The sequence below is a fragment of the Microvirga vignae genome, assembly GCF_001017175.1.
Taxonomy (GTDB): Bacteria; Pseudomonadota; Alphaproteobacteria; order Rhizobiales; family Beijerinckiaceae; genus Microvirga; species Microvirga vignae.
Genome location: NZ_LCYG01000015.1, coordinates 1 through 57,671, shown reverse-complemented (window position 1 = coordinate 57,671; position 57,671 = coordinate 1). Strand labels below are relative to the sequence as shown.

Annotated in this window: 52 protein-coding genes and 1 riboswitch (1 of these 53 running past the window's edge); of the genes, 32 read left to right on the top strand and 20 right to left on the bottom strand. The window is 61.4% G+C overall.

Going from position 1 to position 57,671, the window contains the following annotated elements; translation table 11 throughout:
• From AA309_RS04475 to AA309_RS04465, 3 genes are all read left to right on the top strand, one after another.
• Window positions 1–112 carry the end of a glycoside hydrolase family 15 protein gene (locus tag AA309_RS04475; RefSeq protein ID WP_047187862.1) on the top strand. 1,700 nt of this gene lie to the left of the window's left edge, so the window shows 112 of its 1,812 coding nt (coding positions 1,701–1,812); the start codon falls outside the window, past its left edge; it ends in the stop codon at window positions 110–112.
• A gap of 64 nt (window positions 113–176) precedes the next feature.
• Entirely contained in the window at window positions 177–1,151 is a 975-nt protein-coding gene (locus AA309_RS04470) for a glucokinase (RefSeq protein WP_425286852.1), read from the top strand.
• A 68-nt stretch (window positions 1,152–1,219) separates the two neighbouring features.
• Entirely contained in the window at window positions 1,220–2,335 is a 1,116-nt protein-coding gene (locus tag AA309_RS04465; RefSeq protein ID WP_047187787.1) for a succinylglutamate desuccinylase/aspartoacylase family protein, read from the top strand.
• A 233-nt stretch (window positions 2,336–2,568) separates the two neighbouring features.
• Here the strand turns inward: AA309_RS04465 and AA309_RS04460 are convergent, their stop codons facing one another.
• Window positions 2,569–3,036: a MaoC/PaaZ C-terminal domain-containing protein gene (locus AA309_RS04460; RefSeq protein WP_047187786.1), complete on the bottom strand. Its 468-nt coding sequence runs from the start codon at window positions 3,034–3,036 to the stop codon at window positions 2,569–2,571.
• Between the two features lie 253 nt (window positions 3,037–3,289).
• Window positions 3,290–4,180, bottom strand: a complete 891-nt coding sequence (locus tag AA309_RS04455; protein ID WP_047187785.1) for a DMT family transporter — start codon at window positions 4,178–4,180, stop codon at window positions 3,290–3,292.
• Between the two features lie 231 nt (window positions 4,181–4,411).
• On the opposite strand from AA309_RS04455, the gene AA309_RS04450 reads away from it, so the two are divergent.
• The 13 genes from AA309_RS04450 (at window position 4,412) to AA309_RS31660 (ending at window position 16,702) form a co-directional block, all read left to right on the top strand.
• A complete protein-coding gene (locus AA309_RS04450) occupies window positions 4,412–5,083 on the top strand; it encodes a type 2 periplasmic-binding domain-containing protein (protein ID WP_047187784.1) in 672 nt (223 codons plus the stop codon).
• Window positions 5,084–5,170: 87 nt separating this feature from the next.
• Window positions 5,171–6,184 (top strand): TRAP transporter substrate-binding protein, encoded by a 1,014-nt coding sequence (locus tag AA309_RS04445; protein ID WP_084730865.1) that lies wholly within the window; start codon window positions 5,171–5,173, stop codon window positions 6,182–6,184.
• 115 nt (window positions 6,185–6,299) lie between these two features.
• Window positions 6,300–6,845, top strand: coding sequence for a TRAP transporter small permease (locus AA309_RS31670; protein ID WP_052954476.1), 546 nt, complete (start codon window positions 6,300–6,302; stop codon window positions 6,843–6,845).
• Window positions 6,846–6,905: 60 nt separating this feature from the next.
• On the top strand, window positions 6,906–8,213 hold the full coding sequence (locus AA309_RS04435; protein ID WP_047187782.1) for a TRAP transporter large permease: 1,308 nt from the start codon (window positions 6,906–6,908) through the stop codon (window positions 8,211–8,213).
• A gap of 52 nt (window positions 8,214–8,265) precedes the next feature.
• On the top strand, window positions 8,266–9,336 hold the full coding sequence (locus AA309_RS04430) for an Ldh family oxidoreductase (protein ID WP_160310399.1): 1,071 nt from the start codon (window positions 8,266–8,268) through the stop codon (window positions 9,334–9,336).
• 77 nt (window positions 9,337–9,413) lie between these two features.
• Window positions 9,414–10,109: an aldolase/citrate lyase family protein gene (locus tag AA309_RS04425; RefSeq protein ID WP_160310398.1), complete on the top strand. Its 696-nt coding sequence runs from the start codon at window positions 9,414–9,416 to the stop codon at window positions 10,107–10,109.
• Window positions 10,106–11,071, top strand: a complete 966-nt coding sequence (locus AA309_RS31665) for a hypothetical protein (RefSeq protein WP_052954475.1) — start codon at window positions 10,106–10,108, stop codon at window positions 11,069–11,071. The genes AA309_RS04425 and AA309_RS31665 overlap by 4 nt, the downstream gene beginning before the upstream one ends.
• On the top strand, window positions 11,068–12,237 hold the full coding sequence (locus AA309_RS04415; protein WP_150117386.1) for a hypothetical protein: 1,170 nt from the start codon (window positions 11,068–11,070) through the stop codon (window positions 12,235–12,237). Before AA309_RS31665 ends, AA309_RS04415 begins: the two co-directional genes overlap by 4 nt.
• 16 nt (window positions 12,238–12,253) lie before the next feature.
• On the top strand, window positions 12,254–12,961 hold the full coding sequence (locus AA309_RS04410) for a cyclase family protein (protein ID WP_047187778.1): 708 nt from the start codon (window positions 12,254–12,256) through the stop codon (window positions 12,959–12,961).
• A 5-nt stretch (window positions 12,962–12,966) separates the two neighbouring features.
• Window positions 12,967–13,764: an NAD-dependent epimerase/dehydratase family protein gene (locus AA309_RS04405; RefSeq protein WP_047187777.1), complete on the top strand. Its 798-nt coding sequence runs from the start codon at window positions 12,967–12,969 to the stop codon at window positions 13,762–13,764.
• 26 nt (window positions 13,765–13,790) lie between these two features.
• Window positions 13,791–15,047, top strand: coding sequence for a CaiB/BaiF CoA transferase family protein (locus tag AA309_RS04400; RefSeq protein WP_047187776.1), 1,257 nt, complete (start codon window positions 13,791–13,793; stop codon window positions 15,045–15,047).
• A gap of 4 nt (window positions 15,048–15,051) precedes the next feature.
• On the top strand, window positions 15,052–16,206 hold the full coding sequence (locus tag AA309_RS04395) for an acyl-CoA dehydrogenase family protein (protein WP_047187775.1): 1,155 nt from the start codon (window positions 15,052–15,054) through the stop codon (window positions 16,204–16,206).
• A 13-nt stretch (window positions 16,207–16,219) separates the two neighbouring features.
• Complete coding sequence (locus AA309_RS31660; RefSeq protein WP_052954474.1) at window positions 16,220–16,702, top strand: MaoC family dehydratase; 483 nt, start codon at window positions 16,220–16,222, stop codon at window positions 16,700–16,702.
• A gap of 284 nt (window positions 16,703–16,986) precedes the next feature.
• Here the strand turns inward: AA309_RS31660 and AA309_RS34035 are convergent, their stop codons facing one another.
• Window positions 16,987–17,949 (bottom strand): GntR family transcriptional regulator, encoded by a 963-nt coding sequence (locus tag AA309_RS34035; protein ID WP_244470256.1) that lies wholly within the window; start codon window positions 17,947–17,949, stop codon window positions 16,987–16,989.
• On the opposite strand from AA309_RS34035, the gene AA309_RS04380 reads away from it, so the two are divergent.
• The 4 genes from AA309_RS04380 to AA309_RS04365 all read left to right on the top strand — a co-directional run bounded on the left by AA309_RS04380 (window position 17,842) and on the right by AA309_RS04365 (window position 24,386).
• Window positions 17,842–19,332, top strand: a complete 1,491-nt coding sequence (locus tag AA309_RS04380; protein WP_244470262.1) for a class I adenylate-forming enzyme family protein — start codon at window positions 17,842–17,844, stop codon at window positions 19,330–19,332. The two genes, AA309_RS34035 and AA309_RS04380, sit on opposite strands and share 108 nt — an antisense overlap.
• Window positions 19,333–19,478: 146 nt before the next feature.
• A complete protein-coding gene (locus AA309_RS04375; protein ID WP_150117384.1) occupies window positions 19,479–20,243 on the top strand; it encodes an enoyl-CoA hydratase-related protein in 765 nt (254 codons plus the stop codon).
• A gap of 889 nt (window positions 20,244–21,132) precedes the next feature.
• Complete coding sequence (locus tag AA309_RS04370) at window positions 21,133–22,128, top strand: NAD(P)-dependent oxidoreductase (RefSeq protein WP_084730855.1); 996 nt, start codon at window positions 21,133–21,135, stop codon at window positions 22,126–22,128.
• A 674-nt stretch (window positions 22,129–22,802) separates the two neighbouring features.
• The gene (locus AA309_RS04365) at window positions 22,803–24,386 is read left to right on the top strand and encodes a peptide chain release factor 3 (protein WP_047187773.1); all 1,584 of its coding nucleotides are present in this window, start codon (window positions 22,803–22,805) and stop codon (window positions 24,384–24,386) included.
• Window positions 24,387–24,412: 26 nt separating this feature from the next.
• On the opposite strand, the gene AA309_RS04360 is transcribed toward AA309_RS04365, so the two are convergent.
• The 6 genes from AA309_RS04360 to AA309_RS04335 all read right to left on the bottom strand — a co-directional run bounded on the left by AA309_RS04360 (window position 24,413) and on the right by AA309_RS04335 (window position 31,097).
• Window positions 24,413–25,885, bottom strand: a complete 1,473-nt coding sequence (locus tag AA309_RS04360) for a PAS domain-containing protein (RefSeq protein ID WP_052954471.1) — start codon at window positions 25,883–25,885, stop codon at window positions 24,413–24,415.
• A gap of 153 nt (window positions 25,886–26,038) precedes the next feature.
• The gene (locus AA309_RS04355; RefSeq protein WP_047187772.1) at window positions 26,039–26,941 is read right to left on the bottom strand and encodes a sugar kinase; all 903 of its coding nucleotides are present in this window, start codon (window positions 26,939–26,941) and stop codon (window positions 26,039–26,041) included.
• An 80-nt stretch (window positions 26,942–27,021) separates the two neighbouring features.
• On the bottom strand, window positions 27,022–27,930 hold the full coding sequence (locus AA309_RS04350; protein ID WP_047187771.1) for an N-acetylglucosamine kinase: 909 nt from the start codon (window positions 27,928–27,930) through the stop codon (window positions 27,022–27,024).
• Between the two features lie 44 nt (window positions 27,931–27,974).
• Entirely contained in the window at window positions 27,975–28,868 is an 894-nt protein-coding gene (locus tag AA309_RS04345; RefSeq protein WP_047187770.1) for an N-acetylmuramic acid 6-phosphate etherase, read from the bottom strand.
• A gap of 101 nt (window positions 28,869–28,969) precedes the next feature.
• Window positions 28,970–29,995, bottom strand: coding sequence for a serine hydrolase domain-containing protein (locus tag AA309_RS04340; RefSeq protein WP_047187769.1), 1,026 nt, complete (start codon window positions 29,993–29,995; stop codon window positions 28,970–28,972).
• A gap of 4 nt (window positions 29,996–29,999) precedes the next feature.
• Window positions 30,000–31,097, bottom strand: a complete 1,098-nt coding sequence (locus AA309_RS04335; RefSeq protein ID WP_047187768.1) for an anhydro-N-acetylmuramic acid kinase — start codon at window positions 31,095–31,097, stop codon at window positions 30,000–30,002.
• 141 nt (window positions 31,098–31,238) lie between these two features.
• Between AA309_RS04335 and AA309_RS04330 the strand changes: the two genes are divergently transcribed.
• From AA309_RS04330 to AA309_RS04315, 4 genes are all read left to right on the top strand, one after another.
• A complete protein-coding gene (locus tag AA309_RS04330; protein WP_047187767.1) occupies window positions 31,239–32,738 on the top strand; it encodes an ABC transporter substrate-binding protein in 1,500 nt (499 codons plus the stop codon).
• Between the two features lie 68 nt (window positions 32,739–32,806).
• Window positions 32,807–33,754 carry an ABC transporter permease gene (locus tag AA309_RS04325; RefSeq protein ID WP_047187854.1) on the top strand — a complete coding sequence of 316 codons (948 nt, stop codon included), beginning with the start codon at window positions 32,807–32,809 and terminating at the stop codon, window positions 33,752–33,754.
• Window positions 33,755–33,757: 3 nt separating this feature from the next.
• The gene (locus AA309_RS04320; RefSeq protein ID WP_047187766.1) at window positions 33,758–34,582 is read left to right on the top strand and encodes an ABC transporter permease; all 825 of its coding nucleotides are present in this window, start codon (window positions 33,758–33,760) and stop codon (window positions 34,580–34,582) included.
• The gene (locus AA309_RS04315; RefSeq protein ID WP_047187765.1) at window positions 34,579–35,025 is read left to right on the top strand and encodes a GNAT family N-acetyltransferase; all 447 of its coding nucleotides are present in this window, start codon (window positions 34,579–34,581) and stop codon (window positions 35,023–35,025) included. The genes AA309_RS04320 and AA309_RS04315 overlap by 4 nt, the downstream gene beginning before the upstream one ends.
• Here AA309_RS04315 and nagA read toward each other — a convergent pair.
• The 7 genes from nagA to thiB all read right to left on the bottom strand — a co-directional run bounded on the left by nagA (window position 35,022) and on the right by thiB (window position 42,358).
• Window positions 35,022–36,158 (bottom strand): N-acetylglucosamine-6-phosphate deacetylase, encoded by a 1,137-nt coding sequence (nagA, locus tag AA309_RS04310; RefSeq protein ID WP_047187764.1) that lies wholly within the window; start codon window positions 36,156–36,158, stop codon window positions 35,022–35,024. The genes AA309_RS04315 and nagA overlap by 4 nt on opposite strands.
• Window positions 36,158–37,201, bottom strand: coding sequence for an SIS domain-containing protein (locus AA309_RS04305; protein ID WP_047187853.1), 1,044 nt, complete (start codon window positions 37,199–37,201; stop codon window positions 36,158–36,160). Before AA309_RS04305 ends, nagA begins: the two co-directional genes overlap by 1 nt.
• Window positions 37,194–37,976 carry a GntR family transcriptional regulator gene (locus AA309_RS04300; protein WP_047187763.1) on the bottom strand — a complete coding sequence of 261 codons (783 nt, stop codon included), beginning with the start codon at window positions 37,974–37,976 and terminating at the stop codon, window positions 37,194–37,196. Before AA309_RS04300 ends, AA309_RS04305 begins: the two co-directional genes overlap by 8 nt.
• Complete coding sequence (locus AA309_RS04295) at window positions 37,973–38,854, bottom strand: glucosamine kinase nucleotide-binding domain-containing protein (protein ID WP_047187762.1); 882 nt, start codon at window positions 38,852–38,854, stop codon at window positions 37,973–37,975. Before AA309_RS04295 ends, AA309_RS04300 begins: the two co-directional genes overlap by 4 nt.
• Before the next feature lie 227 nt (window positions 38,855–39,081).
• The gene (locus AA309_RS04290; RefSeq protein ID WP_047187761.1) at window positions 39,082–39,783 is read right to left on the bottom strand and encodes a thiamine ABC transporter ATP-binding protein; all 702 of its coding nucleotides are present in this window, start codon (window positions 39,781–39,783) and stop codon (window positions 39,082–39,084) included.
• Window positions 39,770–41,311 (bottom strand): ABC transporter permease subunit, encoded by a 1,542-nt coding sequence (locus AA309_RS04285; protein WP_160310397.1) that lies wholly within the window; start codon window positions 41,309–41,311, stop codon window positions 39,770–39,772. The genes AA309_RS04290 and AA309_RS04285 overlap by 14 nt, the downstream gene beginning before the upstream one ends.
• Before the next feature lie 42 nt (window positions 41,312–41,353).
• A complete protein-coding gene (gene thiB, locus AA309_RS04280; protein WP_047187759.1) occupies window positions 41,354–42,358 on the bottom strand; it encodes a thiamine ABC transporter substrate binding subunit in 1,005 nt (334 codons plus the stop codon).
• A 68-nt stretch (window positions 42,359–42,426) separates the two neighbouring features.
• Window positions 42,427–42,533: riboswitch (TPP riboswitch) on the bottom strand.
• 133 nt (window positions 42,534–42,666) lie between these two features.
• On the opposite strand from thiB, the gene solA reads away from it, so the two are divergent.
• The 3 genes from solA (at window position 42,667) to AA309_RS31645 (ending at window position 45,019) form a co-directional block, all read left to right on the top strand.
• Entirely contained in the window at window positions 42,667–43,875 is a 1,209-nt protein-coding gene (solA, locus tag AA309_RS04275; protein WP_047187852.1) for an N-methyl-L-tryptophan oxidase, read from the top strand.
• Between the two features lie 523 nt (window positions 43,876–44,398).
• The gene (locus AA309_RS35060) at window positions 44,399–44,560 is read left to right on the top strand and encodes an HWE histidine kinase domain-containing protein (protein WP_160310396.1); all 162 of its coding nucleotides are present in this window, start codon (window positions 44,399–44,401) and stop codon (window positions 44,558–44,560) included.
• 120 nt (window positions 44,561–44,680) lie between these two features.
• Window positions 44,681–45,019, top strand: a complete 339-nt coding sequence (locus AA309_RS31645; RefSeq protein WP_210166508.1) for a sensor histidine kinase — start codon at window positions 44,681–44,683, stop codon at window positions 45,017–45,019.
• Window positions 45,020–45,078: 59 nt separating this feature from the next.
• Here the strand turns inward: AA309_RS31645 and AA309_RS04265 are convergent, their stop codons facing one another.
• Entirely contained in the window at window positions 45,079–47,433 is a 2,355-nt protein-coding gene (locus AA309_RS04265) for a Tex family protein (RefSeq protein ID WP_047187758.1), read from the bottom strand.
• Between the two features lie 196 nt (window positions 47,434–47,629).
• Here AA309_RS04265 and AA309_RS04260 point away from each other — a divergent pair, with 196 nt between their 5' ends.
• The 5 genes from AA309_RS04260 to AA309_RS04240 all read left to right on the top strand — a co-directional run bounded on the left by AA309_RS04260 (window position 47,630) and on the right by AA309_RS04240 (window position 53,948).
• Window positions 47,630–48,946: an Hsp70 family protein gene (locus tag AA309_RS04260; protein ID WP_047187757.1), complete on the top strand. Its 1,317-nt coding sequence runs from the start codon at window positions 47,630–47,632 to the stop codon at window positions 48,944–48,946.
• 73 nt (window positions 48,947–49,019) lie between these two features.
• Window positions 49,020–51,806 carry a phosphoenolpyruvate carboxylase gene (gene ppc, locus AA309_RS04255; protein ID WP_084730849.1) on the top strand — a complete coding sequence of 929 codons (2,787 nt, stop codon included), beginning with the start codon at window positions 49,020–49,022 and terminating at the stop codon, window positions 51,804–51,806.
• A 111-nt stretch (window positions 51,807–51,917) separates the two neighbouring features.
• The gene (locus AA309_RS35745) at window positions 51,918–52,091 is read left to right on the top strand and encodes a hypothetical protein (protein ID WP_047187756.1); all 174 of its coding nucleotides are present in this window, start codon (window positions 51,918–51,920) and stop codon (window positions 52,089–52,091) included.
• 133 nt (window positions 52,092–52,224) lie between these two features.
• Window positions 52,225–53,151 (top strand): dihydrodipicolinate synthase family protein, encoded by a 927-nt coding sequence (locus tag AA309_RS04245; protein ID WP_047187850.1) that lies wholly within the window; start codon window positions 52,225–52,227, stop codon window positions 53,149–53,151.
• Window positions 53,152–53,168: 17 nt separating this feature from the next.
• Complete coding sequence (locus tag AA309_RS04240; RefSeq protein WP_047187755.1) at window positions 53,169–53,948, top strand: SDR family oxidoreductase; 780 nt, start codon at window positions 53,169–53,171, stop codon at window positions 53,946–53,948.
• Window positions 53,949–53,993: 45 nt separating this feature from the next.
• On the opposite strand, the gene chrA is transcribed toward AA309_RS04240, so the two are convergent.
• The 3 genes from chrA to AA309_RS04225 all read right to left on the bottom strand — a co-directional run bounded on the left by chrA (window position 53,994) and on the right by AA309_RS04225 (window position 57,130).
• Window positions 53,994–55,394: a chromate efflux transporter gene (gene chrA / locus AA309_RS04235; RefSeq protein WP_047187754.1), complete on the bottom strand. Its 1,401-nt coding sequence runs from the start codon at window positions 55,392–55,394 to the stop codon at window positions 53,994–53,996.
• 1 nt (window position 55,395) lies between these two features.
• Window positions 55,396–56,220: a chromate resistance protein ChrB domain-containing protein gene (locus tag AA309_RS04230; protein ID WP_047187753.1), complete on the bottom strand. Its 825-nt coding sequence runs from the start codon at window positions 56,218–56,220 to the stop codon at window positions 55,396–55,398.
• Between the two features lie 145 nt (window positions 56,221–56,365).
• On the bottom strand, window positions 56,366–57,130 hold the full coding sequence (locus AA309_RS04225) for an LOG family protein (protein WP_047187752.1): 765 nt from the start codon (window positions 57,128–57,130) through the stop codon (window positions 56,366–56,368).
• Window positions 57,131–57,671: the final 541 nt, after the last annotated feature.

Genomic DNA, 57,671 nt, shown 5'->3' with positions numbered 1-57,671 from the left:
TGCCGACTTCACGACCGGCGAGTTGTGGGGCAACTTTCCCCAGACCTACTCCATGGTGGGTCTCATCAACTCCGCCGTGCGCTTGAGCCGGAGCTGGGAAGACGCGTTTTGATGGTGGCCACTCGGGCGGGGTGAAACAAGGACGATAGGCTCTTTCGATGTTTGCATTTCCTGTTCTGCTTGGGGATATCGGCGGCACGAATGCGCGCTTCGCCGTCCTGCCCGCCCCCGGAGAGCCCGTTCATCTCTTGCCCCGCACCCTGACGGCCGACACCCCCGATCCCGTCGGCGCCATCACAATCGCCCTCCAGGGTTATGAGGGCGCGGCGCCCCGCTCCGCCATGATTGCGGTCGCAACGCGCGTGGACGCGCCCGCCATCCGCCTCACCAATGCCAGCTGGGTGATCGATGCCGAGGCCATCGGCAAGGCGCTGGGCCTCGAGCGCGTGACCCTCGTCAACGACTACACGCCGGTTGCGGCCTCCGTGACGGTGCTGAGCGAAGAGAAGGGAGATCTCGCCCCCATCGGCAGCGGAAGACCGGAGGCAGGTGCTCGCGTGGTCCTTGGGCCTGGCACCGGTCTTGGCGTAGGCGCCCTTGTTCCGGTGGAAGACCGATTGGCGATCGTAGCGACCGAGGCGGGACATATCGAGTTCGGGCCCTCGACCGAGGAGGAGGCCGCTCTTTGGCCTCATCTCGAACGGGTGGGGGGACGCGTTTCCGCCGAGGTGGTTCTCTCCGGCCCCGGCATGTTCCGGATCGCCAAGGCGATTACGGCGCATCGCTGCGTGACCTGCCCCTATGCCAAGCCGAATGACGTTCTGACCGCTGCCCGCGAAGGCGATGAGATGGCTCAGGCGGCGCTCGATCTCTTTGCCCGCTGGCTTGGGCGCTATGCGGGCGACATGGCTCTGACCTTCGAATCCTCGGGCGGCGTGTTCATCGCCGGCGGCATCGCGCCGCGCATGGTGGACATTCTCCAAAGCGGTGGCTTCCGGGAGGCCTTCGATCATAAGGCGCCCCATGAAGCCTGGGCGCGCAAGGTGCCGGCCTTCGTGATCGTCAATGCCGAGCCGGCCTTGCAGGGGTTGGCCGCACTCGTTACGAATCCGGGGCGCTTCGTGTTCAAGTCGCAGGGGTGGACAGCTTAAACGTCAGCTTCTGCCTTGAGCACGGTTCAACAAAACCGCCTCAAGGCTGACGACGTCCTTCGCTCATCATGAAAACAGAACAGATCGCCCTTTCGCCGCTTGCTCCCGGAGCCAGCCTCTCGCTGACGGTTCACCGCTTCGGTCAGGAAGGCGCGCGCCCGCGCGTCTATGTGCAGGCCTCGCTCCATGCGGACGAGATCCCCGGCATGATCGCTGCCCACCACTTGCGCGAGCGGCTGGTTGCATTGGAAGCCGAAGGCAAGATCAAGGGCGAGATCATCCTCGTGCCGAGCGCCAATCCCATCGGCCTCGCGCAGCGCGTTCTCGGCGACCATATCGGGCGCTTCAATCTCGCGGACGGCATCAACTTCAACCGTGGCTACCCTTATTTCGTGCCCAAGGTGGCGGAGCGGATCGAAGGAAAGCTCACCGCTGACGCAGAAACCAATGTCCGTCTGATCCGCGAAGCCTTGCGTGCCGAACTCGACGCCTGGGAGACGAGCAATCCGGCGGAGGTGATGAAGAAGGCGCTGCTTAACCTCGCCATCGAGGCCGACATCGTGCTCGACCTCCATTGCGATGCGGAGGCCGTGGAGCATCTCTACACCCATACCGGTTCGGAGGATGAGTTCGCGCCACTCTCCGCGCTCATCGGCGCGCATGCTTATCTGCTGGCGGATGAGTCCGGCGATGATCCGTTCGATGAGGCCTGCAGCCGTCCTTGGGGCGAGCTGGCCGCCCGCTTCAAGGATCATCCGATCCCCTTCGGCTGCCACTCGACGACCCTCGAATTCCGCGGCGAGCGGGATGTGAGCCATGACTTGGCGCGGCGCGATGCGGCGGCGCTCATCGCCTACATGATTCTGCGCGGCGTCATTGCCGGCGAGGTGCCCCCAATTCCTGAGCCGCTTTGCCGGCCGACCCCGCTCGCGGCCTCCGAGCCGGTCCCTTCGCCCGCGACCGGGATCGTGGTCTTCCAGGCTGAAGTGGGGGACCAGGTGAAAGCGGGCGACGTCATCGCCGATATCGTGGACCCGCATAGCGGCACCGTCACCCAGGCCAAGGCTCCCTGCGACGGGACGCTCTTCGCCCGGATCGCCCTTCGTTTCGTCACCCAGGGCACGCGTCTCGCCAAGGTGGCCGGTATCACGGCCAAGCGAACGGGCAAGCTGCTCAGCGCCTGATGATCGGAGTCCGGTGAAAATTTAGTGCCTCACCGGGCAGGCTCTCCGTCATCCCCGGGCCGAGCCCCGGGGTGACGCAGTCCTGCTGGTTTGCGGCCTCACCCGGCCGAACCACCTCCACCCCTGTTCCCTCCCGCAAGGGGGAGGGAACAGGTCGCGGCGGCCGGGGACCGCAGGGTATGACAACGAGACACGGGATCACCTCATTGATCGAGAGGCCCCTGGTTCCGCTCTCAGCCTCGGCAATCCTTTGGAGCTAGCGGACCTGTCGGTAAAGGCACCCACTTCAACAGGTTCTCAGCTACAGCGACCAGCGCTCCGTTCTGGTTCGTGATCTCTGCACGGCATGTTGCGCGGAGGCGCTGTGTATCGATTGCGTTTACCTTGTATGTGACCGTTATGGTGTCGCCTATATACACGGCCTCGATGAAGCGAATGCGGTCATAACCGAGATTGACCGGGGTCAATGTGTGGTTCGCAGGCAAGCGTTCGACCAGCTTCGTGGAAGCCGCCGACACGAAGGCCAGCAGCATCGCCCCGTGTGCAATTCGTGCGCCGTAGGGTGTTTTTTCCATATGCGCTTGATTGATGTGGTTGGTGCCGAAGTCGCCGCTTATGCCGGCAAACAGGTAGACATCCGTCTCGCCGACCGTCTTTGCAAACGTGACCACGTCGCCAAGCCGTACAGGTAAATCATCCATCGTCTTCTCCCCTTGTTCCGCTGCATGATAAGGTTAGTCGAAGCGGGTGGCGCGATGCTGCTGCACAATACGTCATGAATTCCATGATCAGTGGTCAGTGAGGCTCCTCTCCCGGCCAGGTTCGCGCTTGGGGAGCGTGCAAATCGACCATCAGGTCCGGCATGGAGAAGAGTATCGGTCTGCTCTGAACGTGATCGCGCCTCGAACCCTGTTGCTGGTCTGGGTGGCAACTCTGTCATGAGATCCTCCCGTTTCAGCTATTCGCGATGAGAGCGGCACCTGAAAAGGCGGTCAGCGCGCCGATCCAGGCCTGCCATCGCGGCGCCATCCCGGTGCGGATCCATACCAGCGGCAGCACGGCGACAGGGGTCAGGGAGGCCAGCGTGGCGACGGTAGCGACGTTACCGGTCTGCAGCCCGGCAAAAACAAAGGTAACCCCCATGCCGATCCCTATCACCGCGCCAAGCGCGCTGTAGATGAGATAGCGCGTGGGGTGGGCGGCCGGCTTTTCGCTTCCTCGACAAAGAACGGCGACGGTTCCAAGAATAACCGCCGCCGCCGCAAGTCGGATCGACATGGCAGCGGCGGCATTGATCGACTGGGCCATGACAGGTCGGGCCGCAATCATGCTGCAGGCCTGCGCGGCGGCCGAGAGAGCTCCAAGTGAGAGACCGCGCAACAGCATCCGTCCGTTGAGCTTCACATCCCCTGCTCCGGGTGCCGCGGGGCGGTACGCGACGGCGATCACGATGCCACCAAAGACGAGAGCTATACCGAATATCTTGCCGACCGAAACCGACTCGCCGAGCAACAGGAAAGCCAGCAGCGCAGCAATCGGTGCGTTGAGCGAGAAGACGAGCGTGGCGAGTCGTGCGCCGATTGCAAAGATCGAAGCACTGAAGGCAGCGTCGGCAACCACCATGCCGATAATGCCCGACAGGATCAGATAAGGAAGATGCGTGGGCTGGACCGTCGCCCATCCTCCAAGGACGGTTGCGACGAGTGCCAGGAACGGGATGGGCGCCATCACGCGCCAGCGCGTGATGGTCGAGACCGAAATCCGGCCGGTGAGTTCGGCCGAGAACATGCCGCCCAGTGCGATGCAGAGGGGCGCAGCAAGCGCCAGAATTTCTGCGGGGATCACGGTGGGGCCGGTGTCTTACATGCGCGCTCTGACAGACAGGCAGGCGGGTTGCGAGAGAAAAGCCGCCTTGCGCACGCGGAGCGTTCTACTCCGTTGACCGGGCGCGCAGCACTTAGTTGGACCGGATCCCGGTACGAGCCAGTTCACGCCGATTTCCTCCCACCTTGAAAGATAGGTCATGATCATATATGAAATATATATGGAAAGAAAACTGTCGACAGTCAGAGGCCGATGACAGTCACCAAGAGCGGGACGCCGGATGCCGGCCTGCCTGGTGCGGCTATGCTGGCCATCGCCCGCGCTCAGAAAGCAATCCCGTTGCATGTCGCGCATGCAGCCAGCGCCTTGTCGACCTGTTCCGGGGCGACGCGCTCCTTTGGCGCACGAACCGCGGGACTGGCGGACGATCGCATCACCGTTCGGGCATTCGCCGGCGATGCCTCAGGCACTGAGACGACCACCATCGATCTCTGCGAGGCGGGCGATATCGATATGGGCTTCCACCTGAAATCTACGATGGCGCCCGAAGTGCAGAAACCCGCCTTCCTCGAGTCTCTGCCGGCCTTCAAGGGCTTTAAACTGCGCATGTCGAAGTCGCCTGCGGCGGGACCCCCAGGGAGGGCGCTGAGCGCGCTTCCGGTCGCGGTGCCCCGGCCGGGCACTCATGCGGCAATCGGGACCGGTTTGATCGACGGCGCTGAGAACACACCCGATTGGTACGTCGCCTCGCGCCATATCGAAATCACCAAGGATTTCCATCGAACCAACCATCCGGTGGGGACGATTGCCGCGCGGGCAGGAGCCGGCACTCGGGAGCGCATTCCCCCGAAACGCATGGGTACTCCAGGCAGGCCTTCCGGAAAGGCCGAAAATTGCTCCTTTCGAGCGCTTGACAAAATATAATATAGGATAGATGGTCTACTATCTTTAATAAATGTCGAAGAACAACGACGAGAAACAGGGTGCACAGCCCCTACGAGGGAGGAAACAATGGGACATACGCGCAGGCAATTCATGGTGCTGGCAGGCGCAGCCGCGAGCGGCATCGGGATGCCGACCGTCTTGCGTGCGCAAGGCACGATCCAACTGCGCATCGCGCATGGTACGAGCGCGCAGTCATCCTATGCCAAGGCGACGCGCCATTTCGGTGACCGCCTTCGAGAGCTGACGGGCGGCCGCATCACTGTTCGCGAGTTCGGTGGCGGCACACTTGGCACGGAGACGACCACGCTGGATCTCTATGACGCCGGCGACATCGACATGGGCTTCCATTTCACCTCCGCAATGGCCCCGGCGGTGAAGAGACTCGGCTTCCTCGACGTGCCGTTCCTGTTCCAGGGCATGGATCACTGGAAGACCTTCGCGTATTCGCCGGAGTTCAAGTCGATCTTCAATGGCTACCTGGAGGCGGAGCGGAAGCCGTACCGTGCGGCAGTGATCGGCCTTTCCGGATCGCGTAACGTCTACACCCGCAACGTCGTCATCGACAGCATTGATAAGTTCAATGGTTTGAAGCTCCGCCTTCCCGAGTCTGCCGTCGCTGCCAAGCTCTGGCGCGCGCTCGGGGCGATCCCCACGGCCGTGCCATGGCCGGACGTGTATACCGCAATCGAAACCGGGCTCGTCCAAGGCGCCGAAAACACCCCGAACTGGTATCTCGACGCTCGCCATATTGAAGTTGCCAAGAACTATCATTTCACCAATCACCTGATCGGGACGGCAATCATGTTGGTCGGCACCGGGACACTGAAGAAGATTCCGGCCGATCTCATGCCGAAGTTCGAACAGGCTCTCGCCGAGACTTCCGACTTCTGGCTCAAAACCCAGATTGAGGCTGACGAATCTGCAATCAAGAACGAGTTCGAGAAGCAGCACGTCAAGCAGCATCATATTTCCAAGGAGATCCTCGCGGGTATCCGCGAGCGGGCCGCGCCATTGAAGGCGGAAACGGCGGCCGAGTTCAATGTGGCAGATCTGCTCGCGCTCATCGAAAAAACGGCGTGATCGGAGACGGTGAACGGGATTCCGATCGCCATTCAAATGCAATCCTTCACCAGTGCACTGCTTCACAACGTGACGCGCGACAGCCGCGCGTCACGATACCGGGGAGACTTCGCCAATGAACGTCACCGCTGCTGCCGAAGTGCCGCCGTTGAGCTCACCGCTTGCCGCCCTGGTCGCCTTCAACAACGCGCTGTCACGTGTGATGGTCGCCATCGCGACGCTGCTGACCGCCATCTTCATCCTGTCGACGCTTTGTGAAATCATCAGCCGTGCGCTGTTCAACTACAGCTTCGTCTGGTCAGGTGAACTCGCGACCCTCTGCTTTGTCTGGTCGCTGTTCCTCAGCGCGGCCGTATGCTTCCGCAGCAATGCCCACTTGGTCGTCGACATGTTCAGCACCGACGGGACGACAGGGCTCGACCGGATGCTCCGCTTCCTCTGTTTCCTGGCCGTACTCGCATTCGCCTGCATCTTCGCTTGGCTGGGCTGGAAACTGGTTGGACGCGGCTTTGAACGTACTACGCCGATCCTCGGCCTGCCGATGGCAATGGGCTGGGCCGCCCCATTCGTCATGGGCGTCACCACCATTCTGTTCTCCATCGAGGAATACTTCGCTCCAGGGCGGGTCGACACCTCGCTGCTGCCTCCGGGTGCCGTCTGATGTGTGCTGACGGAGGAAGTCGGCGCACCCCTTGAAACCACAACGCACGCGAGCACTAGCATGACCGCGATTATCATCGTCTTCGGATTGTTCCTTGGCCTGCTGGTTCTTCGTGTACCAGTTGCCGTGTCACTGGTGCTGTCGGCCTTTGTCGGTATTCTGATGGAAGGCTTGGACCCGGTGAACGTCGTCTCTCAGAGCTACCGGGGTATCGACTCCTATACGCTGCTTGCCGTTCCGTTCTTCCTGGCACTGGGGTTCCTGATCTCCCGCACATCCGTCTTCGAACGACTCCTGGATCTTGCTGCCGTGATCGTCGGCAGCGTCCGCGGCGGCCTCGGCCATGTGAACATCGTCAATTCCATGCTCTTCGCGGGACTGTCGGGATCGGCCGTTGCTGACACCTCCAGCGAAGGGCCGGTCATCATCCCGCTCATGCGCAAGCGCGGTTATTCCTTCGAATATGCCGCCGCCATCACGGCCGCGACCTCAACGATCGGCCTTATCATCCCTCCGAGCATCCTGATGGTTGTCTATGCCGCAACCAACAACACCTCGGTTGCGGCCCTGTTTGCCGCCGGCTTCCTGCCCGGCATCCTGATCGGTCTGGTCTTTCTGGTCATCAATTACCGCGAGGCGAAACGAAAGAATATCGATTACGGCTATTCGCACCAACAGCCGGATCAGAAGCCCCGCAGCAAGCGTGAGATCATCGTGCGCGCGATCCCGGTATTGATGATCCCGCTGCTGATCATCGGTGGCATCCGCAGCGGCACTTTCACCGCCACGGAGGCAGGAGCCATCGGCTTTGCCTATACTTTCGTGCTGACCGTGTTCATCTACCGGGACATCAAGTTCGGCCAGATCGTCAACTTCTTCCGCGACACGGTGCTGCTCTACTCCCTGCCGATGCTCGCTGTCGCTGCGGCAGGACCGTTCGGCTGGATGCTGACTCTCCTCGGCGCCGATACTCTGGTCGCTGACCTCGTAAAATCGATGGCGCTGACACCCTTCACCTTCATGCTGCTGGTGATCGCCGTGTTCACTGTGCTCGGCACATTTCTCGACGGCATTCCAGCGATCATCATCTTCGCTCCCCTCTTCGACGCAGGCGCGACTGCTCTCGGCATTCATCCGGTCCATCTCGGCGTCGTCATCACAATCGTGCTGGCGATCGGCCTCGTCACGCCCCCATACGGCCTCTGCCTGCTGATTGCCGCAAGACTGGCCAATACGCCGGTGCTGCGTGTCGTGCCGGCGGTGCTTCCTTTCATTGCAGCAGAATTGGCGATCGCCGTCCTGCTCGCCGCTTCGTCAGACCTGGCGTTGTTCATCCCGCGCCTGTTCGCAGCCGACGTATTCCAGTGAGGGTCCGATAATGCACAGTCCAGCTCCGACAATGCATAGTCCAGCGCCGGTGATGCGCTTTGAACGCGAGAGTCTCGTCCAATTCGGTGTCGCCATCCTCGACCGTGTGGGTGTGCCCGACGACGCAGCGCGTATCACGGCCGACCTGCTCGTCCGCGCCGACGAGCGTGCGGTCTCTACTCACGGTCTCGTCCGCTTGCTACCCTATGTCCGCCGCATTCAGGCAGGACTGGTCAATACCAATCCCTCACTCGCGATGGAGAGCCGCAAGCCCGGCTTCGCCATGATCGATGCCGATGACGGTCTCGGTCAGCTCTGCGCCAGCCGCGCGGCCGAGAAGGCGATCAAACTCACGAAAGAGGTCGGGTTCGGAATTGTCGGCGTGCACAACTCGCACCACCTCGGCATGTGCGCCCCTTATGCGGAACAGATCGCCAAAGCCGGCTTCATTGGTCTGTCCATGACCAATACGGCGCCGCTGATGGCACCAACTGGCAGCGCCGAACGTCTGATCGGCAATAATCCGTTGGCCATTGCCATTCCGCGCCGCGCGCCTCATCCGCCTCTCGTGCTCGATATCGCCTTCAGCCACGCGGCCTTCGGCGCAGTGCAGAAACTGGCGGCGACCGGCGGTCAGGTGCCGGAAGGCTGGATGCATGACAAAGAAGGCCTCTGGATCCGCGACGCTGCGACTGCTCTGCGCGAGGGCATCATGGCCCCGATTGGCGCACACAAGGGATACGGCCTTGCCCTGATCGTGGAGGTCCTTGCCGCAGCGCTGACCAATTCCAGCGTTCTCGACGAAGTCGGAAGCTTGTTCCGAGAGCCGCCGATCCACATGCGGGTTGGTCATTTGATCATCGCCATAGATCCCGAGGCGCTGCTCGACATGTCCGTGTTCTTGGACCGGGTTGAGCACATTTGCGCCCGTGTGCAAAGCGCCAAGCCGGCGCCAGATGGCAATAAAGTCAAGTTGCCAGGCCAACCCGAAGCCGAGATGCAGGCGCAATCCGAAAGCCTGGGCATTCCGCTATCGGAAAAGATCCTCTCTGATCTGGCTGGCCTTGCCGCTGAACTCGGTGTGGCGATGCCAAAGCCGGTTGGCAGAGAGGTGATTCAGTGATGCCTGGCCTTCGTTTCCAACAGATTTGGCGTGACACGGTCGGCGCGTTCCGCGCCGGACTCAGGCGCGGGGACGTCATGCTCGGCGTCTTCGTGGCCTATCCAGAGCGGCGGCTCATGGACATGTATTCCGCGGCAGGCGTCTCCTTCGTCATCATCGACATGGAGCATGCGCCGATCACCCTGAGTGAGGCCGATGCATTGTGCGAAACAGCCGTCCACGCCGGCTTGGCGCCATTGGTGCGCGCGGCGAGCGAGGACAAACAGGCACTGCTTCGCTGCCTCGATGCGGGTGCAGCCGGGATTGTTATCCCGGACATACGCAGTGCTGCCGAGGTGCGTGAATGGGTCACGGCGATTTCCTATCCTCCAACCGGCATGCGTGGTCTGGCCCAGGTCCGCGTCAACGACTGGAACAGCTCCGGCACGACGGATGACGCCAGGTTCCGGCCGATGCTCGTGCCGATGATAGAGTCGCTGGAAGCGATCGCGAACGCGGATCAACTGTTCGCCGTCGACGAGGTGGACTGGTACCACGTTGGGCTGGTCGACCTCGGCATGCGGTTGCGTGGCGACGCCTCCGCGCCGAATATCGGCGATCTGCTCCGGGAGCTGGCTGCAAAGGCAAAGGCCGCAGGGAAACCTCTCGGTGTCAACCAAATTGTCAGCCCGGCCCTGTCGTCACCGCCTGCGGGCGTGCAGTGCATAGCCGCACCGGATCGGGCGCTCATCCTCAACGGGGCCAAGCTGTTCGTGAGGGGAGAGATCGGGTGAGCTTTCCTTCCGCGCCAGTCGTCGACATTCATTGTCATGTCTTCAATCAGGTGACTCGGGTCGGCATCGATCTCGCCATGATGCCGGAGACGCTGCGTCCGGAGGTCCTGATGGATGCCGGTTCGGCGGGACCCGACGCCTTCGACTCTTTTGCCGAGTGGGCGAACGTGGCCCGCTCCGAAGGCTGGGGCGAGGTTTACGGCCTCGTCAATGTCTCGCGGAAGGGTCTGGATGTCAGCCCGGAGATCACCGAGGTAGCCGATTTCCAGCCCGAGCGTGCAGCCGATGCCGCCGTACGTCATCCAAAGGTCGCGCGTGGTCTCAAACTGCGTGCGATCCAGCCTGCACTCCGGATCTTGGGCCTGGAACTTGTCGAGCGCTCGGTTCGCGCCGCCGAGCAGGCGGGTCTGCCGGTCATGGTGCATTTCGGCCAGCAGGACGGAACCTACAGGGAAGAGGAGATGCTGACCAGCGAGATTCTCGACCGTTTGCGGCCCGGCGACATCGCTTCGCATCTCTACACAGCACAGTCCGGCGGCGTGTTCGCCAGTGAGAGAAATTTCGAGGCAGCGCGCCGCGCTCGAAAGAGAGGTGTGCTGTTCGATATCGGACATGGCCGATTCAACTTCGACATCGACGCAGCGCGTGCCGGTTTCGAACGTGGTTTTCCTCCGGATTTCATCAGCAGCGACGTGACCAGCGGTACGGCGGAATGGCTTTCGCTGCCGTATGCAATGAGCGCCGTTTCCGCTGCCGGCTTCTCGGACGAGATGGTGATCGAAGCGGTCACCAGCGCGCCGGGAAAATGGCTCGGAATCGATCGTAAGGCGCGAAAGGTGATCGAAAGTCGGCCCTGCGAAGCGCTGCAGCAGGATAGCTCCGGCAACCGCTATTCCATCAGCCGCCGCTTCGCCATCGTCGCGGTCAACTCAAGTCGTACTCAAAGGGGACAGTCATCATGAAGCCTGAAATCGCCGTAGCACGCATGGTTGATGGGATGAATACGCTTCTGCGTGAGACGGGTTTGCCGAACGCACCCGGCATTCCGAGCTGGTCGGATCTGACCGGCACCTATGCGATGCTCGACCAGTACCGACCAAACCGCACCAATTGGGGCACGGCGGAATACAACTGGAAGGACTTCCAGTATGTCGGCTTCCTGACCGGCCGCCTCTGGCTCCTGGCGCGCCTTACCGGAGACGAACGGTTCTCCAATGCCGCCGCCGAACTCTGCCGTCGCATCGAACCAGTGCTCTCCAAGGGGCCGGTGACGAGCGAGAACTGCGGATTCGACATTACCTATGCGCTGGCTTGGGGCTACAACTTCACCAGGGATACCTGGTATCGTGACGCAGCATTGCGGGCACTGCACAACTTCGCGGAAGGGTACCGACCCGAACTGAGGCTGTTCATGTGCGATTCCGACAGCGACGAGGTCGTGATCGATACCGCTGGTCCGTTCGTCTGCTTCCTGTGGGGCGGAAGTTTCGAGCCTCGTCTTCGCGAGCTTTTGAAGACCCACATGGACCGCATTCTCGAGCTGGGCTTGGTCAAGGACGATGGCGAGTGCTTCCAGGGCCTGCAGTTCGATCTCGAGAAAGGTGTCGTGAAGAGATACTATAGCCGGCAGGGCTATACTGAGAATTCGCGCTGGACGCGCGCCCAGGCCTGGGGCGTCCATAATTACCTGAACGGTTACGAGGCGACCAAGGATCCCGTTCATCTCGATGTCGCTGTCCGTGCGGCGAAGTGGTTCTGGGATCATCTGCCGAGCACGATGGTCAACTTCTACGACTATGACGATCCGCGGGCGCCGCGCATCCCCCTGGATACCTGCTCTTCGTTCATGGTCGCAAACGCGATGATCCGCTTCGGCCGCATGCCGGAGGTCAAGGACGGTGCCGAATGGGCCAAGCGGGGCCGTCAGATCGTGGAGCGCGTCTGCGCCGACCATATGACCTATGGCGGGACCATTCTGCACGGATCCTGGGGTCAGATCTCCGACCGCCTCGGCATCGGGCGTTGGCCGCAGGAAGACGTGATGGGCTACGGAAACTACTGGTCGGCGGAATGCCTGTACCGACTGCTGTCGGACGACTGGAGCGTCGTCGAACTCAATCAGAACTAGACAAAGGATTTCGACAATGAACGTACACAGCAAACTGTTCTCTCTGGATGAAGTCGAGTTCCCGGCTGGCCGCTTCCGGCTCGTCGACCTGTCGCGGCCGGTCTCGGCCGACGACACCGGCCACACCGGTCATACGCTTAAGATGAAGCGTGGAAATTTTCCGTTCGACGACAGCTACTACCACATCATGGAAGTGCACAGCCATCTCGGCACCCACGTGGAGGTCCCGCGCAATGTCGACCTCTCCTATCCGGATGCGCTCGAAACGCCGTTGGGATCATTCATCGGCTGGCTGCAATTGATCAACTTGGAGCACCTGCCTGAGAACCATCAGCTGACGGTCGAGGATCTCAAGCAGGCGGGTCTCGACAAGGTCAGGCCGGGCGACATCGCCGGCATCTTCGGCAAACACAAGGGCGGCTATCACGATCCAGCCAACGACAAGCGCGTGCGTCTCTCGGTGGAGACGATGCAGGCCCTGGTTGATCGTGGAATCCGTGCGGTCCTCATGGACAATTCGACGCTTTCGCTCGAAACCTCGAAGGAGGCATGTCGAGCAATGCACAAGGTGTTTCTCGACAATAACCTGCCGATCTTCGAGAACTTCTACACGCTGGACAAGCTGACCAGCGACAGGGTGTTCTTTCTTGGCTTTCCCCTGCCGTTCAAGGACCTCGATTCCTCACCCATCCGTGCGGTCGCGTTCGAGCCGGTGAAGGGCTGAGATCGATGCGGAGATTGCTTGTCACGGGGGCGGCCGGCCGCATCGGAAAGGTCGTATGCAAGCCGCTGGCTGCCTCCTGGGAGATTCGCTGCGGTTACAGCAACCAGGCCGGTCGCGAAAAGATCGAGGCCCAGGGTCTGACGGCTGTGCCCTGCGACGTGACCAGTCGCGAGCAGGTCAACGAGGCAGTGCGGGGCATCGACGCCGTGCTGCACCTCGCGGCCATCTCGGTCGAGGCCGAACCGGAACTGATCGCGAAGGTCAATATCCTTGGGACGACCTATGTTCTCGACGCCGCGCGCGAGCACGGCGTCAAGCGCTTCGTCTATGCCAGCTCGAACCATGCCATAGGCGGGCATGAGCGTTTTTCGGACCAGCTCCCGCCACAGCGAGAGTTCGATGAAAATACGACTGTGTGGGCCGATAGCCATTACGGCGCCTCGAAAGTGCACGGCGAGGTTCTGACACGGTGGTATGTCCATCGTCCAGGCAGTCAGATGACCGCTGCCTGTCTGAGAATTGGAACCACCGGATTCCAGAACATCGACGAAATCATGCAGAACGAGCGGATATGGTCCACCTGGATGAGCGACCGCGATCTCATCCAGCTCTGCGAGAAGGCGCTCGCAAGCACCGTGAAATTCGGCCTGTACGGCGGCGTCTCGCGCAATACCCGCCGGTTCATATCGATCGACCTGGCCAAGCGGGATCTCGGCTACGAGCCTCAGGACGATGCCGAGGAGATCGCCAAGGCACGGGGCTATGAACCGAAGGGCTATCACTTCGCCGGATGGCAGGAATAGCCGAACAAGCACGAATGGATCGGAACATGGATGGGCACGTCGAGCGTGTTGCGGCTGGAACCGCGTCAACGAAGCAGGGGCCGCTCGCCGGGGTGCGGGCAATCTGCTTCGAGCATATGCTGCAAGGGCCGCTCGCGTCGCTGCTGCTGAGCGAGTTGGGCGCCGATGTCATCAAGATCGAGCCTCTCGACGGTTCGGTCGAGCGGAAGCTGACGGGCCGCGGACAGTGGGTCAACGGGCGCACGGTCCTGGATCTCACTGTCAACCGTGGCAAACGCAGCCTCGCAATCAATCTGAAGGACCCTCGAGCGAAGGAGATCATCCACAAGCTCCTGGAGACCACCGATATCCTGACGCACAATTTTCGCCCTGGCGTGATGGAGCGCCTGGGCTTCGGCTACGACGAGCTTGCCCCACGTTTTCCGAAGCTGGTCTATGGGGCGGCGTCGGGGTACGGCGAGGATGGGCCGTACCGCCATCGTCCCGGACAGGATCTTCTGGTTCAGGCGATGTCGGGTTTCATGTATCTGCAAGGCAGGCGGGAAGACCCGCCGGTGCCCTTGGGATGTGCGCTGATTGACGTTCACTCGGGCACTCTTCTCGCCCTTGGTTGCTGTGCCGCGCTGATCCAGCAGCGGGCGACCGGAAAGGGTCAGAAGATCGCAGTCGATCTCCTCGCCTCCGCATTTCATCTGCAATTCGAACCTGCGGCCTATTCGCTGAATTCGAATGCGCCGATGATCCGCGGCGACGGCAATCTGGCGGATCCCTATCACCATGCGCCGTACGGCGTCTACGCAACGACTGACGGTTACCTGGCCATATCGACCAACGACATGGGCAAACTGGCGGCGTGCCTGGCTTCCGTCGAGCGGATCGATGTGCCACTGGACATGGCATCGGAGGAGACTTTCGCGCTTCGCAATGAAACACGTGCAAAGATTGCGAGGGTGATAGCGCGCAAATCCTGCGCGGAATGGATGGAGATCTTCGCCCCTGCCGGCGTTTGGGCGGAGCCTGTTCGCGCCGCTGGACCGGGTTTTCGCGACGACCCGCAAGTGGTGCATCGTGGCTTGGTCGTCAATGTCCCCGGACCCAGCCCGGTGGACGTGCTCCGTATCCCGATTACGACCGAAACCTCTACGCTGTCCGGCCCGGGCGACGACGCGCCGTTCCCCGGAGAGAACAGCGCCGACATCCTGGCAGAACTTGGCTTCGCGACTGCCGATATCCGTGCCTTCCAGAACGAGGGCGTCGTCGGTGTGAGAAAACCTATGGAGTAGGACAATGCCCTTGAATATTCCCTACTGGGAGAAAAATCACGCGGAGGATGCCGCCGCTGTTTTCGATGTCGTTCAGAAATTGGCCGAAGGGCCGATCCGTGCTCATGCGGTGGAACTTGACCGTACGGCCGAGTTTCCCCGCGCCCTCTACAGGCAGCTGGGCGCGGCGGGCTGCCTTGCGCCGCGCCTGCCGGTCGATCTCGGCGGCATCGGGCTTCCGACCTACGACTACTGCCGCATGATCATGATGGTGGCACAGGAAAGCGGCACCATCGGCAATGCCATTGTCTCGGCAGGCATCGCGGCGAATTACCTTTATGCATACGGCGATGGCAAGTTCGATGATGTGATCCGTGGCTATGCGGATGGCTCTCTGGTGCCGGCCATGGCGCTCACCGAGCCGACGTCCGGTAGCGATCTGCGCAGCCTGCGCACCAGCGCCACCCCCGTCGGGGGTGGCTACAGGATCAATGGTGAAAAAATCTGGATCACCAAAGGCGGTGTCTGTGATCGCGTCATGGTCCTGGCCCGTCTTCCGGGCGAATCGAGCGACGGACTGATCGGCCTGCTCGTCGACACCGCGAGCGAGGGGTTCAGTCGTGGGAAGAACGAAGACTTGATGGGTATGCGCGGCCTCGCGACTGCCTCCTTGTTCTTCAATGACGTCTTCGTGCCCGAGAGTCAGGTCGTCGGCGTACCGGGAGGTGGATTCAGGCAGACCGTGCAGGCGCTCTCGTTCGGCCGCATCCTCGTGGCCTCGCTGGCTATCGGCCTCGCGCGCGGAGCGCTACGGCGGGCTGTGGACTATACTCACGAGCGCAAGCAGTTCGGGAAGCGGATCTGGGATTTCCAGAACACGAAGTTCAGGGTTGGCGAGTTCGCGGCGCGGCTGCTGGCTGTCGAAAGCCTGCTGGCGCGCGCGTGCTCGGAATATGATCTTGGGCGGGATCCCGTGGCCGAGGCTTCATCTGCGAAGCTCCTCGCCTCCGACATCGCCATGGAAGCAAGCACCTTCGCTGTCCAGGCTCATGGCGGCATTGGCTTCAGCCGGCACCTCGACGTCGAGCGTTTCATGCGTGACTCCAAGATTACGCAGATCTACGAAGGCACGAACGAGATTCAGCGCTCGATCATCGCGCGTGCTGTCGTGAGCGATTGAGAAGGACAGCGACATGAAGCCGGCAAAACCGATCAGCACCGAGGAAGCCTTGAAAGGCATCCCCTTCGAGAGTGGTCGCCGTACCATCACCGAGGCTGACATCATCAATTTCTGCGGGGTGTCCGGCGATTACAGCGTCGCGCATGCCGACGATCATGCCATGCGCGAGACGCCGTACGGCGGGGTGATAGCGCATGGGATGCTGGTGATGAGCGTAGCGTCGGCGCTTGCCGATATTGCGCGCCCGTTCCCACTTGATGTTTCGTACGGCTATGAAAGGGTGCGCTTCCTGTCGGCCGTCAAACCGGGCGATACGATCCGCGTACGCCAGACTGTGCAGGGCCTGCGGCCATACCCGAAAGACCCCGATAAGATGCTTTACGATATTCTCTATGAAATCGTGACGACCGATGAGAAGGTTGTATGCGCCTGCACGCACATTCTCCTCGGCCCACGTATCGAGGCCAGTCAAGTCGGTCAGGCGCGTTGGTCGTGAAGCCGGGTAGGGGCCCGATGAGGGGCATGACCGGTGCGGCGGATCCTGGCTGCGCCCGAGCACGCTGGTGATCATGCCACCTCGCGCATCGTGCGGACCCGAAGGGCCGCGGCAGTGAAAAGCGGACCCGGTTTTCCGCGTCTCACGATGCGCTGCTTTAAGAAATGAGCATCGGGCCCAAAAATGGACTCCACTTTTGGGCCCGATGCTTTAGCTTCTTCGCACGGACCGCGGCGAGCTCTGCGAGCGAACGCTCCTCCGGATCGTGGCTGGTCCCGCTTTCCTTACCCTACCGGAATGGGGGCTTGCGTCCGGTCGCGGATAAGCGTGACCAAACGTTCCAGGCCGTTGTCGAGATGGATGCGCAGTGCCTCCAGGCTGCCTTGTGTATCTGCACGCTCCAGTGCATCGATCAGGCGACGGTGTTCAAGATTGGCCGCCAGTGCGTGTTTGGCGGCTCTCTGCTGGAACAGGCGAGCGATCTGGATGTGCACATTCAACGCCTTATAGCTGTCGAGAAGAACCTCGTTGTTCGCTGCCGCGACGATGCGTTCGTGGAATCGACGATCCATCTCGTTGAACACAATGCCGTCGAAGGACCGTCCCTTCGCCAGCTTCTCCATTTGCTTCACGTCGTCATGCAATGCGGCCAGAATCTTGGGGTCGGGCGCGCCAGAGAAGCGTTCAAGAGCATAGCTTTCCAGCAGGCGCCGGACTGCGGCCAGGTTCGATAGCTGAATCGGATCGAGCAGTGGCTCTACCGAGAAGCCCTTATACGCCTCCACACGAATCAGCTTCAATGCCGCTAGCCGGTTCAGTGCTTCCCGCAGGGGCGTGGGGCTAATGCCCAGTTCCTTGGCAAGCCGATCGATGTTGAGGCGCATGCCCGGCTGGAATTGCAGAGAGATGATTCTCCGTCGGATCTCGTTGAACGCGACATCGCTCAGAGCAGCGTGCTGTAAGGGTTGGATAGCAGTCGTCACAGTATGCTTCCTTTCATATAATTTTTGATATATAATATTTTTTTCGAGAGGGCTAGTGTCGACTTTGGGGAGGGGCTTTTGCACTACGGCGATTTTGCGCGTCGACATGCTCGCCGCACGCCAACGAAGGTTGCTGTCATTGATCGGGAACGGCGGATTTCCTATGCCGAGCTTCAAGATCGTACCGACCGCTTGGCCCGCTCGTTCCTCGTTGGTGGAGCGACTCCTCCACAACGCATCGCGTTCCTCGGTGATAATGGTCATGTACCGTATGAGATCATGATCACAGCGGCAAAGCTGGGTCTCACATACGTTCCGATCGATTTCCGGCTGACGGATCACGAGGTTCTCTCCATCCTTCAAGACTGCAAGCCGCATATTTTTGTCGTCGGGCCGGCGCATCTTGCTCTGGTGGAAAGGATTCGCGATCGGGCCGGATCCATCCAGCGCTGGATCGCGCTCTCGCAAGCCCCAGTACCTGGGTACGAACTCTATGAGGACCTAATTGTTCGCGGTGAAGGAGGTGGCCTTGCGTACGCTGACGACGATGGCCTGTTCTGCATTCTCTACACGAGCGGAACGACTGGCCGCGCAAAAGGTGTCAAGATTTCCCATCGAGCGACCTTGCATAACGGCTTGGCTCTCGCGAAAGCGTATGCGGTCGATGAGCATACGCGGTTCCTGATGTCTCTCCCCTACAGCGCGACTGGCGTCGTCAATCACAGTTCCGGACCAACGCTCATGATGGGCGGTACGGTGGTCTTCGACGAGGTTCGCAATTTCGAGGCGGCCCGGTTCTTCTCGGTCATCGAACGCAACCGCGTCAGCCATTGCCAACTCGTTCCCACGATGATGTTCCGGCTGCTGGATTCGCCGGACAGGACACGTTTCGACCTCAGCTCGTTACGCACTGTCGGCTACGGATCCGCGCCCATCCCGGCGCACCGTGTCCAGCAGCTGACGGAAGCATTCGGTTCTGTTTTCGTGCAGGCCTACGGGATGACCGAAACATGCTCACTGGCCACGACCTTGAACTGGCAGGATCACGATGTGGTCGGCACGCCGCGTCAGCATATCCTGGCGTCCTGCGGCAGGGCTGTCGCCGAAGTGGAGATCCGGATCATCGGCGACGACGGGCGGGAGGTTGAGACAGGTTCCGTGGGCGAGGTCGCGATACGCGCTCCCTGGAATACGTCCGGCTATTGGGCGAACGATCAGCAGACCCGTGAATTGCTGCGCAACGGATGGCTCTACACGGGCGACCTCGGCCGAATGGACGAAGAGGAATATCTTTATATCGTCGACCGCAAAAAGGACACGGTGATTACCGGAGGATCGAAAGTCTTCTCGCCAGAGGTGGAAGCCGCGATCGCAAGCCACCCTGACGTGGCAGAGGTCGCCGTGATTGGATTGCCGGACGAGCAGTGGGGCGAACACGTCCATGCCGTCATCGTCTTACGCGGAGGCGCTGTTCTAACGAACGAAGACATCGTCGCGCATGCAGCCAGAAGCCTGAGCCGCTACAAGCTGCCGAAGTCGGTCGAGTTCGTCACCGAGATTCCAAAAACCTCTACCGGAAAATACGCGAAGAATGTGCTGCGGCGCCTCGCGGTCGAGCGTCCGTCTGTCCCAGGAGGCCTTTCATAGAGCCGTCTGCATTCGTGTAAGGGCAATGAGCTGACGGGCTCAGCCGCGGCGGGATCTGAACAGCCTGGCATATGTCCGGAACCGCGCAGCGTCACCGCAACACAGGCCAACAGAGCCAGCTTGGAGGACCAGCCCAATGGCGGAACTTGTCACGTTCGAGAGTCAGGGTGTCGTGGGGGGGCATGACGCTGCGAAGGCCGGAAAAGTTCAATGCGCTCGATATTCCCATGCTGCGCGCTTTGGACGAGGCCCTGGATCGAGCGGAGGCGAACCAGGACGTCAGGGTCGTCTTGGTTTGCGGCGAAGGCAAGGGCTTCTGCGGTGGCGGAGATATCGACGCATGGTCGTCCCTGGACCCACTGCAATTCCAGTTCGACTGGATCCGATACGGGCACCGTGTTTTCGATCGACTTGCACAGCTGCGGCAGCCCACCATTGCCGTGCTGTCGGGGCATGCGCTGGGAGGCGGACTGGAACTGGCTACCGCCTGCGACTTCAGGGTCGCGGAGCCGCATGTCAAATTGGGATTTCCGGAAACGTCACTCGGTGTCGTCCCCGGATGGTCGGGAACTCAGCGTGCGGTCCGCCGCTACGGCCCGCAGACGGTGCGGCGGCTTGCGCTCGGCGGTGAGATCATCACCGCAGCCGAAGCTTTGACCCTCGGCATCGTCGACCGTGTCGCCGAGCCCGGCGCAGCGCGCGCGACGGCACAGGAGTGGGCGAGCCAGATTGCTGCTCGGGCGCCATTGGCCGTTGAGGCCACCAAGATGTTGATTGCCCTTGCAGAGGGTGAGGGAGGTGCAGCGTCCGCTGAAGCTCTTGCCAGCGGGTTCGTCAGCATGACGCAGGACGTGAAGATTGGAGCCGATGCATTCAGGAACAGACAGAAAGCAAACTTTGCCAGGAGTTAGATCAGGTCGTTCCGGCCATAGGGTCTGCAATCGAGCCAATATGGCAGCGTGCGACGGGTTGAGAGGAGGTCGCCGCCTGGATGCACCGCTCCTGGAGCGGCGCTGACACGTCACTCAAGCATAAGGAAAAAGCGGATCATTCGCCCGGCATAATCAGGCCCGCCGGCTAGCGCATCGTTTGGTGCGGAAAAGTGGATCCGGTTTTCGCTGACGCGGACCTCCGGTTCCGCATCAACGATGCGCTCTCTAGAGGAGGAAGCATCGGATGAGCCCCAAAAGTGCAGATCCACTTTTCTCGTCCGATGCTCTAAAGACGCTAGCGCTCCTCACCTCAGCATAGCGCTCATTGAGACTCCGGCTGGAGAATTGCGGCCAGTGTCGCGGCCTGAACTTTCGGGCTGACGGGATCGCCTCATGCCACACGACAGCAGTTAATGTGACGATGGCGCATGTAGAAAGAGTTGGAGCGGGCGTGCTCGCACGGAAACAGCGTTTGGAGAGCTCGCTGCAGCCACATTGGCTTGATGTGACGCCCCTGCTCTGGAGTTCCCACTATTCTTCGGATCGAGTGGTTGAATTGCGGAACACACACCCGCGCCAACGACTAAGACGTAGCCTTCTTCAGCGAGGCTGCGATGACAGTCATCAAATGCCAGGAGAAGAAAATGAAAGAGTCTTTTCACGACTTTCTCCGGTCGAAATGTGTTCGCGCACTATGTTTAATATATTATGTTTTGGCCAAGGATGCTATACATGACGCATCCTTGGATACCGCGTTCCTTCGGGGCTCTGCAGATCAGTCGGAACCAGCCGGAGCGAGCGCTTCTTCAGCACCGACAGTGCTCTGATCGGCCCACCTGAAGTCCTTAGCCGGGAGTAGGCGCATCAGATGATTTTGATTACCCATACACCAGCCGATCGAGACCTTTTCCTTGGCTCGGAAATTCTGTCGAAACTCCAGCTGCTCGGTGACGTCGTGCTCAATGAGAAACAGGCGCCACTCTCCACGGACGAACTCGTCGATCTCGCCAGGAACTGCGCCGTCATCGTCGCAGACTCCAGGACACGCGGCGAGAGGCGGCTCTTTGAGCTCAGCACAAATCTTGTCGCCTTCGTTCGTGGTCATGTGGACATCCGGAACGTGGATGTGGAGGCCGCCTCGGCAAGCGGGGTTCTGGTGGCGCGTGCCAGCGCTGGCTATGGTCCTGCGGTCGCTGAACTGGCCCTTGGTCTGATGATCGATCTCTCCCGCGGAATTACATCGGCCGCACAGCGCTATCGGCGCGAAACGGAGCCGGGCCGGGAGGTCGGACGGCAGCTCTCGGGCTCTGTTCTGGGCGTGATTGGATATGGCCACATCGGCCGAGGGCTCTGCGGGATCGCAGCGGCCTTGGGAATGCGTGTATTGGTATTTGATCCCCACGTCACAATCGGCCCCGATGCTGGGATCGAACAGGTGGCGCTGGAGGAGCTTCTCATCGGCGCCGACTTCCTCGTTCCCCTTGCGCCGGCCATGCCGGAGACAACGAATCTCATCGATGCAAAAGCACTCCGTCGGATGAAGCGTACGGCTTTTCTCATCAACGTATCTCGTGGAGAACTCGTCGACGAGATCGCCCTTGAAGCAGCTCTTGATGCGGGTCTCATTGCAGGCGCCGCCCTCGACGTGGGAACGGCGGAAAATCAGATGCCTCCTGCGCGGCTGGCGCGCCGCGACGACGTGATTGCGACCCCGCATATCGGCGGCCTCACGGCGCCGGCCATATGGCACCAAGCCGCAGAGACGGTCGAGCAGGTTGCAGACATCCTCAACGGACGGCTTCCGCCCGGCGCGGTCAATGGCTCGTCTGCGTACCGGCTTTCAGGCGGATCGCGACGGCCGTGAAGCCGCGGGTCCGGCGATTTTTGATCGTTGTCAGACCGTGTCGGAAGCACTCCGCTCAATCGGCATGACAGAGGTGACGTATTGTCCCGATGGTCAGCTCTCCCGTTGCGGGCAGAGGCGGCTCTGAGCGGCTTGGTCAGCTGCACGATATCGATCCGTGAGGGATGGCTGAGGGCAGGTGGCCTGACCTAGGTGGCTGGTCCCGCCTCGGCACTTCCTCGTGTGAAGCGCGCGAACGACCACTCACAGGGCCAAGTCTCAGGGGCAAGCCGGCAATTCCCCTCATGAGGGGATGATTCTCACCTGGAGCAAGCAGCTGAAGCTATGCGGCAGTATCAGGGCTCATGGTAGGGCCAAATCGGAGCCGGCAGGGACAGGCGGGAGCAGCCGTGAAACTGGAAATAGGGATAGGGACACACAGGGAATTTGCATCCCCTGTGTGTCCCGGCATTATCTCGCCGTGTAGAACGCCGCGGGCGTCTCCACAAAGCCAGGGCTAAATCAATGACTTAGCGGGCGACCACGGCGAGGCGACGGCAGTGACAATGAGACACTGGATCACCTCCTTTCGTTGTTGACGGGAAGCCCCCATATGGGGTCAGAAGAAGCCAACGAAAGGGCGGGGCGCTGCGGCGTTCTGTCCTCCACTGCGTCCACCAAGAACCTTAAGAGCCATGACCGATCTTCCGGCCCCTGTGGGCCGCCGCCGAACCTTTGCGATCATCTCCCACCCCGACGCGGGCAAGACCACGCTCACCGAGAAGCTGCTGCTCTTCGGAGGCGCGATCCAGCTCGCCGGCGAGGTGAAGGCCAAGAAGAACCGCGTCTCGACCCGCTCCGACTGGATGGGCATCGAGAAGGAGCGCGGCATCTCGGTCGTGACCTCGGTGATGACCTTCGAATACGGCGGCTGCGTCTTCAACCTGCTCGACACGCCGGGCCACGAGGACTTCTCGGAGGATACCTACCGCACGCTGACGGCGGTGGACTCGGCCATCATGGTGATCGACGCCGCGAAGGGCATCGAGGCGCGCACGCGCAAGCTCTTCGAAGTGTGCCGCATGCGCGACATCCCCATTGTGACCTTCATCAACAAGATGGACCGCGAGGCGCGCAGCCCCTTCGATCTGCTCGACGAGATCGAGAAGACGCTGGCCCTCGACACCGCTCCCATCACCTGGCCGATCAGCCAGGGCAAGAGTTTCGCCGGCACGTTCGATCTGAGCCGCAATCTCGTGCGCCGCATCGACACGGACGATGAGCTGATGCCGGTCTCCGGTCCCGACGATCAGAAGCTGGTGAACCTGCTGCCGCCGGAAGAGGCGGATGCCTGGCAGGAGGAGGTGATGCTGGCGCAGGAAGCCTGCAGGCCGTTCGATCTGGCAGCCTTCCGCGAAGGCCACCTGACGCCGGTGTTCTTCGGCTCCGCGCTGCGCAATTTCGGCGTGCGCGATCTCATCGATGCGTTGGCCGAGCATGCGCCGCCGCCGCGCGGCCAGGAGGCGGACAAGCGCCTCGTGGAAGCGGGCGAGAGCCGCATGACCGGCTTCGTGTTCAAGATCCAGGCCAACATGGATCCGAACCACCGCGACCGCATCGCCTTCATGCGCATCTGCTCAGGAAAACTCCAGCGTGGCATGAAGGCGAAACTCGTGCGCACGGGCAAGCCCATGAGCCTCAACACGCCGCAGTTCTTCTTCGCGCAGGACCGCGCGATTGCGGACGAAGCATGGGCGGGCGACGTGGTCGGCATTCCGAACCACGGCACGCTGCGCATCGGCGATACGCTGACCGAAGGCGAGGACATCGTGTTCCGTGGCGTGCCGAGCTTCGCGCCCGAAATCCTGCGCCGCATCAAGCTGCAGGATGCCATGAAGGCGAAGAAGCTGCGCGAGGCGCTGCAGCAGATGGCGGAGGAGGGCGTCGTTCAGCTCTTCATTCCGCAGGATGGTTCCGGCGCCATCGTCGGCGTCGTCGGTGCGCTGCAGCTCGATGTGCTCAAAGAGCGCCTCAGCGCCGAATACGGCCTGCCGATCGACTACGAGCCGACGCGCTTCTCGATCTGCCGTTGGATCACGGCGGACGATCCGCGAGAGCTCGACAAGTTCATCGAGAGCCACCTGTCATCCATGGCGCGCGATCTCGATGAGGCGCCCGTGTTCATGGCGGCAAATGCCTTCAACCTGCAATACGAGATGGATCGCTACAAATCGATCCGGTTCTCGGATGTGAAGGATTACCAGAAGAAGGCGGCTTGACGGCAGCTTGGTGTCGCCTGTCCCGTTCAGCGGGACAGGTGCGCAAGCGGAAGGCGCAGCTCGACGCGCAGCCCCTCGTGCTGCCAGTCGTAAGTGATCTCGCCCTCCAGCTGATCCATGACGCTTTTGCGTGCCAGGTGCGAGCCGAATCCCTTCGATGGAGGCGGGCCCTCGACGACGGGGCCGCCTCTTTCCTGCCAGACCAGCGATACGGTGTCTCCATCCTGCCAGCAGGCGACGGTGAGAGATCCATCGTTGGCGGAGAGCGCTCCATATTTGGAGGCATTCGTCGCAAGCTCGTGTAGTACGAGTGTCAGGCTGGTGGTCGATCGTGCACCGACCACGATCCGAGCGCATTCAATCAGGATTCTGCCGGGCAGGCTGAAATCTCTGTGCGGCGCCAGGATCGTTTCCACAATCGACGCAACTGTGGTTTCACCCTGATGCGGGTGTTCCTCCGAGAGGGCCGGGCGGATGAGCTCGTGGGCTCTCGCCAATGCCTGCAGACGCCCATGCAGCGCTGCGGCCATTTCTTCAGGTGATGCCGCGGTTCTCGCCGTCATGGTCACCATGGCGCTGGCCAGGGCGAACAGGTTCTTCACCCTGTGATTGAGTTCTTTCGCAAGAAGGCGGCGGGCCTCCTCATTCGTGCGGCGTTCCGTGATGTCGAGAATGGTGCCGAGAAGCCGGGAAGCCTGCGGCCTGCCGTCGACATTTTCGTAGAGCATGCGCCCCCTGCTGCTGATCCAGCGGGTCTCTCCATCGGGGCGAACGATGCGGTATTCCTTCTGAAGCTTGCCCTTCGAGTCAGGATCCATGAGAGAGCCGACTTTCTCGACCACCCAATCGCGATCCTCCGGGTGAATGGACGAGACCCAGAGCTCGTGCGTGAGCGGTTCATCGGCGGAGACACCAAAGATTTCTCTCTGGCGGTCCGACCAATAGATTGTGCCGGTCTCGACAATCCATTCCCATAGCCCCAACTCGGTCGCCTCGACGGCGAGCGCAAGGCGCTTGCTGTTGATGGCGCCTTCCTGCGTCTGCCGGTCGGCCTCCAGAGTGGCATTGACGCGCAAGGTCACGTCGAGGCCCAGCGACAAGACCCCGATGACCTGATTCCTGGTATCCCGCACGGGAAGGAACGTAATGTCCCAGAAGGTCGTGTCCTGCGCGGCGTCGGGACCACAGGCGACGCTGGTGATCTGAGCAGGCTGGCCGGTTTCAAGAACAAATCGTCGGGGAGCCAGCGTCTGCTCGGTATAGTGGTCGCCGAGAGCTTCGTGGATCGCTTTACCGACCAGGGCCTTACCCGAGACCGCAAGAGCAGAGCGGAAGATCTTGTTAGCGAATGCGAAACGGTGCTCGGGACCAAGAGTCATGCAGATGGCGAGCGGGACGTTTTCCAGAACGCTGGACAGGAATGCCCGGCTGAGACCTGCCGCTCCCGGCCCGAAGCGGATTTGGTCAAGGCCATGTGTCCAGGTTCGGAAGGAGCTCACGCCGGTATCCTATGAACCCACCAACTGCGGTACGCGGTAACCCAGGCCTGAGCTTAACCTATTAATATTATTTTGTAACTATTGCTGCGTCATAAAGTGTATTTCACGATCCCGTAACCGGAAGACCGCGAATTCCCGAAAATCCGGCAGCCCTCATGCGGCCAGTTTACGTTCCGAGAACTGAGCTTGCGTCTCCTCGACCTCCTTGAGGTTTGGAAGGCTTGCCTCGTTCCCGAGATGCTGAATGGCGTGGGCAGATGCCGCACGAGCGAAGATGAAATGCTCGCGCCAGGGCAGCTCGGGACGTGCCATCGCAGAGTAGACATACGAACCATGGAAGATGTCGCCCGCGCCGTTGGTGTCCACGACGAGCGGGGCGGGAATGTCGAGCGCCGGCAGAACGCTTTCCGTGCCGTTCTCGTCGTACCAGAGCATGCCGCGCTCGCCCATGGTGACGCCGCCGATCCTGCAGCCGCGGCCCTTCAGATAGGTGAGCATCTCGCTTGGGCTCAGGTTCATCTGCTCGCAGAGACGCTCGGCCACGATGGCGACATCGATGAACTCGAGAAGTTCATGCGTGTTGGAGCGCAGACCGCCACCGTCGAGGGACGTGAGAATGCCGGCCTCGCGGCAGGCCTTGGCATAGTGCATCGCCGCATCGGCCTGGTGGCCGTCGAGATGAAGCGCACGGCAACCCTGCAGGTTCAGCGGCGGCACGGGATGCAGGTAATGGTCGTCGCGGCAGCGCACGATGGCACGCTTTCCGCCGCGCGGCATGATGAAGGAAAGCGAGGATTCCTTCACCTTCCGGTGATGGACCGAGATGCCGTATTTCGCCGCCATGTCGATGAACATGCGGCCCAACCAGTCATCGGCAATCGAGGTCAGGAGGTCGGGCGCAATGCCGAGCTTGGCGCAGGCAAAGGCGGCCGTCACCGCATTGCCGCCGAAGGAAATGGCGTAATCCCGGGCGACGGTCTTATCGTCCCCCGTGGGGAGCTCATCCGCCAGGAAGGTGACGTCGATATAGGTCTGGCCTACGAAAAGAGCTTGCATGGCTTGAACAATCGTCTCAGTCCGAATGGAGACGAAGTCTTGGACGAGACCGGGACAATAGGCAAGCCTCGCTTGTCCACTCAAGCTCTGGTCAAGGTGGCGGCGAGCCTCGCCGCCGTCATGGCGGCGTCCAGATCCGTCGTGATGAACTCGACCGGGGCGATGAGATGCTGGCGGAAGGCGTTCGCCACGATGGGATGGAGCCGCGAGCCGCCGCCCGCCAGGGCTACGGGGCGGGGCCCCACGCGCTCAGTCAGGCAATTGGCAAGACGCGCCAGCTCCTCGCCCGCTTCGCGCAAGATCCGCAGGGCGGTCCTGTCATCGGCTTTCGCCGCCTCGCCGACAGCCTGCGCAAGGGAGCCGATCTTACCCCGGTCGCCGCCATAGACATAAGAGCGCACGATGTTCCAATCGGTGCCGCCGAGAGCCTTGGCGAGACATTGGCCCAGGGTCGTGGCCCAGCCTTTGCCCGGGCCTTCCTCTTCCTTCCGCAGAACCGTCTTCAGGGCCTCGCGTGCGATCCAGAAGCCCGAGCCGCCGTCGTCGATCAGGTTGCCGCGCCCGCCGACACGGATCACCTCCTTGGCTTCGGAGAGATAGTAGCCGATGGAGCCCGTGCCGCTATAGACGAGAATGCCCTCTCCCAGAGCGAAATAGGAAAGATAGGCGATCCACATATCCTCGGCGACGAAGACCTTTTCCTGAGGCAGTTCGAAGATCTCCGCGAACAGGGAGCGCATCTTGGCCTCTGCGGGTGTGTCGCGGGTGAGGCCCGTGATGCCTGCGATGATGCCGAGCGGCTTGCCCATGCGCGCCACGGCCTGAGCCATGTCGAGGATGATCTGGCGGGCTCTCTCTTCTGCAGCAGCTGAGAACAGATGGCCCGTCAAAGGCTCGGATCTGCCTTGCGCAACGCACTGGCCCTGATCATCGGCCAGGCGCCACCGGGTCGCCGTTCCGCCTGCGTCGATGCCAAGCCCCAATGCCATGACGCTCTTCTGGCCCCTTCTGCCGCTCGTCTAAAGCAAGCGTCTTACTTCTTTGTCTTGGAAAAGTCTGCCAGGGCTTCGCGCAAATTACCATCGCTGCGCTCAAGCGCCCCCCTGGCTTGCTGTGGACTGGCCCCCATGGCGATCAGAACGGCGGTCTTCAGGTCCCCGCCGGCTTGGAGGATCGCATCCGTGGCTGTCGCCTCGTCGCAATCGGTGATCTGCATCACCATCACTTCGCTGCGGCGACGCAGCTTCGCATTCGTCGCGCGCATATTCACCATGAGCCCGCGATAGACGCGGCCCATGCGCACCATGATGAGCGAGGAGAGAAGGTTCAGAATCACTTTCTGAGCGGTGCCGGCTTTCATGCGGGTGGATCCTGCAATCACCTCCTCGCCCGTGTCGGCGAGAATCGGATGAGAGCAGGCTTCCAGAATGGGCGCATCCGCATTGTTGGAGATGCCGATGGTCTGCGCGCCGCGTGCGGCGGCCTCTTTCAGCGCAGCGATGGTGAAGGGCGTCCGACCGCTCGCCGCCACGCCGATCACCACGTCGTCCGGGCCGATATTGTTGTTGCGGATGCCGGCAACTCCTTCCTCGACCGAATCCTCGGCATTCTCCACCGCCTTCATGATGGCGCCCGCGCCACCGGCAATGAGATAGACGAGCTTGTCGTCGGGCCAGTTGAAGGTGGGCGGGAGTTCCGTGCCGTCCTGGACGCCGATGCGGCCGGAGGTGCCCGCGCCCACATAGACGAGGCGTCCACCCCGGCGCAGGCGCACCGCTGCCTCTTGCGCCGCCGCCGCGATGGCCGGAAGCGACGACCTTACGGCGGCCACCGCCGAGAGCTGTCCCTCATAGAAGGCCGTGAGGACATCGAGGCTGGACCAGGTGTCGAGATCCTGGAAGCGGGTACTGAAATGTTCTGTCGCCATTATGCCAACTTTCTTCCAGACCAATATAGGACCAGTCCGCCGCTCCAGCAATCGACAGCCGGCCCCTGAAGGTCCGCGTCACCGCCTTTTTGCAGGCATCCTTAAAACCCGGTCCGGCCGTCGAACAACGCGATGACCTGCTCGCCCGTTGCACGTCGCAAGCCCAGGATGCCGCTGTCCTTGTGGCGGGACGGATGGACCCGGTTGGTCAGGAGGGACCAGGCGAGCCCTCGTTCGAAATCGACCCAGAGGCCGGTGCCGGTAAAGCCCGTATGGCCGATGGTCGTCGGGGAGCAGGCATCGCCCCCATGCCAGCCTGGATAGAAACCTTCCCAGCCGACGGTGCGCTTTTCCGATTCACGGGTCCGGATGGCCTTGAGCGAACCGGCTGAGAGAATCGAGCCGCCGAGAAGGCCATGGGCGAAGTCCAGAACGCCGTCGATGGTGCCGAAGAGACCGGCGTGACCGGACGCTCCGCCGAGCGCAAAGGCATTCTCGTCATGCACCTCGCCGCGGATCACGCGGCCGCGCCATGTGCAGCGCTCGGTGGCCGCGCACAGGCGCGGGTCCGGGCGAAAGGAAAAGCTTTGAGGAAGCGGCTGGTCGATCAGCGGTTTTCCCGTGATGCGTTCGATCGCGATGCCGAGCAGCATGAAGTTGATGTCGGAATAGACCGGCGGCCCACTTTGCCACACGCGCTGGAGAATGAAGGCGCGCAGCGTATTCGGATCCTGTCCGCAGGTGTACAGCGGCTCGACTGCAGGCAAATGGGTTTGATGCGCCAAGCATTGCCGGAACGTGAGACGCCGCTCAGCCGCATTCATGTCGTATTGGCGCAGATCCGGGATCACCTTGATCAGCGGGTCGTCGAGCGCGATGCGGCCTTCTTCCATGAGACGTAAGATCGTCGTGGTGGTGAAGATGACCTTCGTGAGCGATGCGAGATCGAACCATGTCTCCCGTGACAGGTTCTCCTCGTGCGGCTCGATCTGCGCGTAGCCTTTCCAGCGCACATCGCGCTGCCCATCGGCGGTCACGATCCCGAGTACCGCGCCAGGGATATCGCCGCAGTCGATGGAAGAGGCAGCAGGAGCGAAAGCCTGATCGCTGATCCTGTGGAGAGACATGATCTCAAGCCGCGCGATGCAGTTCGCCACCGGACATGGGATTGGGTACGCCCGTCGTGGTCGGGAGGCTCAGCGGCAAGCCGAGCGTCGACCTGACGGCGAGATAGCCGAAGGCTTGCGCCTCGAGAAAGTCGCCGTTCCAGCCGACGGCTTCCACGGGGTCGACAGGAACGCCGAGCCGCTCGTGCAAACGCCCCATGAAATGTGCATTCAGCCGCCCGCCGCCAGTGACCAGCCAGCGCTGCGGTGCGCGCGGCACGTGGCGGAGCGCGGCGGCGACGGATTCGATGGTGAAGGCTGCAAGCGTTGCCGCGCCATCTTCGTCTGACAGGACTTCGACGCCCTTGGCGCGCGCATGAAAATCCTGACGGTCAAGGGATTTGGGGGCAGGACGGCCGAAGAAGGGATTGCTCATGAATTCCGTGACGAGCTTCTCATCCACCTTGCCGGAGGCCGCGAGCTTTCCGTTTTCGTCGAAGCTCAAGCCGCGTCGGCGCAGGACGAAATCGTCGAGCAAAGCGCTCGCCGGTCCAGTGTCGAACGCAATCACCGTCCCGCCGTCGATATAGGTGACGTTTCCGACGCCGCCCAGATTGAGGATCATGATCGGCTGCGGCAGCGAACTCGCAAGCGCACGATGATAGAGCGGAACGAAAGGTGCGCCTTCACCACCAGAGGCCACATCCGCATGGCGGAAGCGATCCACGGTGTCGACGCCAAGCTCCTGCGCGACCATGGCGCCGAGACCGAGCTGGCGCGTGAAGCGGATCTCGGGCCGATGATAGACCGTCTGGCCGTGAAAGCCGATGAGGCTCACGTCCTTAGCCGGTATGCCCGTCTCTTCCATGAAGCGACGAATGGCTCCGATATGCGCCTGCGTGACAGCCCGTTCGAGATCCGCCAGCGGTTCGCTCTGCGCGCGGGCAGGCTCTGCGATCAGTTCCTGGAGGGTCTTTCTCAAGTCCTCTGGGTAGGAGAAGGTGCGCCCGGGCCCCGGTTCGACGAAGGCCTCACCATCCGTCTCCACGATGGAGACATCGATGCCGTCCATCGACGTTCCGCTGATCACGCCAATGGCTTTGGTGGGCGGACGTTGGGGCATTGGTTCCTCCGGGCATCAGGCTCGAGTGCCGGACCATAGCACAGGAAGCCAGGTGGTCTAGAGTGGTATGAGATTGGACCATGACAGGTCCGTGCAGCTGGTCTATAAATTCCTGGCGGCTTCCAAGGGAGGACAAGACGCATGTTCAGGTCAGCACTGCGCAGCACATTGAGCGCAGGTTTCGTGGTGGCTGCGATGGCTACCGCCTCGGCTCAGGTTCTGGAAATCGGCGCGGATCTCGGCCCCACCGGCCTCGACCCCCACCTCATCACCGCCTTCCCGAGCTTCATGGTGGTGAACGGCAACATTTATGAGGGCCTCACCGCCATCGACAGAGATCTGAAGATCATCCCGAGCCTTGCCGAATCCTGGACCATCTCGGCCGACGGCAAGACCTATACCTTCAAGCTGCGCTCAGGGGTAAGATTCCACGACGGCTCAGCGCTGGAGGCGGCGGACGTGGTGGCTTCCGTGAAGCGCCTGCTCAGCAAGGACATCGCTTCGCCTCTCGCCAGCCGCCTCTCGGCGGTCGAGAGCGCCAATGCCACCGATGCGCAAACCGTCGAGCTGAAGCTCAAGGAGCCCTCTGCAGCCCTCCTCAGTTCGCTCGCTACCATTGCCATCGTGCCGCGCTCCATGGAAACCAACAAGGACGCGCTCCAGAAGACGCCCGTGGGCACCGGCCCGTTCAAGTTCCAGGAATGGCAGCCGAACGGCTATATCCTGCTCACCAAGAACGAGGTCTACTGGGAGAAGGGGCTGCCGAAGCTCTCAGGCCTCAAGTTCAACATCGTGCCTGAATCGGCCACGCGCCAAGTCGGCCTGACCAACGGCCAATATGCGCTTTTACCGAACATCGATGCGGCGACTGCCCTGCAGCTCAAAGGTAAGCCGAACGTGAAGCTCGCTGAGACGATGGATCTCGCCTACACACTCGTCGGCATGAACGTGTCGAAGCCGCCCTTCGATAACCCGAAGGTGCGCGAGGCGGTGAACTACGCCATCAACCGCAAGGAGATCGTGGAAGCGGCCCTCTTCGGCGCGGGCGTTCCGGGCGGCCCGCTCTCGCCGGCGCTCAAGTCCTGGGCGCTCGATGTGAAGGAGTTCGGCTGCTATGCGCATGATCCGGCGAAGGCCCAGGCGCTCCTGAAGGAAGCGGGCGTGACGACTCCGGTTGCCGTGTCCATGAAAGTCCTGCCGCGCCAGGACATCAAGGACGTCGCGCAGGTCGTGCAGGAACAGTTGAACAAGGTAGGCTTCAAGGTTGAGCTGATCAACCAGGAGCAGGGCCAGTTCATCCAGGATTGGCGCAATAGCAACTTCGACATGTTCGCCTCGATCAATGCGGGCCAGCCCGACCCGGACGAGTACTTCTACCGCACCTTCCGCACGGGCGGTTCGACCAACGTGTTCAAGTACTCGGATGCGGAGATCGACAGCCTGCTCGACAAGGCACGCACCCTGTCGGATCAGGCCGAGCGCAAGACGGCCTACGATCAGGTGCAGAAGAAACTCGCCTGCTCGGGCCCTGTTGCGCATCTGACCTATGGGACGCTGTTCTCGGCCATGAACGACAAGCTCAAGGGCTATGACGTGATGCCGAACCGCTCGCTCATGATGCTGCGCAGCGCTTCCTATTGATCATGACCTGCACCGGCGCGGCTTTTTTGCATGCGCCGGTGCTTTTCTTTTTTGAAGAGCTGGCCCTGATGAATCGAGTTCTGCTCGCGCGTCTCATCGACCTCGTTATCGTTCTCTTCGGGGTTTCGATCATCGTGTTCCTAATGATCCGCCTGATCCCCGGCGATGCGGTTGCGATCATGCTAGGCGCGAATACCGAGATCACACCGGAGCGCATGGCGGAACTCAACCGGCGTGTCGGTCTCGACCGCCCAATCGTCGAGCAGTATGTGCTTTGGGCCGGAGCGGCACTTCACGGCGACTTCGGCACCTCGCTCTGGACTGGTCGCCCGGTCGCTACCGAAATCCTCATGCATCTTTGGCCGACGCTCGAACTCACCTTTCTGGCGCTCGTCATAGGTGCGGTTCTCGCGGTCCCCGTCGGCTGTCATATGGCGCAGACACACGGTGGCGCGGCTGATGTCGCCATGCGCATCGGCGCTATTGCAGGTCTCACGATCCCGTCCTTCTGGCTTGGGATCGTCATGATCCTTCTGCTCTCCGCCTGGGCACCGGGTTTCGCATCACTCGGCTATGTGCCGTTCTCTGAAGATCCTATCGGCAATCTTCAACGCATGCTGTTGCCGTCCATCGCGCTGGCTCTTCCGATCCTTGCCAACCTCTCACGCCTTGTGCGCTCGGCCATGCTCGATGCTCTGGGGCAGGATTACATCCGCACCGCCCGCGCCAAGGGCCTGCCGGAACGGCGCGTCGTCTACAAGCATGCCCTGCGCAATGCGCTCATCCCCTTTCTCACGAGCGTCGGCATCATGACCGGCTATCTACTCGGCGGCGCCATCGTGGTTGAACAGGTGTTTGCGATTCCGGGCCTCGGCCGTCTGATCCTCGGTGCCATTGCCGAGCGGAACTATCCGCTGATCCAGGCGACGATCCTCGTCGTGACCGCAGGCTTCGTCATCGTGAACTTCCTGGTCGATTTCCTCTACATCCTCGTCGATCCGCGGGTGAGGGCCTAGGTCGTGAAATACCTGATCAAGAACAAGCTCCTCACCTTCGCCGTGCTCCTGGTGGTGATCCAGATCGTCCTTGCCATTGGCGCTCCACTCTTTGCGCCCTACGACCCGATGGCACAGAGCGTGGCGCGCCGCCTGAGAGGCCCGACCGAGCTCAACTGGCTCGGCACCGATCAGCTGGGGCGCGATGTTCTCACACGCATTCTCTATGGCTATCGGACTTCGCTCATTGCCTGTGTGCTTGCCGTCGGTATTGCACTGCTCGCCGGTGGGACTCTCGGTCTGACGGCAGCCTATTATCGCGGCTGGCTCGACCGTATCATCATGCGTATCATGGACGTGCTCTTCGCATTTCCGGTAATGCTCCTCGCCATCGGCATCATCGCCGTGCTGGGCCCTCATACCTACAGCGCGGCGGCCGCCATCGCGGTGGTCTATACGCCGATTTTCGCGCGGCTCCTGCGTGGCCCGGCGCTGGTTCTCTGCGAGAGCGAGTTTGTCGCGGGCGCGAGGGCCATCGGCGCATCGGATGCGCGCATCATCTTCCTGCACATCCTGCCGAACATGGCCTCCGTCATTCTCGTGCAGACAAGCCTTCTGCTCTCCGCTGCAATCCTGGTGGAAGCCTCGCTCTCCTTCCTCGGCCTCGGCACGCAACCGCCAACGCCATCACTCGGATTGATGCTCTCCGAAGGTCGCAACTTCCTCATGCTCTCCCCCTGGAGCGCGATCTTTGCCGGATTTGCGATTCTCTTCCTCTCATTCGGCTTCAATCTTCTCGGCGATTCCTTGCGTGACACCCTCGATCCGCGTCTGAGAGGTCAGTCGTGATCGTGCGGCCAGCGCGTGCTGAAGATATTCTAGCCCTGGCTGAGGTGGCTGCGAGATCATACAGCGTATCATTCGGGACGATCCTGGAGCCGGAGGTGCTCGCAACCCGCAATGCCGCCTTCTTCGCCGAGCGCTTCCGCTCATCATGCGAGTGCATGTTGATCGCAGAGCAAAACGGCAAGATCGCCGGCTTCCTACTGATGACCGACGGCCATATCGACATGCTTTTCATGGACCCTGCTGTCAGCGGGCAAGGTGGTGGGGCGCGGCTTCTTGAGGCGGCGGAAAAACGAGGCGCAAAAAGCCTGGAGTGCTTCCGCGACAATCACGGAGCGCGCCGCTTCTATGAGCGCCACGGTTGGCGGGTCACGCGTCGCTACGAACGCGAGTTTGCGGGACGCAATCGCAGTTTCGTTTTCTACGAGAAGGGAGCGGCGACTTAAGACAGGCTCTCCCCACCGATCCAGGTCTCCTGCACATGGAGGCCTTCGTCGAGCAGCACGAGGTCGGCGCGGAAACCCGGAGCGATGTGTCCGAGTTCGCGATCCAATCTCAAGAAGGTTGCCGGCACGAGAGACGCCATGCGCAGCACGTCAGACAGGCCAAGACCAAGCCGTTCCACAGAGTTTCGCACAGCGCTTGCCATGTCGAGGTCCGAGCCTGCGAGCGTTCCATCCTCCGTTGTGAGCCGGCCGTCCTTGCGATAGATCGTGCGGCCATGGAGCTCGAAACTCTTCATGTCCGTTCCGGTCACGGACATAGCATCCGTCACAATCATCATCCGCTCCGTGCCTTTGGCGGCGATAGCCAAACGCAACGCTGCATCGCTGACGTGATGGCCGTCGACGATGAGCCCGCACCAAGTGTCGCGATTGTCGAGGGCAGCGCCCACCGGTCCGGGATCGCGCCCGGCGAGCGGCGGCATGGCATTGTAAAGATGCGTGAAGCCTCTGAGGCCATGACGGAAGGCCTCCATCACTGTCTCGTAGTCGCTTGCCGTATGGCCTGCACAGACGAGGACGCCGGCTGCAGCCAGCTTTGCGATCGACTCCATGCTGTTGCGCTCAGGAGCCAGCGTGACAAGTGTGCGGCCTTCCTTCAAGGAGCGCAGGATGTCGAGATCTTCCTCCTCCATCGGCCGGATGAAGCTGGCGTTGTGGACGCCCTTGCGCTCAGGACTGATGAAGGGCCCTTCAAGATGGATCCCGAGCACGCCGGGAACACGCATGAACAGTGCCGAACGCATGGCTTCGACGGCCTCGGCCATCTTCTCACGCACATCGGTGATGAAAGTGGGCAGAAGGCCCGTGGTGCCGTATTTGCGATGCGCCGCGGCGATGGTCTTGAGACCGTCCACACTGCGCACATCGTTGAACATCACGCCGCCGCCGCCATTCACCTGCACGTCGATGAAGCCTGGCGCAAGAAGTCCTGCCACGGCACGTCGGCGGATCCCTGCGCCAAGATCCCGCTCCTGCGGGACGGCAATGATGTGGCCGTTCTCGATGACGACGGCGCGGCCTTCGAGCATATGCGTGCCGTCGAAGACGCGGGCACCTGTCAGGGCAATCGGCATCAAACCGTCTCCGTCACTTTGCGCAGGCGCGGCGGGTTGTCCGGGTTGCGGCCCCGCGCCAGGGCAATGGCGTTCACGAGGGGATAGAAGCTCTGGATCATGGCGATCGGAGCAAGATAGGGGTGCACATCCTCGACCGAGGGCAGCATGACCGTCGCGGGCCCTTCAGCTGCACCCGCAACGACGACAGGAATGCCCTGTTCGTGGAGCCTGGTGACGAGATCGTTCACGCCGCTCAGGGTCTCATCGCGCTGGCTGAGGACAAGGATCGGGAAGTGATCCCCCGCCAGGGTCCACGGACCATGCATGAGTTCGGCTGCACTCATGGCTTCGGCGTGAACGCCCGAGGTTTCCTTCAGCTTGAGCGCCGCTTCCTGCGCAACGGCGAAACCGACGCCGCGCCCGACGACGAAGAGGTCGTTGGCTTGGGACAGCTCAGGGAGCGCCGCCGACCAGTCGATGGCAGCAGCCTTGGCAAGGACATCCGGCAAGGTATCGAGGGCTGCAAGCAGCTCCTGGTCCTGCGACCAGTGCGCCACCAGCTGAAAGCCTGCGGCGAGCGCTGCGATGAATGACTTTGTCGCGGCAACACTTTTTTCTGACTCTGCATGGAGCGGCAGCACGACCTCGCAGGTAGAGGCCAGGGGTGATGCGGTGTCGTTGACGAGAGCCACCGTCAATGCCCCGTCATCGCGGCCGGCCTGCGCAAGATTGAGAATGTCCGGGCTGCGGCCCGATTGCGAGACGGCGAGGAACAACGCGTCGCGCATGCGAGGGCGAGCCTCATACACCGATGTCACGGAGGGACCAACAGAGGCGGTGACGAGACCTGAATGAATTTCGAGCAGGTATTTGACGAAGGTCGCCGCATTGTCCGAGCTGCCGCGCGCGCAGGTGACAGCGAACGGCGGAGGTGATTGACGAAGGCGCTCGCCGAGGTCACGGCACAGAGCCGCATTGCTGGTGAGCAGGCGCGCCACCACCTCCGGGGCTTCGCGGGCCTCGCTCAACATGGCGGTTATGGAAGAATTCAAATCAGGCATCATCATGCGACATCCGCTCGGGCGGGCTGATAGTCAGCTCGGCCACGAAATCATAGGCATCGCCCCGGTAATAGGACGAGGTGAACTCGACGACTTCGCCTGCTGCCGTGAACGAGCGGCGCTCGATGTAAAGGGCAGGGCTCTGAGGTGGAACGTGGAGCAGGGTCGCCTGTTCCTCGTTCAGCAGCACCGCATGAAGCCGTTGCAAGGCGCGGGCCGGCATATAACCTTGTTCATGCAATGCAGCGTAAAGCGATTGCTTCACCAAGCTGGGATCCGGCAGGAAGCGAGACGGGATCACCGCATGTTCGATGGCCATGGGGATGCCGTTGGCCATGCGCAACCGATTGACGCGGCTCACGCTCTCGCCGGGAGAGAGGCCCAGCGCCATCAGCTCATCAGGCGAGGCTTGACCGGTGGAGCGGTTCAACAGAACGGCGGAGGATTGCAGGCCTCGCGCGGACATATCGTCCGTAAAGCTCGACAGTTGCGAGAGCGGCTGCTCCAGACGCATCTGCGGCGCGATAAAGGTGCCCGACCCCCAGCGCTGAATGAGCACACCCTTCTTTACCAGTCCGGTAATGGCCTTGCGCACGGTCACGCGCGAGATACCGAGTTGCTTGGCGAGGTCGCGCTCGCCGGGAAGAGCGTCGTCTGCTTTCAGCGAACCTTTGCGGACAGCGTCCTCGATGGATTGCTGGAGCTGGAGGTAGAGCGGTGTGGGATTGGATTCGTCCAGCGGAAGAGCAAGAGCTGCAGTGGCGTGGTCATTCATGGCTGCCTCCGCGACGAGGCATTCCGCCCCAGAAGAATGGCCCCATCCAAGGCATCTGCCTGAGGCGGCACGATTGTTTGTTGAATCGGAGGCGGCAGCCAGGGCCTTAAAGGATCCGCCAAGCCGCCGAACAGGCACAAGGCCGGTGCGCCGATTTCGAGCAGGCGCGTCGCGATGCGCGTGGCGCCAGCGGCTGAATCCTCGACTAGGGCAATGCCCAGCGGATCGCGCCTGTTGGCATATTCGAACACCAGCGGCGCATAGCGGGCGTAGTCTCCGGGGCGCGCATTGCCGACCCAATCAACCAGCACCTCGAGATCGTTGTTGAACTCGGCCAGAAGTGCATCGGAGAGGGGAGTGGAAGGGACCCGCCCGTCATGCGCCCAGACGCAGCGGCGCAGAAGATCGCGCCCCAGGGCGGCTCCGCTGCCTTCATCGGAAATCTCGAAGCCCCAGCCGCCGACGTAACGGCACTGCCCATTCACGCCGCCATAGCCGCACGAGCCCGTGCCCAGGATCAGGATGGCACCATCGCCCCCATTAAAGGCACCGAGCCAGGCAGTATGTGCATCCGTATCGATAGCGAAAGCGGCGAAGGGGTTGGGGCGGGAGAGAAGCCGCTCCACCGCGCTCGCCTGCCCTGCGCCTGCTGCCCCCATGCCGGCATGTATTGTCTTGAGGTTACCTTCCTGCAATCCGGCTTGGGCCAGCGCTTCACGGCAGGCAGTCAGAATGGAGTTCCAGACCAGATCGGGATCGAGGCGAATATTCGACGGGCCACCCGTTCCTTCTCCCAGCAAGGCGCCATCGGCATCTCGAAGCCGCGCCCGGCATTTCGTGCCACCGCCGTCGATGCCGAGGAAAAGGGGTTTGGTCATGGGAAGAGGAATTCTCGAGGTCGCGAGCTATCGAACCTCTATAATGCCACTTAATATCCAGTTCGTGAAGGGGCGCGACAAACCCACCCAGGCTTTCAGCGGCAATGATCTAAGCAGAATGGCGGAGTGAAGTCATTACCGCGAAAACGATGCTGGTACAGGATATTAGCTGGTTTGCTGGCTATACCAGTATGAGGTCACTTGAGGCTGAAGACCCCTGGTGCGCTTCAGGTATCGGAAACCGCAGCAGCAATCCTTGGAGCGAGGGAGCCGTGAAGAATGGCGGAGGGCTTGCCGGAGGCGATCACCCTGCCATCGGCGACGAAGACCATCTGGTCGGCCAGATCGGCCACATCCTCAGGCGTGTGGATCGTCATGAGGATGGTCACGGGGCGTTTCCGGCGCAGTTCGCCGACGAGCTGGACCATGTCTCGGCGCAAACCCGGATCGAGGCTGCTGAAGGGCTCGTCGAGCAGGATCAGCGGGCGGCCCGACACAAGTGCACGCGCCAGCGCCACACGCTGCCGCTGTCCGCCCGACATTTCGCCAGGCTTTCGCGTGCCGAAGCCCTTCAAGCCTACGGCTTCAAGCATCTCTTCGATGAGCGCTTGCTCATCGTTGGACATGCGTAGCGAGGGACGGATGCCCAGAGCGACGTTCTGCGCAGCTGTCAGATGCGGAAAGAGATTGTGGTCCTGAAACACGATTGTCGCAGGACGCTTGGCGGGTTCGAGCGGCAGTAAGTCTAATCCACCGAAGGTGAGCGTGCCGCTCTCTGGCGTCTCGAAACCCGCGATCATGTGCAGCAAGGTGGTCTTTCCACCGCCCGATGGGCCGATGACGGCGCAAAGCGCGCCGCTCTTCACGTTCATGGTGTAATCGGCCGAAAAGTCGGGCCAGGTAAGGCGGCAGTTTTCAATCACCAGCATGGGACAAGCGACCTGAAACATAAGCGAGGAGAAAGGCGACGAGCACGATGAAAAGGCCGATGGCCGATGCTTCGTCGAGCCGATACGCTCCCAGATTCTCGAACAGAAGATAAGGCAGGGTGATGAGTTCCTGTCCGCCGAACAGAGCGATGATGCCAAAATCGCCGAACGAGAGTGCCATGGCCAATGCGAAGGCCGCGCCGAAGGGGCGCTTGAGCAAAGGCCAGTCCATAATGGTGAGTTTCTTCAAGCCCGTGATGCCAAGCGAAGCAGCCACGCGGCCATAGCGTTCTTCGGTCGTCAGAAGACGAGGGGCGAGGGAGCGGTAAGCAAAGGGAATGGCAGCCAGCCCGTTCATGAGCGGCAGAAGAACGATCCCGATCGATGAAGGATCGGCCAACCGCCTCGCCATGAGAAACAGCCCTGCCGTCAGCGCGAAAGGTGGCACGGCGAGCAGTGTATTGGGAAGAAAGTCATAGAAAGCAGCGATGCGAGGCGAGCGCAGGACGATGCGCCAGCGCCGCGCGGCGGACGCGAGCGCAAGCGCGAGAATGCAGGCAATCGCCGCAGCAACGACTGCAATCACGATGCTCGTGATGAAGGCCTGCAGAAAATCAGCGTCGATGACATTGGCTATATGGCTCAGCCCGCTCAGTAGGCTCAGAGCCAGAGGGGCGATGAACAGCGTTCCTGCCACCAGCACGACAGTGTCGAGAATTATCAGGCGTCCGTCTCGTGCATCGGGACGCCGGATCAGGCCGCGAACGGTATGGGACGTGGGAGGTCTCTTCAGGGCCCAAGTGAGAAGGCCAGTCAGCGTCAGGCAGATGACCAGTTGGATCAGGGAGAGCCAAGCCGCACGGCCGAAATCGAGGTCGATTTTGAGCGCTTCATAGATGGCGACTTCGAGAGTGGATCGGCTCGGCCCTCCGCCGAGCGCCAGCACGATGGCGAAGCTTTTGAAGCACAGCAGGAACACGAGTCCTGCCAGACCTGGCAGTTCTGCATGCAGAACGGGCCAGTCGAGATGGCGAAAAATCTGTGCGGGTGTGAACCCGAAAGCCGACGCAAGACGCCAATGTTCCGCAGGCACGAAGTTCAACGGGTCGAGAAGGATGCGGGCCACGAAAGGCGCATTCAGAAAAATATGAGCGATGAGGATGCCGGGATAACCGAAGATGCTGAAGCTGTCCTTCCATCCGAGAAGAGACACCATATCGGCCATCCAGCCACTGCGCCCATAAACGGCAAAGACCGCAAAGACGGCGACGATGGTGGGGATCACCATCGTGGTGCCCAGCAGCGCCAGAATCATGTCACGCGCTGGAAAGCGGCGGCGTGCCAGCGCGAGCGCCAGGGCAGTTCCGAGAACAAGTGAGAGAATCGTAGAAAGCGCGGCCTGGATGATGGAGAAAGCGAGGATACGCCACAAATAGGGGCCGATGGAGAGAAGCGTAGGCTTCTCTCCACCGACAGTCGCAAGAGCAAGGAAGCCACCCACAACCAGGGCTACGATGGCAAAAGCCACGAGACTTCCAGGATGGGGCAGCTTCCTCGCCATCATCATGCTTCAGCGCGCGGTGGCGTTGAGCCAAGCGTCGGTGAAGGCACGGCGGTTCTGCTGCACTTCCTCTGGCGTGAATAGCAGGGCCTTCTGAGGCTGTATAAGATCCCTGAAGGAGGCGGGCAGTCCCGGTGCCGGATTTTTGGCCGGCATCATCCAGTTGCCTTCGGGCATGGCGGACTGGAAGGGCTCGCTCAGCACAAAGGCCATGAACTTCTTGGCAAGCTCCGGCTGCTCCGACGTGCGTGTCATGCCGGCAAGCTCGACGTGCAGGTAGTGCCCTTCCGTGAAAGAGGCCGCCTTGTAGTTGTTCTTCTTCTCCGCAGAGATGTGATAGGCCGGCGACGTCGTGTAGGACATCACCATATCCGCTTCGCCTTTCAGGAACAGTCCATAGGCCTCCGACCATCCCTTCGTGAATGTCACGATGCGTGGCTTCAACCGCGCCCAGGCTTCACCTGCCTTGTCGCCATAGACCTTCTGCATCCACAGCAGTAGGCCGAGGCCCGGCGCACTGGTGCGCGGATCCTGCAGCACCACCTTCGGACCGTTGGGATTCTCGACGAGCTCCTTCAGGCTCTTGGGCGGATTGGGCAGCTTGTCGGCATCGTAAACGAAAGCGTAAAAACCCCAGTCGAAGGGAATGAAGGTGTCGTCCTCCCAGGAGATCGGAAGGGACAGGTCCTTCACGTCCGCTCCATGCGGTGCAAAGAGGTTGAGCGACTTGGCTTCAGCCGCAAGGTTCATGTCGAGGCCGACCACGACATCGGCCTTCGTGTCGTTGCCTTCGAGGCGCAGGCGTCCGACAAGACTGCCCGCGTCTTCCGCGGTCACCCAGTTGAGCTCACAGGCACAGGTTGCCTCAAACCGCTCCTTGACCGTTTTGCCCGGGCCGTACTTTCCGGCAAACGAGCTGTAGGTGTAGACCGTCAGAACGGGCTTGCCCTGCGCGAAAGCGACATTCATCGCCAGGCAGAGCGAGGCAAGTGTGAGAAGAAGTCGGCGTAACATCAAGTTTTCTCCCATGCATGATGCAAGCCGGGTTGGCGGCACAACTCGCACGGGGCGCAGCTTTCTCTGCGATGTCGCATGCTCATTCCCTCCGCCGGCATGACCCGGATCAGGTTCGACGGGTCGGCGGCCCAGCCACCTCTCAGCCTCGTATGAGGCTCCCCGTGAGACAGAATGGGTTCTAGAGCAGTTCACGGCACGACACAAGATGAGGACTAGGCCGTTCAACCCAGGGCTGTTCCACCTTGCCCTTGCGGCAGATCTTCGATTCTGTTTGGATTAGAAGGAACTTGTGGATGTTGCGCACAATGAGCCTCCCCCAATCTTGTGATGTTGCCGTCATCGGACTCGGTGCCATGGGCTCCGCCGCCCTCTACCAATTGGCCAAGCGAGGCGTGAGGGCTGTCGGTATCGACCGTTTCGCTCCTCCTCATGACCAGGGTTCAACGTATGGCGAGACGCGGATCACCCGTCAGGCCGTCGGCGAAGGCGAGGTCTATGTGCCGCTTGTGCTCCGCTCCAACGAGATCTGGAAAGAGTTGGAGGCCGAGACCGGAGAGCAACTCCTCACGCGAAGCGGATGCCTCATCGTAGAAACGACCGCTCCTGTTTCCAACGGCACGATCCGCGCAGCATTCCTGGCGCGCACGCAGAAGGCGGCGATAGCCTACAACATTCCTCACGAGATGCTGGATGCCCCGGAGATCCGCCGTCGGTATCCGCAATTTACGCCACGCGAGGACGAGATTGGTTATTTCGAACCAGGCGGAGGCTATCTCAATCCCGAACGCTGCGTTGCCGTCCAATTGGAACGCGCACGTGCTCTCGGAGCCATAACGCAACTTGGAACGCGCGTGCTCTCCGTTGCACCAGATGGCGACGGCGTGCGGGTCGTCACGGAGCAGGGCGAGCTTCTGGCTGCACAGGCCATCATCTCCGCCGGGTCCTGGGCGCCGTCGCTGCTGGGAGGTCCTTTCACGCGGCTGCTTTCTCCCAGTCGCCAAGTCATGCACTGGTTCGAGGTCGATCCCAGTTACGCAGAGCATTGGGCTAAAAGCCCGGTCTTCATCTGGTCGCATGGATCAAGCCCCAATGATTTATTCTACGGTTTCCCATCCTTGAGCGGCAGCAACGCCATCAAGACAGCCGGTGAGCAATATGATGCGTTCGTTCATCCCGATAAGATCGAGCGGGCCGTCGCTCCCGCAGAATCCGCGGCCATGCGCAACGAGCACTTGGCAGGTCGCGTCCAGGGCTTGAGGCCTCATGCTCAGCGAGCCATGACTTGTCTTTATACTGTTACCCCTGATTCCAACTTCCTGATCGACCGACATGCCGAGAATGATCGGATCCTCGTGGTCTCTCCCTGTTCGGGGCACGGATTCAAGCATTCCGCAGCCATTGGCGAAGTCGCTGCACAATGCATCGTCGATGGGAGGAGTAGGATTAATATCTCCGCATTTGGCCTCGCGCGGTTCGAGAACCTGATGAGCCAGAGGGCTTCCGCGGCAGAATGAATTTTCATTGATGATAGGGTGCGACAATGCGTGCCGACAACGCGTGCCATCCATGCCTGGAATTGGCGCGGACGCCATGCTGGTGCTCGAAAAAAGTCGCAACCTTCACCATTCGCATCAACGAAACGATTGAGGTGAGACGCTCAAGCACAGGTTCGTCGGAGAGCGTCTTGGCCTTCAAGGATCAAGGCAGGTTCAAGGAGGATCGATCTGCCAATCCCGGATTGGCGAATATTGGCTGGAATCCTCGGGCTCGGATCGACGGTCGGGCTGGGCGGATGATCGTGATCAGCGATGCCCTATCCGATCCGCGAGTTGCACACAACGTGGATGTTTTCGTGGCTTTGCAGACCATCGGCAACATCACGGTCTCGCTCGTCAAGGAAGGACAGCTGCGGGCATCTCTCTGTGTGATCATGTCGCCAAACGGTATTGGAGCCAGAGCGAGATCGAGTTGTGCCGGGACGTGGCTGAACGCACATGGTCAGCGGCTGATAGGGTTCGATCGGATGCCTGCCAGCGCTTGCTGATCAACGAACTCAACCATCGCGTCAAGAATACGCTGGCGACCGTTCAGTCGGTTGCCGCGCATAGCTTCAACATCGGCGATCCGAATGCTGCACCTGCAGCGTTCGAGGCGCGGCTGTTCGCTCTATCCAAGACGCATGACGTTCTGACCCGGTAGAATTGGGAGGGCGCCAACCTGCGCGATATCGTGCAGGAGGCCCTGGCCCCTTGTCAAAGGGACAATATAGAGCGTATCAAGATCAGGGCCGAGTCAATTCAGCTCCCGCCCAGGGTGGCCTTGCCGTTCGCGATGGCGCTGCATGAGCTTGCAACGAATGCGGTCAAGTATGGCTCGCTCTCCGCAGAAGCCGGCGAGCTCCAGATCATTTGGAATCTGATCAAAACAGATGAAGGGCCGCAACTGTCGCTCACATGGACGGAAACAGGTGGGCCATTGACATGGAAGCCCACTCGCAAGGGCTTCGGTTCACGGCTGATTGAGCGCGGTTTGAGCCGGGAATTGGGCGGATCGGTCACTCTCGATTATCGGCCTACGGGACTCGTCTGTACCTTCAGCTTCCCTCTCCCCGAGGCTGAAACCGTCGATTACCACGCAGCACGGGCGAAGCTCGCATGAGAGGCGATCACCTCGCTCTCATGCGATCATGATATTCGCCGTCTCTTCATCAGAAACGATCAGCGACGCGCGTTCTTGTCCTTCACCGAGGATGTCATTCCGGCACGACGCAGAGCATCCGCCAAGGCGCCTCCAGACGCTGCCGAACCTGCCGAAGTCGCAGGCTTCTTCTCCGCTTGAGAACGATGCTTTTGGAAAGCGCCACGGTTCTCGTCGGAACGGCCGGCCGGACGTTTCCCCGTAGGGTCGCTCATGCGCATCGTCAGCGAAATGCGCTTGCGCGGAATATCGACCTCAAGCACCTTCACCTTCACGATGTCGCCGGGCTTCACCACGTCGCGTGGATCTTTCACGAAGGTGTCCGACAAAGCGGAGATGTGCACGAGGCCATCCTGATGAACGCCGATATCGACGAAGGCACCGAAAGCGGCAACATTCGTCACCACGCCTTCCAGCATCATTCCCGGCCTCAGATCGCCGATCGTCTCGACACCTTCCATGAAGGTCGCTGTCTTGAATTCGGGGCGAGGATCGCGGCCCGGCTTTTCGAGCTCGGAGAGGATATCCTTCACGGTCGGCACTCCGAATTTCTCATCCGTGAAGCTCTCAGGCTTGAGCTTTTTCAGCACGCCGCCATTGCCGATCAGAACCTTGATGTCGTTCTTCGTCGATTCGAGAATGCGACGCACGACGGGATAGGCCTCCGGGTGAACGCCGGAGGCATCAAGCGGATCGTCACCATTCGGAATGCGGAGGAAGCCCGCTGCCTGCTCGAAGGTCTTCGGACCGAGGCCCGGTACATCGCTCAGCGCCTTGCGCGTCTTGAAGGGGCCTTTGGCGTTGCGGTGGTCGACGATGTTCTTCGCCACCCATTCGCCGAGACCCGAGACCCGTGAGAGAAGCGGGGCGGAGGCAGTGTTGAGATCGACACCCACCGCGTTTACGCAGTCTTCCACGACGGCATCAAGAGAGCGCGAGAGTTTGTATTCGGCGAGATCGTGCTGGTACTGGCCGACGCCGATGGATTTGGGGTCGATCTTCACAAGCTCCGCCAGAGGATCCTGCAAACGGCGCGCGATGGAGACCGCACCGCGCAGCGAGACATCGAGATCCGGCAATTCCTGGCTCGCATAAGCGGAAGCCGAGTAGACGGAAGCACCTGCTTCCGAGACCATGATCTTCGTGAGCTTCAGGTCTGGGTGCTTGGTCACCAGCTCGCCCGCGAGCTTGTCCGTCTCACGCGAGGCGGTGCCATTGCCGATGGCGATGAGCTCCACCTTGTGCACGCGGCAGAGGCGAGCGAGCGTCGCAAGGGATTCATCCCATTGGCGCTTCGGCTCGTGCGGGTAGATCGTGTCGGTCGCAACGACTTTCCCCGTAGCGTCTACCACGGCGACCTTCACGCCCGTGCGATAGCCCGGATCGAGCCCGAGCGTCGGACGTGTGCCGGCGGGAGCCGCGAGCAGAAGATCGCGCAGGTTACCGGCGAAGACCTTCACGGCTTCGTCTTCGGCGAGCTGCCAGAGCTTCATCTTCATGTCGAGTTCGATGGAGAAGCGCAGCTTCGTACGCCAAGCCCAGCGCACCGTATCGAGAAGCCACTTGTCGCCGGGGCGGCCCTGATCGCTGATGTTGAAGGCAAGTGCCGTGCGGCCCTCGTAGCGGCTGACATAGCCGGGCTCTGCCGCGTCCTTGTCCTCTTCCATCCGCAGATCGAGGATCTCCTCCTTCTCGCCGCGGAAGAGCGCGAGAATGCGGTGCGAGGGGAGCTTGGTGAGAGGCTCCGCAAAATCGAAGTAATCGGAGAATTTCGCGCCGTCCGTCTGCTTGCCGTCGCGAACCTTGGACGTCAGGCTGCCGCGCTCCCAGTAGATCTCGCGCAAGGCACCCAGGAGTTCTGCGTTTTCCGCGAAGCGCTCAACGAGAATGGCGCGCGCGCCTTCAAGGGCCGCTTCAGGAGTCGCGACCTCCTTCTCGGCATTCACGAAAGCCGCGGCCGCTTCCTTCGGCTCGCGCTTGGGCTCAGCGAGGATCAGATCGGCGAGAGGCTCGAGGCCCGCCTCCTTGGCGATCTGCGCCTTGGTGCGGCGCTTGGGCTTGTAAGGAAGGTACAGGTCTTCGAGGCGCGCCTTCGTGTCGGCATTGTTGATCTGTAGCGCCAGCTCGTCGGTGAGCTTGCCCTGCTCGCGAATGCTGTCGAGGATCGTCTTGCGGCGGTCTTCCAGCTCGCGCAGGTAGCGCAGACGCTCCTCAAGGGTGCGCAACTGAGCGTCATCGAGCGTTCCAGTGACTTCCTTGCGGTAGCGCGCGATGAAGGGCACGGTCGCACCGCCATCGAGCAACTCGATGGCCGCCTTGACCTGCCACTCCTGCGCATTGAGTTCATTCGCAATGCGCTGACCGATGGATAGCATGGACTTCTCCGCAACAAGCTAAGGCGCGGCTTCTACGGTGTGCGAGCCCCCTGGGTCAACGGTCTATCCCCAGCCCCGGGGTCGCACTGCCCCATGGGAAGGGGTGAGGCAAAGATTCCTCTAAAAACCTCTTGGCTCTTCAGGCCAAGGCGTATAGACCGTCCGGCCCTTCAGCCAGAGTTCGCCGGGTCTCCCCATGTCCGCTTCCCACAATCTTTCCATCGGTATTGATTTCGGCACCAGCAATACCGTGGTCGCGGTTGCCGATTCGCGCGGGCACGTCGAGGCGCTGACCTTCGACCATGGCGGGGAGCGCCTCAAAGTCTATGTCACAGCTCTCTGCTTCTGGGACGAGCGTCACGGCAACGGCCTGCGCACACAGGTCGAGGGCGGCCCCTGGGCCATCGAGCAGTTCCTGGAGGGCTTGGATCCCCACCGTTTCATCCAATCCTTCAAGACCTTCGCTGCCAGCGCGACGTTTCAGGAAACCCGCATCTTCCGCGACCGGTATCGCTTCGAGGATCTGCTGAGCACCTTCTTGCGCACCCTCGTGCGGCATGGCGGCGCGCGGCTCGATTGGGCCGTGCCCAATGTGGTCATCGGTCGCCCGGTGCAGTTTGCGGGCTACAACCCCGACGACGATCTTGCCATGCAGCGCTACCGCGCCGCCTTCGGCAAGCTCGGCGCCGATCACGCGCGCTATGTCTATGAGCCGGTCGGAGCCGCCTTCTTCTATGCACGACAGCTCAACCACGACTCCACCGTTCTGGTCGCGGATTTCGGCGGCGGCACCAGCGACTTCTCCATCATGCGCTTTTCACGCCAGGATGGCGTTCTGCGTGCGGAGCCGTTGGGGCATTCAGGCATCGGCATAGCGGGTGACGCCTTCGATTACCGCATCGTTGATCACGTGGTTTCGCCTCGGCTCGGCAAGGGCGGGCTCTATCGCTCCATGGGAAAGACGCTGTCGATCCCCAACCATTACTATGCCAATTTCGCACGCTGGAACCATCTCGCCATGATGAAGAGCAGCGGCGATCTGAAGGAACTGCGCGAGCTCGCCAGGGCGGCGCTCGAGCCCGAGCCGCTGGAAAAGTTCATCGATATCATCGAATACGATCTGGGCTTTGCCCTTTACCGCGCGGTGTCCGCCACGAAGGTGGCACTGTCCCGCCACGAGGAGACGGAGTTCCGCTTTAAAGGAGAGAGCGTCGATATCAAAGCGCGCATCACCCGCGCCGATTTCGAAGGCTGGATAGCGGAGGATGTCAAGCGTATCGCCGGGACCGTGGACGAGGCGCTCGCCAATTCCGGCGTTTCGGCCTCTGAGATCGACAAGGTATTCCTCACCGGCGGCACCTCCTTCGTCCCCGCCATCCGCCGCCTCTTCGTCGAGCGCTTCGGGGAGGAGAGGCTGACCTCGGCCGACCAGTTCGAGTCCATCGCCTATGGCCTCGCTTTGATCGGGCAGAGCCCGGATCCAGGCCGCTGGGCCGTGGGAGGTGGGGTTTAAGAAGGTGCTTGCCGTCAGGGGTAGATCGGGCATTATCTCGCATCGCACAATTTGCCGAGCGGGAGCCAGTCCCTTGTCCTTGATCAATCCCGATGTCACGCCTGAAAAGGACCTTCCGTTACGCGACGATATCCGGCTCCTGGGCCGGCTTCTCGGCGATACGATCCGCGAGCAGGAAGGCGAGGCGGTTTACGAGATCGTAGAGCGCATCCGCCAGACCTCGATCCGCTTCCACCGAGATGAGGATGAGGCGGCCCGCAAGGAACTCGAGACGATCCTGAACAGCCTCTCGCGCGGCCGCACCAACCAGATCATCCGCGCCTACAGCTATTTCTCGCACCTGGCGAACATCGCCGAGGACCAGCACCACGTGCGCCGGTCCCGAGCCCATGCCATGGCGGGTGCGCATGCCATGACCGCGCCCGAGCCGCGCGAGGGCACCCTGGCGCGGGCCCTGAAGCTCGCGCAAGAAGCCGGTGTCAGCCAGTCTGCAATGCAGGCTTTCTTCGCATCGGCCTTGGTCGTGCCGGTGCTGACCGCGCATCCGACCGAGGTGCGCCGCAAGAGCACCATCGATCGTGAGATGGAGATCTCCCAGATCCTCGCCCAGCGCGACCGCCATGAGCTGACGCCTGAGGAAAAGGCCGCCACCGAGGAGGGGATTCGCCGGGCGGTTCTGACTCTGTGGCAGACGAGCATTCTGCGTCGCAATCGCCTGAAGGTGATCGACGAGGTCGTGAATGGTCTGTCCTACTACGACTACACCTTCTTCAAGGAGCTGCCGCGCGTCTATGCCTCGCTGGAGGACCAGCTCGCAGCTATGGATCCTGTCTGGCAGAGTGTCGAGATTCCTCCCTTTCTGCGCATGGGCAGCTGGATCGGCGGCGACCGCGACGGCAATCCCTTCGTGACGGCGGATGCGCTCAAGCAGGCGCTTCTCTTGCAGAGCAAGCACGCCCTTGGCTTCTATCTGGAAGAACTGCACTGCCTTGGCGGCGAGCTGTCGCTCGATGAGCGCTACGTTAATGTCTCCGAGCAGGTTCGCGAGTTGGCGAAAGCCTCGCCCGATATTTCACCTCATCGGCAGGATGAGCCCTATCGCCGGGCGATCTCGGGTATGTATGCGCGGCTTACGGCAACGGCCATCGGCTTCGGCCATGGCGATGTGGCACGCCACGCGGTAGGCGAGGCTCCGGCCTATGGCAGCGTGGAGGAGTTTGCTGGCGATCTCTCGGTGATCCACCGCTCGCTGGTTTCGAACGGTTCCGGATCACTCGCGCGCGGACGCCTGCGCCGCCTGCGCCGCGCAGTCGATGTCTTCGGCTTCCATCTCGCAAGCCTCGATCTTCGTCAGAACTCCGACGTGCATCAGCGGGTCGTCGCCGAATTGTTCGAGAAAGCCGTTCCGGGAACAGCTTATGAGACTCTTCCTGAAGAGAAGCGTGTTGCGCTGCTTCTCGAAGAACTCAGGACGCCACGCCTCCTGACCTCACCTTATCTCGAATACTCGCAGGAAACGGCGTCGGAACTCGCCATCGTCCATGAGGCGGCTGAAGCGCACAGGCGCTACGGGCAGGCGGCCGTGCCGAACTATGTGATCTCCAAGGCGAGTGATCCCTCCGACATTTTGGAGGTTGCGCTTCTTCTGAAGGAGGCAGGTCTCCTTCGTCCGCGCGAAGGGGAGATGGCTGTCAACATCATCCCGCTCTTCGAGACCATCGCGGATCTACGGAACTGCAGCCGCGTCATGGACGAGCTCTTCGCGCTGCCCGACTACATGCGCCTCTTGCGCAGCCGTGGTCAGGCTCAGGAGGTGATGCTCGGCTATTCCGACAGCAACAAGGATGGGGGCTACCTTACGTCTGGATGGGAGCTCTACAAAGCCGAGACTGAACTCGTTGATTTGTTCCAGCGCCACAGCGTTGCACTTCGTCTCTTCCACGGGCGCGGCGGCTCCGTGGGTCGTGGCGGTGGCCCAAGCTATCAGGCGATACTCGCGCAGCCGGGTGGAGCCGTGCAGGGTGCGATCCGCATTACCGAACAGGGCGAGGTGATCGCGGGCAAATACTCGAACCCCGATCTCGGACGGCGCAATCTGGAGATCCTTGCGGCCGCGACCCTGGAAGCCTCTCTGCTTCATTCAGGTCAACCTGCGCCGCGCGCCGAGTATCTCAATGCGATGGAGGAACTCTCCGAGAGCGCCTACAAGGCCTATCGTGCCCTCGTCTACGAAACAGAGGGCTTCGAGCGCTATTTCTGGGAATCGACGGTGATTGGCGAGATCGCCCATCTCAACATCGGCAGTCGCCCGGCCTCTCGTACGAATTCACGCCGCATCGAGGACCTGCGCGCCATTCCCTGGGTGTTCGGCTGGGCCCAGTGCCGCCTCATGCTGCCGGGCTGGTACGGTTTCGGCTCGGCCGTCGATGCCTTCCTGGAGAAGCACCCGGATACAGGCCTTGCGCTGCTGCAGGAGATGTATCGCGAGTGGCCCTTCTTCCAGGCGCTCTTGTCGAACATGGACATGGTGCTCGCCAAGAGCAACATCGCCATTGCCTCGCGCTATTCCAAGCTCGTGGAGGATGAGGCCCTGCGCGAAGCCATCTTCCCACGCGTGAGACGCGAGTGGGAGGATTCCATCAAGACGCTGCTTGCCATCATGGAGCAGCAATCTCTGCTTGATAAGAACCTGCTGCTCGCACGCTCCATCCGTAACCGGTTCCCTTATCTCGATCCGCTGAACCATCTGCAGATCGAGCTGCTGAAGCGTCACCGCTCCGGTGATGCCGACGAGCAGGTGGTCCAGGGCATTCACCTTTCCATCAACGGCATCGCAGCAGGCCTGCGCAACAGCGGCTGACGGGCGCACCTCGGAACCCTCGTCTTGCCCTTGGGTTGAAAATCGGATGAGCTTGCGCTGGCTTTCTAGAGGCTGGCTCAGGCTTGGCAATGACAACCATGGGAGAGCCTCATGTCCCGAGGTGACAAGTCGGCTTATACCGACAAGCAGAAGCGCAAAGCCGAGCATATCGAGGAATCATACGAGAGCCGTGGCGTCTCGGAGAAGGAAGCCGAGCGGCGTGCCTGGGCAACCGTCAATAAGCAGGAGGGCGGTGGCAAGAAGAGTGGCTCCGGACGGCACTAGGCGGATTGGCAGCGCCTGAGACCCAGAGTCTCTACATACCTTCCATGCACCGGTATGAGGGTAATTTGCCCATATGACCGGTGCATTCGGCGACAGGTCCGTGTATGGAAAGGGCAGGTACAAGAACCCTTCCATGGAGGAAACTTTGCTCACGAGCTCTGCCGCCGGCGTCTATGTCATCTGTCCCACGCCCTTTGAGGGTGATGGGCGACTGGATATGGCCTCCACGGACCGCATGGTCGAGGCATATCTCGAGGCCGGCGCCACGGGCCTCACGATCCTGGGCATCATGGGTGAGGCGCCGAAGCTCGCGGCGGACGAGTCGCAGGCCTTCGTTCGTCAGGTCATGAAAGCCGTGGCCGGACGCGTTCCGGTCATCGTCGGCGTGTCGGCCGCAGGCTTTGCCGCCATGTCGGCGCTCTCCGTCAAGGCCATAGATGCGGGTGCCGCAGGTGTGATGATCGCGCCGCCCTCGATGCTCAGGACCGACGATCAGATCGTATCCTACTATGCGGACGCGGTAGAAGCTATCGGCACTGATGTGCCTTTCGTGATCCAAGATTACCCGCTCACTACGAACGTGGTCATGACGCCGAAGGTGATCATGCGCATTATCGAGCAAAACCCGTCCTGCGTCATGCTCAAGCACGAGGACTGGCCGGGCCTCGACAAGATCACGACGCTGCGCCGCGCGAGCGACAAGGGCGAGGTGCGCCGCGTCTCGATTCTCTGCGGCAATGGTGGCCTGTTCCTTCCCTTCGAGATGGAGCGTGGTGCCGATGGTGCGATGACGGGCTATGCCTATCCGGAGATGCTCGTGGGTGTCGTCAACCTGATCAAGCAGGGCAGGCGTAAGGAAGCGCACGATCTCTTCGATCGCCACCTTCCGCTGGTGCGCTATGAGACGCAGCCCGGCGTGGGTCTTGCCGTTCGCAAATATGTTCTCAAGAAACGCGGCATCATCGCTCACGACACGCTGCGCAAGCCTGGGCCGAAGCTGAGCCCGGAGACGATTTCGGAAATCGATTGGCTGATGCAGCGCATCGAACGCTCGGAATAACAAGGAGCCTGAAAAGCATGAAGACAGGGTTGGAAGGAAAGCGCGCGCTCGTTCTCGGCGCGAGCAAGGGGCTAGGCTTCGGCATCGCTCAAGGGCTAGCGGAAGAAGGTGCGCGCGTCGCCATCGCAAGCCGCACCATGGAAGGCTCGACAACAGCCGCTGACAAGATCGGCCGCGATGTGCTGCCCTTCATTTGCGATACGGGCAAGGTCAATCAGGTCGATGCCCTTGCCAAGGATGTGACGGAGGCTTTCGGCGGCGTCGACATTCTCGTGCTCAACAGCGGTGGCCCGCCTCCTGGCAAGGCTCAAGGAGTGTCGTCCGATCAATGGCGGCAGTCTTTCGACGCGATGTTCGTCAATCTCGTGCGCATCGCCGATCAGCTGCTGCCGGGCATGATCGAGCGCAAGTTCGGACGTATCATTTCGGTGATCTCGTCGGGCGTCATTCAGCCGATCCCGAACCTCGCAATCTCCAATGCCATCCGACCGGCTCTCGTGGGTTGGGGCAAGACGCTCGCAAGCGAGGTGGCAGCCTCAGGCGTGACCGTCAACGCCATTGCGCCGGGTCGCATTGCGACAGATCGCCTGAAGCAGCTCGATGCAGCGAACGCTGAGCGCACGGGCCGCTCCGTCGAGGATGTGGCTGAAGCCGCGCGCGCGGGGATCCCAGCGGGTCGCTATGGCGAGATCGAGGAATTTGCGGCTGCTGCCGTGTTCCTTGCCAGTGAGAAGGCCTCGTTCATCACTGGATCAATCCTGCGCGTCGATGGCGGGCAGATTTCGTCTGTGACTTGATGTCTTAACGAGAGAGGCAGGATCCTGCCTCTCTCTTTTTCGCGATCAAGAGATCGCTCCGGCTGCGTAAAGAGCAATGCCGGCTGCAGATGTGGCAGCCAGGGTCGGCAGCATGCCGAGCTTGAAGCGGAACATGGCGACAATGGCGGCGGCCGCGAGCAGAAGCGCCCAGATGTTGACGCTCTCCCATACCGGCGCATCAAGGGCGATAGGGCCCCATGTAAAGGCATGAACCTCACGAAAGATCGTGTGGATGCCGAACCAGATCGCAAGATTGAGGATGACGCCGACAACCGCCGCCGTGATGGCGGAGAGCGCGCCGCTCAAGGCTCTGTTGCCGCGCAGCATCTCGATATAGGGCGCGCCGAGAAAGATCCACAGGAAACAGGGCGTGAACGTCACCCAGGTGGTGAGCAGCCCGCCAAGCGTTCCGGCGATGAGCGGATGGAGGCTGCCTGGATCGCGGAAGGCCGCCATGAAGCCTACGAATTGCAGCACCATGATCAGTGGCCCAGGCGTCGTCTCAGCCATGCCGAGGCCATCCAGCATCTCACCGGGTTTCAGCCAGCCATAAGTCTCGACAGCCTGCTGCGCGACATAAGCCAATACCGCATAGGCGCCGCCGAACGTCACCATCGCCATCTTTGAGAAGAACAGGGCGATCTGGCTGAAGACATTGCCCATACCCAGCGTGAGCAGAAGCGCAAAGACCGGCACCAGCCAGAGCGCAAGCCATAGAACGGCCACCTGCAGGCTGCGCCAGTTGTTCGGGCGTGCATGATCAGGGAGCTCATCGCCGAGCAAATCAACGGATGCGTCTTGGCGGCTTGCGCCATTGTTCGCCACTATGAGCTGGGGCAGACCAGCTCTCGCGCCGAAAAAGCCAATGACGGCAGCGGCGAGAATAATGATTGGAAAGGGCACGCCGAGAAAGAAGATTGCCACAAAGGCAGCGGCGGCAAGTCCGATCATGATGCTGTTCTTCAGCGCGCGTTTGCCAATGCGGATTACGGCTTCCAGAACGATGGCCAAGACGGCGGCCTTCAACCCGAAGAACAGGGCCGCAACGAAACCGACATTGCCATAAAGCGCATAGATCCAGCTGAGGCCCATAATAGCGATGATGCCCGGCAGGATGAACAATCCGCCGGCCATCAGGCCGCCGAAGGTGCGGTGCATGAGCCAGCCGACATAGGTCGCGAGCTGCTGCGCCTCGGGGCCGGGCAGAAGCATGCAGTAGTTGAGTGCGTGCAGAAAACGTTCTTCCGAAATCCAGCGTTTCTCCTCGACGAGGATGCGGTGCATCACCGCGATCTGCCCCGCAGGCCCGCCGAAGCTCAGAGCAGCGACACGCAGCCAGACCCGGAGGGCCTCGCCTAAGGAGACGCCATGATGAGAGGATCTTCGAGAGCTGCACGCACCTGAGCTCTGCACCGTCACGCGCATTTTACGCTCCCACCTTCTTCGAAGGCCAGTTGTGTGTCTCGTCCGTTGCATCCCGGCACCAGCGATAGAACGCATCGTAGAGCAGGAGCCCGGCCTCAAGTTGAGCAAGGTCGTCGGCGAACATACGGGAAAGTCCCAGGGAAGCCGCAAGCAGACCAGGTGCTTGAGGAGCAAGATCAGGCCGTCCCGTGTCGGCCCCTCTGATGATCGTGGCGAGCCGGAGGAGCGGCTCGGTCGTGAGGCCGAATTCCTGAATCATGACATCGAAGGTGCAGAGCTCGCCGCGGTGACTCCAGAAAACCCCTTCACCTTCGATGTCGAAAGGTGTGGCTCCAAAGCGCTCGGCAACGGCTTGAACTTCGGACGTTGGGACGAACAGAAAGACAGCATTCGCATCGATGAAACGCCGGATGAGCCAAGGACATGCGATGCGATCTATTTTAGGCCGCGAGCGTGTGACCCAAATAGTGCGCCCTTGAGGGTCGCGCGGCGGCAGCACTGCTTTCGGCACCATAGGTAATCCTGCCTGCGACCAGGCCTGAATGCCGCCCTCCAGAACATCTGCGATTATTCCCTCATGGCGAAGCCATGCCGCTACGCCATGGCTGAGCTTGAGGCCTTTCTCGCAAATCGCGACGACGGAGCGGCCAGTGAATTTGTGAGCCCAGTCCGGCACCGCGTCGTGAGGACGGTATATGGTGCCCGGCACGATGCGCGGATTGGCAGCAAAGTCTTCATCCGTGCGGACATCGATGAGAACGGGGCACTTAGGAGTGCCGATGAGACGGGCGAGTTTTTCGACGGAAATGGTGTTGAACGACGACATGGTGCATCCGTGAATTTCTAGAGCGGATGCGATGCTTGGGCATGTCGCCTCGTGGGGAGATCGCAATCCCCATGTGACATATTACATACGAAGCGTGCTGACTTTGTCAATTCAGAATAGATGGAACGGGTCCAGCCGGATCAGTTCAGGCGCCAGGGACGAGGAGTCCGTTCTCAACCAGGGTCGCCCAGGTCTCCTCTGCGCTTTCTGCAAAATGAACGAGTTTGCGATCGTGCTCGCTCACCATGCCGTGCTCCAGCAGGGCATCGAATTTGATGATGGATCGCCAATAGGTCTTATCGAAGAGGACGATAGGGAGAGCCGGAACCTTGCCGGTCTGGCGAAGGGTGAGGATCTCGAAAAGTTCGTCGAGCGTTCCGAACCCGCCAGGGAACACCACCAGCGCATTGGCGCGCATGGCGAGATGCATCTTGCGCATGGCGAAGTAGTGAAAGCGGAAGGTCAGATCCGGCGTCGAGTAAGGATTCGGCTCCTCCTCGTGCGGCAGAGTGATGTTGAAGCCGATGGAAGGTGCGTCGACATCCGATGCGCCGCGATTGGCTGCCTCCATGATGCCCGGTCCGCCGCCCGTTGCGATGACGTTGTCACGCAGCCCGCCGTTAGATGCCAATGCGCCGCCGCGCTGCGAGGCGATCGCTCCGAAGGACCGGGCCTCTCCATACCAGTATGGATGCCGCCCCGGACCGTCCTCGCGAACGCGCGCGCTCCCGAACACGACGATGGTCGAGCGAACGCCCCAGATGCGCAGCTCCTCCTCGGCCTTGGCGTATTCCAGCTGGAAGCGGACGCCCCGCATCGTATCGCCCAGCAGAAAATCTTGATCGAGGACGGCCAAGCGATAGGAGGGAGAGGCCATTTGGGCCGCGTTCGAGGGCTTTCCGGTGTCCATGGGCAGGAGCTCCTGTGATCCTGACCGCGTAAAAGCATATCTTAAGCCGGCGGTTAAGAGCCTAACGGGGCCGGTCGGGAGCTCCTGAGGGCCGGATGGAGGAAACCTCACAGGTTCACCGGGGCTCGGGGGCGGAACACCTATGGGCTCGCCGGGGCTCGGAAAGCCGGGAGTGCCCGGATCGGGATGCACGGGCTGGGCGCCGGGTTGGGCTCATCGGGTTGCTGCGCGTTGGATTGGGCGTGTCGGATACGACCGGATCACTTGTCATGGGCTCCGGTTCTGAACGGAGGATAGCCGGCCTCTGTTCCGAGTTGCGTTCCATCACGCAGCACCTGCTTTTTTATCGCTGGGCTCTATCGTCAAGGTCGCTATATTCACAGCGAAGAAGGGCGATAGAGCCCTTGAGAACCTGAGGGAGCGCCTGCCTGTGAATCACCTGTCTTCGATGAGTGCTGCTGATCTTCTTCCCGTCGATGGATGCCGGGGAGCCCTTGCGGGCCGTGTTTGGCGCCCCGGTCTGGGTCCGTGTGTCGTGGCT

Excerpts from the sequence above, each read along its gene's own strand:
- AA309_RS04330 (WP_047187767.1), top strand. The coding sequence starts at position 31,239 with ATGTTCAGGTCAGCACTGCGCAGCACATTGAGCGCAGGTTTCGTGGTG.
- AA309_RS04295 (WP_047187762.1), bottom strand. The coding sequence starts at position 38,854 with ATGACCAAACCCCTTTTCCTCGGCATCGACGGCGGTGGCACGAAATGC.
- AA309_RS04300 (WP_047187763.1), bottom strand. The coding sequence starts at position 37,976 with ATGAATGACCACGCCACTGCAGCTCTTGCTCTTCCGCTGGACGAATCC.
- AA309_RS34035 (WP_244470256.1), bottom strand. The coding sequence starts at position 17,949 with ATGACCATTATCACCGAGGAACGCGATGCGTTGTGGAGGAGTCGCTCC.
- AA309_RS04425 (WP_160310398.1), top strand. The coding sequence starts at position 9,414 with ATGCTCGGCGTCTTCGTGGCCTATCCAGAGCGGCGGCTCATGGACATG.
- AA309_RS04340 (WP_047187769.1), bottom strand. The coding sequence starts at position 29,995 with ATGTCTCTCCACAGGATCAGCGATCAGGCTTTCGCTCCTGCTGCCTCT.
- AA309_RS04350 (WP_047187771.1), bottom strand. The coding sequence starts at position 27,930 with ATGGCATTGGGGCTTGGCATCGACGCAGGCGGAACGGCGACCCGGTGG.
- AA309_RS04225 (WP_047187752.1), bottom strand. The coding sequence starts at position 57,130 with ATGGACACCGGAAAGCCCTCGAACGCGGCCCAAATGGCCTCTCCCTCC.
- AA309_RS04325 (WP_047187854.1), top strand. The coding sequence starts at position 32,807 with ATGAATCGAGTTCTGCTCGCGCGTCTCATCGACCTCGTTATCGTTCTC.
- AA309_RS04370 (WP_084730855.1), top strand. The coding sequence starts at position 21,133 with ATGATTTTGATTACCCATACACCAGCCGATCGAGACCTTTTCCTTGGC.
- AA309_RS04400 (WP_047187776.1), top strand. The coding sequence starts at position 13,791 with ATGGATGGGCACGTCGAGCGTGTTGCGGCTGGAACCGCGTCAACGAAG.
- AA309_RS04240 (WP_047187755.1), top strand. The coding sequence starts at position 53,169 with ATGAAGACAGGGTTGGAAGGAAAGCGCGCGCTCGTTCTCGGCGCGAGC.
- AA309_RS04260 (WP_047187757.1), top strand. The coding sequence starts at position 47,630 with ATGTCCGCTTCCCACAATCTTTCCATCGGTATTGATTTCGGCACCAGC.
- AA309_RS31660 (WP_052954474.1), top strand. The coding sequence starts at position 16,220 with ATGAAGCCGGCAAAACCGATCAGCACCGAGGAAGCCTTGAAAGGCATC.
- thiB (WP_047187759.1), bottom strand. The coding sequence starts at position 42,358 with ATGTTACGCCGACTTCTTCTCACACTTGCCTCGCTCTGCCTGGCGATG.
- AA309_RS04450 (WP_047187784.1), top strand. The coding sequence starts at position 4,412 with ATGACAGTCACCAAGAGCGGGACGCCGGATGCCGGCCTGCCTGGTGCG.
- AA309_RS04230 (WP_047187753.1), bottom strand. The coding sequence starts at position 56,220 with ATGTCGTCGTTCAACACCATTTCCGTCGAAAAACTCGCCCGTCTCATC.
- AA309_RS04335 (WP_047187768.1), bottom strand. The coding sequence starts at position 31,097 with ATGCCCCAACGTCCGCCCACCAAAGCCATTGGCGTGATCAGCGGAACG.
- AA309_RS04355 (WP_047187772.1), bottom strand. The coding sequence starts at position 26,941 with ATGCAAGCTCTTTTCGTAGGCCAGACCTATATCGACGTCACCTTCCTG.
- AA309_RS04415 (WP_150117386.1), top strand. The coding sequence starts at position 11,068 with ATGAAGCCTGAAATCGCCGTAGCACGCATGGTTGATGGGATGAATACG.
- AA309_RS04345 (WP_047187770.1), bottom strand. The coding sequence starts at position 28,868 with ATGGCGACAGAACATTTCAGTACCCGCTTCCAGGATCTCGACACCTGG.
- AA309_RS04405 (WP_047187777.1), top strand. The coding sequence starts at position 12,967 with ATGCGGAGATTGCTTGTCACGGGGGCGGCCGGCCGCATCGGAAAGGTC.
- AA309_RS04410 (WP_047187778.1), top strand. The coding sequence starts at position 12,254 with ATGAACGTACACAGCAAACTGTTCTCTCTGGATGAAGTCGAGTTCCCG.
- AA309_RS04395 (WP_047187775.1), top strand. The coding sequence starts at position 15,052 with ATGCCCTTGAATATTCCCTACTGGGAGAAAAATCACGCGGAGGATGCC.
- AA309_RS04435 (WP_047187782.1), top strand. The coding sequence starts at position 6,906 with ATGACCGCGATTATCATCGTCTTCGGATTGTTCCTTGGCCTGCTGGTT.
- nagA (WP_047187764.1), bottom strand. The coding sequence starts at position 36,158 with ATGCCGATTGCCCTGACAGGTGCCCGCGTCTTCGACGGCACGCATATG.
- AA309_RS04465 (WP_047187787.1), top strand. The coding sequence starts at position 1,220 with ATGAAAACAGAACAGATCGCCCTTTCGCCGCTTGCTCCCGGAGCCAGC.
- chrA (WP_047187754.1), bottom strand. The coding sequence starts at position 55,394 with ATGCGCGTGACGGTGCAGAGCTCAGGTGCGTGCAGCTCTCGAAGATCC.
- AA309_RS31670 (WP_052954476.1), top strand. The coding sequence starts at position 6,300 with ATGAACGTCACCGCTGCTGCCGAAGTGCCGCCGTTGAGCTCACCGCTT.
- AA309_RS04265 (WP_047187758.1), bottom strand. The coding sequence starts at position 47,433 with ATGCTATCCATCGGTCAGCGCATTGCGAATGAACTCAATGCGCAGGAG.
- AA309_RS35745 (WP_047187756.1), top strand. The coding sequence starts at position 51,918 with ATGTCCCGAGGTGACAAGTCGGCTTATACCGACAAGCAGAAGCGCAAA.
- AA309_RS04430 (WP_160310399.1), top strand. The coding sequence starts at position 8,266 with ATGCGCTTTGAACGCGAGAGTCTCGTCCAATTCGGTGTCGCCATCCTC.
- AA309_RS04245 (WP_047187850.1), top strand. The coding sequence starts at position 52,225 with ATGGAGGAAACTTTGCTCACGAGCTCTGCCGCCGGCGTCTATGTCATC.
- AA309_RS04445 (WP_084730865.1), top strand. The coding sequence starts at position 5,171 with ATGGGACATACGCGCAGGCAATTCATGGTGCTGGCAGGCGCAGCCGCG.
- AA309_RS04290 (WP_047187761.1), bottom strand. The coding sequence starts at position 39,783 with ATGCTGGTGATTGAAAACTGCCGCCTTACCTGGCCCGACTTTTCGGCC.
- AA309_RS04305 (WP_047187853.1), bottom strand. The coding sequence starts at position 37,201 with ATGCCTGATTTGAATTCTTCCATAACCGCCATGTTGAGCGAGGCCCGC.
- solA (WP_047187852.1), top strand. The coding sequence starts at position 42,667 with ATGAGCCTCCCCCAATCTTGTGATGTTGCCGTCATCGGACTCGGTGCC.
- AA309_RS04460 (WP_047187786.1), bottom strand. The coding sequence starts at position 3,036 with ATGGATGATTTACCTGTACGGCTTGGCGACGTGGTCACGTTTGCAAAG.
- AA309_RS04365 (WP_047187773.1), top strand. The coding sequence starts at position 22,803 with ATGACCGATCTTCCGGCCCCTGTGGGCCGCCGCCGAACCTTTGCGATC.